This is a genomic window from Roseibium sp. MMSF_3412 (assembly GCF_030733265.1).
Classification (GTDB): domain Bacteria; phylum Pseudomonadota; class Alphaproteobacteria; order Rhizobiales; family Stappiaceae; genus Roseibium.
The window spans coordinates 57287-114068 of sequence record NZ_JASHJI010000016.1 but is presented as its reverse complement, the minus strand read 5'-3'; the positions used below and the strand labels follow the sequence as shown (position 1 = coordinate 114068).

The 56782-nt window shown below is 59.0% G+C and carries 50 protein-coding genes and 1 tRNA gene (2 of these 51 cut by a window edge); 25 read left to right on the top strand and 26 right to left on the bottom strand.

Going from position 1 to position 56782, the window contains the following annotated elements; genetic code table 11:
* The 9 genes from glyA to RBB49_RS22645 all read left to right on the top strand — a co-directional run.
* Positions 1 to 833 carry the 3' portion of a serine hydroxymethyltransferase gene (gene glyA, locus RBB49_RS22685; RefSeq protein WP_306145179.1) on the top strand. It extends 475 nt beyond the left edge of the window, so 833 of the gene's 1308 nt are visible here — the last part of the coding sequence; its start codon lies beyond the left edge, outside the window; its stop codon occupies positions 831 to 833.
* A 26-nt stretch (positions 834 to 859) separates the two neighbouring features.
* Positions 860 to 1336: a transcriptional regulator NrdR gene (gene nrdR, locus RBB49_RS22680; RefSeq protein WP_306145178.1), complete on the top strand. Its 477-nt coding sequence runs from the start codon at positions 860 to 862 to the stop codon at positions 1334 to 1336.
* A 19-nt stretch (positions 1337 to 1355) separates the two neighbouring features.
* Positions 1356 to 2480: a bifunctional diaminohydroxyphosphoribosylaminopyrimidine deaminase/5-amino-6-(5-phosphoribosylamino)uracil reductase RibD gene (gene ribD, locus RBB49_RS22675; RefSeq protein ID WP_306145177.1), complete on the top strand. Its 1125-nt coding sequence runs from the start codon at positions 1356 to 1358 to the stop codon at positions 2478 to 2480.
* Between the two features lies 1 nt (position 2481).
* Entirely contained in the window at positions 2482 to 3093 is a 612-nt protein-coding gene (locus tag RBB49_RS22670; RefSeq protein ID WP_306145176.1) for a riboflavin synthase, read from the top strand.
* Between the two features lie 147 nt (positions 3094 to 3240).
* A complete protein-coding gene (gene ribH, locus RBB49_RS22665; RefSeq protein ID WP_306145175.1) occupies positions 3241 to 3690 on the top strand; it encodes a 6,7-dimethyl-8-ribityllumazine synthase in 450 nt (149 codons plus the stop codon).
* 5 nt (positions 3691 to 3695) lie between these two features.
* A complete protein-coding gene (gene nusB / locus RBB49_RS22660) occupies positions 3696 to 4214 on the top strand; it encodes a transcription antitermination factor NusB (protein ID WP_306145174.1) in 519 nt (172 codons plus the stop codon).
* 1 nt (position 4215) lies between these two features.
* The gene (thiL, locus tag RBB49_RS22655) at positions 4216 to 5214 is read left to right on the top strand and encodes a thiamine-phosphate kinase (RefSeq protein ID WP_306145173.1); all 999 of its coding nucleotides are present in this window, start codon (positions 4216 to 4218) and stop codon (positions 5212 to 5214) included.
* A gap of 119 nt (positions 5215 to 5333) precedes the next feature.
* Entirely contained in the window at positions 5334 to 6557 is a 1224-nt protein-coding gene (locus tag RBB49_RS22650) for an MFS transporter (RefSeq protein ID WP_306145172.1), read from the top strand.
* Between the two features lie 218 nt (positions 6558 to 6775).
* A complete protein-coding gene (locus tag RBB49_RS22645) occupies positions 6776 to 8914 on the top strand; it encodes a sodium-translocating pyrophosphatase (protein ID WP_306145171.1) in 2139 nt (712 codons plus the stop codon).
* A gap of 74 nt (positions 8915 to 8988) precedes the next feature.
* Here RBB49_RS22645 and RBB49_RS22640 read toward each other — a convergent pair whose 3' ends face one another.
* From RBB49_RS22640 to RBB49_RS22630, 3 genes are all read right to left on the bottom strand, one after another.
* Positions 8989 to 9966: a glycosyltransferase gene (locus tag RBB49_RS22640; RefSeq protein WP_306145170.1), complete on the bottom strand. Its 978-nt coding sequence runs from the start codon at positions 9964 to 9966 to the stop codon at positions 8989 to 8991.
* A 6-nt stretch (positions 9967 to 9972) separates the two neighbouring features.
* A complete protein-coding gene (locus RBB49_RS22635; protein ID WP_306145169.1) occupies positions 9973 to 10917 on the bottom strand; it encodes a UDP-glucuronic acid decarboxylase family protein in 945 nt (314 codons plus the stop codon).
* Between the two features lie 223 nt (positions 10918 to 11140).
* Complete coding sequence (locus RBB49_RS22630) at positions 11141 to 11578, bottom strand: outer membrane protein assembly factor BamE (protein WP_029062388.1); 438 nt, start codon at positions 11576 to 11578, stop codon at positions 11141 to 11143.
* Positions 11579 to 11692: 114 nt separating this feature from the next.
* Between RBB49_RS22630 and RBB49_RS22625 the strand changes: the two genes are divergently transcribed.
* The 6 genes from RBB49_RS22625 (at position 11693) to RBB49_RS22600 (ending at position 16138) form a co-directional block, all read left to right on the top strand.
* Complete coding sequence (locus RBB49_RS22625; protein ID WP_306145168.1) at positions 11693 to 12241, top strand: ubiquinol-cytochrome C chaperone family protein; 549 nt, start codon at positions 11693 to 11695, stop codon at positions 12239 to 12241.
* A gap of 22 nt (positions 12242 to 12263) precedes the next feature.
* A complete protein-coding gene (locus tag RBB49_RS22620; RefSeq protein WP_306145167.1) occupies positions 12264 to 12833 on the top strand; it encodes a DUF177 domain-containing protein in 570 nt (189 codons plus the stop codon).
* Between the two features lie 213 nt (positions 12834 to 13046).
* Positions 13047 to 14111 (top strand): phosphate acyltransferase PlsX, encoded by a 1065-nt coding sequence (plsX, locus tag RBB49_RS22615; protein WP_306145166.1) that lies wholly within the window; start codon positions 13047 to 13049, stop codon positions 14109 to 14111.
* Positions 14108 to 15085, top strand: coding sequence for a beta-ketoacyl-ACP synthase III (locus RBB49_RS22610; protein ID WP_306145165.1), 978 nt, complete (start codon positions 14108 to 14110; stop codon positions 15083 to 15085). The genes plsX and RBB49_RS22610 overlap by 4 nt, the downstream gene beginning before the upstream one ends.
* A 143-nt stretch (positions 15086 to 15228) precedes the next feature.
* Positions 15229 to 15543, top strand: coding sequence for an integration host factor subunit alpha (locus RBB49_RS22605; protein WP_023003819.1), 315 nt, complete (start codon positions 15229 to 15231; stop codon positions 15541 to 15543).
* Positions 15544 to 15553: 10 nt separating this feature from the next.
* Positions 15554 to 16138 carry a MerR family transcriptional regulator gene (locus RBB49_RS22600; RefSeq protein WP_306145164.1) on the top strand — a complete coding sequence of 195 codons (585 nt, stop codon included), beginning with the start codon at positions 15554 to 15556 and terminating at the stop codon, positions 16136 to 16138.
* Positions 16139 to 16149: 11 nt separating this feature from the next.
* Here RBB49_RS22600 and RBB49_RS22595 read toward each other — a convergent pair whose 3' ends face one another.
* The 3 genes from RBB49_RS22595 to RBB49_RS22585 all read right to left on the bottom strand — a co-directional run bounded on the left by RBB49_RS22595 (position 16150) and on the right by RBB49_RS22585 (position 21003).
* The gene (locus tag RBB49_RS22595; RefSeq protein ID WP_306145163.1) at positions 16150 to 17565 is read right to left on the bottom strand and encodes a hypothetical protein; all 1416 of its coding nucleotides are present in this window, start codon (positions 17563 to 17565) and stop codon (positions 16150 to 16152) included.
* 100 nt (positions 17566 to 17665) lie between these two features.
* On the bottom strand, positions 17666 to 18919 hold the full coding sequence (locus tag RBB49_RS22590) for a glycerophosphodiester phosphodiesterase family protein (RefSeq protein ID WP_306145162.1): 1254 nt from the start codon (positions 18917 to 18919) through the stop codon (positions 17666 to 17668).
* Positions 18920 to 19773: 854 nt separating this feature from the next.
* Positions 19774 to 21003 (bottom strand): cytochrome P450, encoded by a 1230-nt coding sequence (locus RBB49_RS22585; protein WP_306145161.1) that lies wholly within the window; start codon positions 21001 to 21003, stop codon positions 19774 to 19776.
* Between the two features lie 909 nt (positions 21004 to 21912).
* Here RBB49_RS22585 and RBB49_RS22580 point away from each other — a divergent pair.
* Positions 21913 to 22617, top strand: a complete 705-nt coding sequence (locus RBB49_RS22580) for a hypothetical protein (protein ID WP_306145160.1) — start codon at positions 21913 to 21915, stop codon at positions 22615 to 22617.
* On the opposite strand, the gene RBB49_RS22575 is transcribed toward RBB49_RS22580, so the two are convergent.
* The 3 genes from RBB49_RS22575 to RBB49_RS22565 all read right to left on the bottom strand — a co-directional run bounded on the left by RBB49_RS22575 (position 22544) and on the right by RBB49_RS22565 (position 25493).
* Complete coding sequence (locus tag RBB49_RS22575) at positions 22544 to 23056, bottom strand: hypothetical protein (RefSeq protein ID WP_306145159.1); 513 nt, start codon at positions 23054 to 23056, stop codon at positions 22544 to 22546. The two genes, RBB49_RS22580 and RBB49_RS22575, sit on opposite strands and share 74 nt — an antisense overlap.
* Before the next feature lie 339 nt (positions 23057 to 23395).
* Positions 23396 to 25270 (bottom strand): adenylate/guanylate cyclase domain-containing protein, encoded by a 1875-nt coding sequence (locus tag RBB49_RS22570; protein WP_306145158.1) that lies wholly within the window; start codon positions 25268 to 25270, stop codon positions 23396 to 23398.
* A 146-nt stretch (positions 25271 to 25416) separates the two neighbouring features.
* Positions 25417 to 25493, bottom strand: a tRNA-Pro gene (locus tag RBB49_RS22565).
* 451 nt (positions 25494 to 25944) lie between these two features.
* On the opposite strand from RBB49_RS22565, the gene RBB49_RS22560 reads away from it, so the two are divergent.
* A complete protein-coding gene (locus RBB49_RS22560) occupies positions 25945 to 26544 on the top strand; it encodes a VPLPA-CTERM sorting domain-containing protein (protein ID WP_306145157.1) in 600 nt (199 codons plus the stop codon).
* 183 nt (positions 26545 to 26727) lie between these two features.
* Here RBB49_RS22560 and RBB49_RS22555 read toward each other — a convergent pair whose 3' ends face one another.
* The 4 genes from RBB49_RS22555 to RBB49_RS22540 form a co-directional block, all read right to left on the bottom strand.
* Positions 26728 to 27987 carry an O-antigen ligase gene (locus RBB49_RS22555; protein WP_306145156.1) on the bottom strand — a complete coding sequence of 420 codons (1260 nt, stop codon included), beginning with the start codon at positions 27985 to 27987 and terminating at the stop codon, positions 26728 to 26730.
* On the bottom strand, positions 27984 to 29591 hold the full coding sequence (locus RBB49_RS22550; protein WP_306145155.1) for an undecaprenyl-phosphate glucose phosphotransferase: 1608 nt from the start codon (positions 29589 to 29591) through the stop codon (positions 27984 to 27986). The genes RBB49_RS22555 and RBB49_RS22550 overlap by 4 nt, the downstream gene beginning before the upstream one ends.
* Complete coding sequence (locus RBB49_RS22545) at positions 29591 to 30820, bottom strand: glycosyltransferase (protein ID WP_306145154.1); 1230 nt, start codon at positions 30818 to 30820, stop codon at positions 29591 to 29593. The genes RBB49_RS22550 and RBB49_RS22545 overlap by 1 nt, the downstream gene beginning before the upstream one ends.
* A 106-nt stretch (positions 30821 to 30926) precedes the next feature.
* Positions 30927 to 31484 carry a polysaccharide biosynthesis/export family protein gene (locus tag RBB49_RS22540; RefSeq protein ID WP_306145153.1) on the bottom strand — a complete coding sequence of 186 codons (558 nt, stop codon included), beginning with the start codon at positions 31482 to 31484 and terminating at the stop codon, positions 30927 to 30929.
* A gap of 196 nt (positions 31485 to 31680) precedes the next feature.
* On the opposite strand from RBB49_RS22540, the gene RBB49_RS22535 reads away from it, so the two are divergent.
* Entirely contained in the window at positions 31681 to 34119 is a 2439-nt protein-coding gene (locus RBB49_RS22535) for an exopolysaccharide transport family protein (RefSeq protein WP_306145152.1), read from the top strand.
* A 132-nt stretch (positions 34120 to 34251) separates the two neighbouring features.
* On the opposite strand, the gene RBB49_RS22530 is transcribed toward RBB49_RS22535, so the two are convergent.
* The gene (locus RBB49_RS22530) at positions 34252 to 35460 is read right to left on the bottom strand and encodes a GNAT family N-acetyltransferase (protein WP_306145151.1); all 1209 of its coding nucleotides are present in this window, start codon (positions 35458 to 35460) and stop codon (positions 34252 to 34254) included.
* Between the two features lie 212 nt (positions 35461 to 35672).
* Between RBB49_RS22530 and RBB49_RS22525 the strand changes: the two genes are divergently transcribed.
* Positions 35673 to 36704 (top strand): polysaccharide deacetylase family protein, encoded by a 1032-nt coding sequence (locus RBB49_RS22525; RefSeq protein ID WP_306145150.1) that lies wholly within the window; start codon positions 35673 to 35675, stop codon positions 36702 to 36704.
* Here the strand turns inward: RBB49_RS22525 and RBB49_RS22520 are convergent.
* A complete protein-coding gene (locus tag RBB49_RS22520; RefSeq protein ID WP_306145149.1) occupies positions 36664 to 36849 on the bottom strand; it encodes a DUF2842 domain-containing protein in 186 nt (61 codons plus the stop codon). The two genes, RBB49_RS22525 and RBB49_RS22520, sit on opposite strands and share 41 nt — an antisense overlap.
* 206 nt (positions 36850 to 37055) lie before the next feature.
* Between RBB49_RS22520 and RBB49_RS22515 the strand changes: the two genes are divergently transcribed.
* Positions 37056 to 38129 carry a COX15/CtaA family protein gene (locus tag RBB49_RS22515; RefSeq protein ID WP_306145220.1) on the top strand — a complete coding sequence of 358 codons (1074 nt, stop codon included), beginning with the start codon at positions 37056 to 37058 and terminating at the stop codon, positions 38127 to 38129.
* Between the two features lie 452 nt (positions 38130 to 38581).
* Here RBB49_RS22515 and RBB49_RS22510 read toward each other — a convergent pair whose 3' ends face one another.
* The 3 genes from RBB49_RS22510 to RBB49_RS22500 all read right to left on the bottom strand — a co-directional run bounded on the left by RBB49_RS22510 (position 38582) and on the right by RBB49_RS22500 (position 41391).
* A complete protein-coding gene (locus tag RBB49_RS22510; protein ID WP_306145148.1) occupies positions 38582 to 39862 on the bottom strand; it encodes an O-acetylhomoserine aminocarboxypropyltransferase in 1281 nt (426 codons plus the stop codon).
* A gap of 147 nt (positions 39863 to 40009) precedes the next feature.
* Positions 40010 to 40540: a CoA-binding protein gene (locus tag RBB49_RS22505; protein ID WP_306145147.1), complete on the bottom strand. Its 531-nt coding sequence runs from the start codon at positions 40538 to 40540 to the stop codon at positions 40010 to 40012.
* Between the two features lie 29 nt (positions 40541 to 40569).
* On the bottom strand, positions 40570 to 41391 hold the full coding sequence (locus RBB49_RS22500; RefSeq protein WP_306145146.1) for an enoyl-CoA hydratase: 822 nt from the start codon (positions 41389 to 41391) through the stop codon (positions 40570 to 40572).
* Between the two features lie 160 nt (positions 41392 to 41551).
* Between RBB49_RS22500 and RBB49_RS22495 the strand changes: the two genes are divergently transcribed.
* On the top strand, positions 41552 to 42376 hold the full coding sequence (locus RBB49_RS22495; RefSeq protein WP_306145145.1) for a DUF1194 domain-containing protein: 825 nt from the start codon (positions 41552 to 41554) through the stop codon (positions 42374 to 42376).
* Between the two features lie 50 nt (positions 42377 to 42426).
* On the opposite strand, the gene RBB49_RS22490 is transcribed toward RBB49_RS22495, so the two are convergent.
* The 6 genes from RBB49_RS22490 to RBB49_RS22465 form a co-directional block, all read right to left on the bottom strand.
* Positions 42427 to 44460, bottom strand: a complete 2034-nt coding sequence (locus tag RBB49_RS22490) for an ASKHA domain-containing protein (RefSeq protein ID WP_306145144.1) — start codon at positions 44458 to 44460, stop codon at positions 42427 to 42429.
* A 263-nt stretch (positions 44461 to 44723) separates the two neighbouring features.
* Positions 44724 to 45680 carry a methyltetrahydrofolate cobalamin methyltransferase gene (locus RBB49_RS22485; RefSeq protein WP_306145143.1) on the bottom strand — a complete coding sequence of 319 codons (957 nt, stop codon included), beginning with the start codon at positions 45678 to 45680 and terminating at the stop codon, positions 44724 to 44726.
* On the bottom strand, positions 45681 to 46571 hold the full coding sequence (locus RBB49_RS22480; protein ID WP_306145142.1) for a methylenetetrahydrofolate reductase: 891 nt from the start codon (positions 46569 to 46571) through the stop codon (positions 45681 to 45683).
* Entirely contained in the window at positions 46564 to 46866 is a 303-nt protein-coding gene (locus RBB49_RS22475) for a virulence factor (RefSeq protein WP_306145141.1), read from the bottom strand. Before RBB49_RS22475 ends, RBB49_RS22480 begins: the two co-directional genes overlap by 8 nt.
* A 102-nt stretch (positions 46867 to 46968) precedes the next feature.
* Positions 46969 to 47616 carry a DUF1638 domain-containing protein gene (locus tag RBB49_RS22470; RefSeq protein WP_306145140.1) on the bottom strand — a complete coding sequence of 216 codons (648 nt, stop codon included), beginning with the start codon at positions 47614 to 47616 and terminating at the stop codon, positions 46969 to 46971.
* A gap of 25 nt (positions 47617 to 47641) precedes the next feature.
* Positions 47642 to 48346, bottom strand: coding sequence for a B12-binding domain-containing protein (locus tag RBB49_RS22465; protein WP_306145139.1), 705 nt, complete (start codon positions 48344 to 48346; stop codon positions 47642 to 47644).
* 380 nt (positions 48347 to 48726) lie between these two features.
* Here RBB49_RS22465 and RBB49_RS22460 point away from each other — a divergent pair, with 380 nt between their 5' ends.
* Positions 48727 to 51159, top strand: coding sequence for a hypothetical protein (locus RBB49_RS22460; RefSeq protein ID WP_306145138.1), 2433 nt, complete (start codon positions 48727 to 48729; stop codon positions 51157 to 51159).
* A 74-nt stretch (positions 51160 to 51233) separates the two neighbouring features.
* On the opposite strand, the gene RBB49_RS22455 is transcribed toward RBB49_RS22460, so the two are convergent.
* Positions 51234 to 52904 carry a formate--tetrahydrofolate ligase gene (locus RBB49_RS22455; protein WP_306145137.1) on the bottom strand — a complete coding sequence of 557 codons (1671 nt, stop codon included), beginning with the start codon at positions 52902 to 52904 and terminating at the stop codon, positions 51234 to 51236.
* 242 nt (positions 52905 to 53146) lie between these two features.
* On the opposite strand from RBB49_RS22455, the gene RBB49_RS22450 reads away from it, so the two are divergent.
* The 3 genes from RBB49_RS22450 (at position 53147) to tdh (ending at position 56038) form a co-directional block, all read left to right on the top strand.
* Positions 53147 to 53707 (top strand): helix-turn-helix domain-containing protein, encoded by a 561-nt coding sequence (locus RBB49_RS22450; protein ID WP_306145136.1) that lies wholly within the window; start codon positions 53147 to 53149, stop codon positions 53705 to 53707.
* 106 nt (positions 53708 to 53813) lie between these two features.
* On the top strand, positions 53814 to 55001 hold the full coding sequence (locus tag RBB49_RS22445) for a glycine C-acetyltransferase (protein ID WP_306145135.1): 1188 nt from the start codon (positions 53814 to 53816) through the stop codon (positions 54999 to 55001).
* On the top strand, positions 54998 to 56038 hold the full coding sequence (gene tdh / locus RBB49_RS22440; RefSeq protein WP_306145134.1) for an L-threonine 3-dehydrogenase: 1041 nt from the start codon (positions 54998 to 55000) through the stop codon (positions 56036 to 56038). Before RBB49_RS22445 ends, tdh begins: the two co-directional genes overlap by 4 nt.
* A gap of 637 nt (positions 56039 to 56675) precedes the next feature.
* Here tdh and RBB49_RS22435 read toward each other — a convergent pair.
* Positions 56676 to 56782 carry the 3' portion of a DUF2892 domain-containing protein gene (locus RBB49_RS22435; protein ID WP_306145133.1) on the bottom strand. The gene runs 97 nt beyond the window's last position, so only the last 107 of its 204 coding nucleotides appear in the window; its start codon lies beyond the right edge, outside the window; the stop codon is at positions 56676 to 56678.

The window sequence follows — 56782 nt, the reverse complement described above, 5'->3', positions numbered from 1 at the left end:
GTGAGGACGATCACCGTCTTGACATGGACGAGGTCGAGCGCCTTGCCCACGAACACAAGCCGAAGCTGATCCTTGCCGGCGGCACGGCTTATTCCCGCGTCTGGGACTGGCAGAAGTTCCGTGAGATTGCCGACAGCATCGGCGCGTATCTGATGGTGGACATGGCACATATCGCCGGCCTGGTCGCAGGCGGCGTGCACCCGTCGCCGGTGCCGCACGCCCATGTTGTCACCAGCACCACGCACAAATCCCTGCGTGGTCCGCGCGGCGGCCTGATCCTGTCGAACGACGAGGCGATCGCCAAGAAAGTCAATTCGGCGGTTTTCCCCGGCCTTCAGGGCGGCCCGCTGATGCATGTCATCGCGGCCAAGGCCGTGGCCTTCAAGGAAGCGCTGCAGCCTGAATTCAAGGCCTATGCCCGCGCCGTTGCGGAAAATGCCAAAGCCCTGTCCGAAGCTCTGAAGGAACAGGGACTGGACATCGTTTCCGGCGGGACCGACAATCACCTCATGCTTGTGGATCTGCGCCCGAAGAACGCGACCGGAAAGGTTGCGGAAAAGGCGCTTGAGCGCGCGAACATCACCTGCAACAAGAACGGCATTCCGTTCGACCCTGAAAAACCTTTCGTGACCTCCGGGATCCGGCTTGGTACGCCGGCCGCCACGACGCGCGGGTTCGGCGTTGCCGAATTCAGGGAAGTTGCCGCCCTGATCACGGAAGTGTTGGATGGTTTGAAGGCCGCAAACAGTGAAGAGGGCAACGCAGCGGTTGAAGCCGCGGTCAAAGCCAAGGTAGAAGCACTGACAGCCCGGTTCCCGATCTACGGGGGTTGATCCGGCTCGCTCAGGAGCTTTGACACATGAGATGTCCGTTTTGCGGCGGCGAGGAAACCCAGGTTAAGGATTCCCGTCCAACCGAGGACAACACAACCATTCGCCGCCGCAGGATTTGCAATACCTGCGGCGGCCGTTTCACAACGTTTGAGCGGGTTCAATTGCGCGAACTGATGGTGCTCAAGCGTTCCGGACGCCGTGTGACTTTCGACCGCGAGAAACTGATGCGGTCGGTCCAGATCGCGGTACGCAAGCGCCCGGTCGATCCCGACCGGATCGAGCGCATGGTCAGCGGCATCGTGCGGCAGCTCGAAAGCTCCGGAGAAAGTGAAATTACCGCCGAAACGATCGGCAATCACGTCATGGAGGGGCTGAAGGGCATCGACGATGTCGCCTATGTCCGGTTTGCCTCCGTCTACAGAAATTTCCGAGAAGCAAAAGATTTTGAAGCGCTCCTGGACGAACTCAGCGATTCAGAGAACGCGTCACTAAAAGACCAATGATCTTTGCGATTTGATTGTCATGTCATCTGAAACCACGACCGATATCCGGTTCATGGCCGCAGCCGAGCGTCTTGCCCGACGTGGACTTGGACGCGTCTGGCCGAATCCCGCAGTAGCAGCTCTCATCGTGCGAGAAGGCGAGGACGGGCCGGTGCTTGCAGGCCGGGGCGTTACGTCCAGGCCCGGCATGGCTCATGCCGAGGTGAATGCACTTCGAAACGCAGGCGAGCTGGCCAGGGGTGCGACCTGCTATGTCACGCTGGAGCCCTGTTCCCATTATGGCCGCACGCCTCCGTGTTCGCTGGCCCTGATCGAAGCCGGAGTTTCTCGCGTGGTGATCGGCATGCTGGACCCGAACCCGCGTGTGGCCGGCAGGGGTGTCAACATGTTGAAGGACGCGGGTGTCGAAGTCGTTGTCGGTGTCCGCGAACAGCACGTGAGGGACCTCTACAACGGCTTCACGCTTCGCCAGCTCAAACAGCGGCCGCATGTCTTCCTGAAACTGGCCGTGTCGAAGGACGGGTTCATTGGCCGGTCCGGTGAAGGCCAGATCAAGATCTCCGGTCCTTTGTCGATGCGAATGGTGCACGGTTTCCGCGCCGAACATGACGCAATTCTGGTCGGAACCGGAACCGCGCTCGCCGATGACCCGCAACTGACCTGCAGGTTGCCGGGATTGGCACAGCGTTCCCCGGTGCGTGTGATCGTGGACCGGTGTGCGCGCTTGCCGCTTGAATCGAAGCTCGTGCGCACCTGTGTTGATGTCCCGGTGTGGCTTATCTGCGGCAACGATGCCGATCCGGACAAGCTCGAACTTCTTGCCGCAGCGGGTGTCAATGTAATCCGGGTCCCTGCCGGGGAGTGTTCAATCGATCCCGGTGTCGTGTTGAGCGCGCTTGCGACAAGGGGCATCACCCGCGTGATGGTGGAAGGGGGCGCGCGCATGGCGTCCTCCTTCCTCAAGGCAAACCTTGTCGATGACCTTTGCGTTGTCACCGGAAACGTGGTGATCGGTGAGGGCGGCATACCGGCCCTGCGGGACATGTCGCTTGAAGATGTGCTTTCAGACCCCAAATTCGAGCGGGTCGACGCAGGTTCGTTCGATCAGGACCGTTTCATATACCTCAGACGCCGTGGAGGCTGACATGTTTACCGGCATAGTGACCGACATGGGTGAAATCGTTTCCCTGTCCGAAATCCCCGCCGGGATGCGGACGCGGATCAGAACGTCGTACGATACCCAGACCTTCGATATCGGTGCGTCGATATCGTGCTCCGGTGTTTGTCACACGGTCACAGCGAAGGCGAACGATGCTTCGGGCAACTGGTTCGAGGTGGAATCGGCCGCCGAAACCCTTGCCCTGACAACTGTCTCCGATTGGCGGGAAGGTCAAAGGCTCAATCTGGAACGGTCCCTGACACTCGGTGCGGAACTGGGTGGACATCTTGTTCTGGGCCATGTTGACGGCATAGCGCGCGTCGTGAAGCGTGAGGATCATCCGGACTCGGTCTATTTCCAGTTTGAGGCACCGGAAGAAACAGCGCCTTTCATTGCCAGGAAGGGGTCCGTTGCGCTCGATGGGACATCGCTCACCGTAAATGAAGTGGACGGCTGTCTGTTCTCCGTCTTCCTGATCCCCCACACACTCGAGGTCACGACCTGGTCCGATCGCCATGTCGGTGACGGGATAAACCTTGAAGTCGACATGATGGCACGTTACGCCGCGCGACTTGCGGAATTCGGCAAGAACGGGTAGGGGACGTCCCAACCTTTCGAAGCAACGTGCTTTTTCTCTTCCGGCTGCGAGAATGCTGTCCGGTTCTGGCTGCATTGCACGATTGAGGCTGGACAAACAGTGGCGGACATGGTTCCTGTCGCCGCCCCAAACAGGATAAACTGACCCATGAGCGCTGCACCGAAACTCTTGATCATCGAAGCCCGGTTTTACAACGATCTGGCTGATGCGCTTGCCGAGGGAGCGATCAAGGAGATCGAGGCGGCCGGTGCAAGTTACGACCGCATCGCGGTTCCCGGTGTCCTGGAGATCCCGGCTGCGCTTTCCATGTCGATGACGGCGATGGAAAACGAAGGCGTTCTCTACGATGGTTTCGTTCTGCTTGGTGTGGTCATCCGCGGCGAGACAACCCACTACGACATCGTGGCAAATGAATCCAACCGGGTCATCATGGACCTGATTGTGGATGCGGACCTTGCTGTCGGAAACGCTATACTCACCGTTGAGAATGACGAGCAGGCCTGGGCGCGCGCGAAGGCCGGTGAAAAGAACAAGGGTGGTGCTGCGGCACGCGCAGCCCTCGACATGATTGCGTTGCGCGAACGCCTTGGAGTTTAAGTAGAATGACCGGAAAGGCCGACCCGGAACAATCCGCCAAGACAGTGCGTCCGGCCAACAAACGGGGCGTTGCGCGTCTTGCTGCCGTCCAGGCCCTTTACCAGATGGACGTCGGCGGTGCGCCGCTTACGAGTGTTGTGAGTGAATTCACGGCGTTCCGTCTCGGCAAGGAAATCGACGGCGCGCAGTATCGCGACGCCGACGAGCAGTGGTTCAAACAGATTGTGGCCGGCGTTGTCGAGGATCAGAAGTTTCTCGACCCCTACATTCACACCGCGTTGACCGAGGGCTGGCCGCTGAAACGGATAGACAGCCTTTTGCGCGCGATCCTCCGCTCGGGCTCCTACGAATTGCTGCGCCGCAAGGATGTGCCGGCCAAGGTCATCATTTCCGAATACATTGATGTGGCGAAGGCGTTTTTCGAGGACGACGAACCGGGTCTCGTAAATGGCGTTCTGGACCGGTTGGCGCATGAACTGCGCAATGCGGAACTCGACAGCGGCAAGGCGGACGGCGCGTCCTGACATGTCGAAGGACCGCCCTGGCGAATTCGAACTGATCAGGCGGTTCTTCGCCCCGCTGGCGTCCGATCCGGGCAGTCTCGGACTGACGGATGATGCGGCTGTATTTGCGCCAGGTCCCGGTTGCGACCTGGTTCTGACGAAGGATGTGCTTGCCGCCGACGTGCATTTTTTCAAAGACGATGCGCCGGAAGCGATTGCGGCGAAAGCGCTCAGGGTGAACCTGTCGGATCTTGCCGCAAAGGGAGCCCGGCCACGGGGTTATCTGCTCGGCCTGTCGCTGCCGTCCGACTGGACAGAGACCTGGCTTGAGCGGTTTTGTGCGGGGCTGGCGGCCGATCAGTCCGCTTTTGATGTCCGCCTGCTTGGTGGCGACACCATTCGTTCCGGCAACGGTTTGCAGGTCTCCATCACGGCAATAGGCGAGGTCATGACCGGCAGGACGGTCCGGCGCTCAGGCGCGAAACCTGGCGATGCGCTCTTTGTCACCGGAACGATCGGGGATGCGGCCGCAGGCCTCAAGATACGTCTCGACACGGGGTTTTCCACCGAAAACAACCTCGCGGACCGTGACGTTGGACATGTTCTCGACCGGTATCTCCTGCCCAGGCCACGGCTTGCCCTGGCCGATCTCGTGACCGAATTTGCATCGGCTTCCATGGACATTTCAGATGGTTTGTTCGCGGACAGCGCTCACATGGCTGCCGCATCCGGCGTGGATCTTGAGATCGAGTTGACAAGTGTTCCCGTCTCGCCTGCCTTGAACCAGCTCCGCTCAAGGTCCCGCGATACGTTTCTGGCATGCCTGAACGGCGGCGATGATTATGAAATTCTGACGGCCGTTCCCGCATCCGGGGCGCAGGCATTTCAACGACAGGCAGCATCGGCCGGATGCCCGGTAACGCCAATCGGAACTGTTGCCGAAGGCACGGGCCGTGTAAACTGTCTTGAAAACGGAGTGCCTTTCACCGCGCAGGGCCTGGGCGGCTTCACGCACTTCTGAGGACCGGCGGCCATGTTGACGCATGTCGCCGGGTTGTGTTTTACGCGCAGACCGGGGCGTGTTACCCGTTCGATCTCTTCCGTTGCACGCCGAGACCGGCATATCCCGAGACCTGACGCATGACCACCGCACTGCCGGAACACTTCGTTGATGATCGCCTGGCGAAACGCAATGCCGTCTTGCTGGCGCTGGCACAGGCGCTTGGCGGGGCATCGGCTTCGATCGTGATCGCGACGGGACCGCTGGTCGGGTACATGATGCTCGACCAGGACAAGTCTCTTGCGACGCTTCCCGTGTCCGCAATGGTCCTGGGGACCGCCTTCGGCACGATCCCGGCCGGAATGATCATGCGCCGTTTCGGCCGCAGGGCCGGGTTCACCGGAGCTGCGATCCTCGGCATACTCTCCGGTCTGCTCGCTTCATTTGCCGTGTTCCGTGATCAGTTTCTGCTGTTTTCTCTGGCCTGTTCCATGGGAGGGTTCGCGGGTGCCTTCGTGCAGCAATACCGCTTTGCCGCCGCCGATACGGCAAGCGACACGTTCAAGCCGAAAGCGATTTCGTGGGTGCTGGCAGGCGGGGTGCTGGCGGGCGTTGTCGGTCCGCAGACCGTGATCGCGACAAAAGACATGTTCGCACCGATCATGTTTGCGGGAACCTATCTGGCGCAGGCCGGTCTGGCGCTGATGTCGCTTTTTCTCCTCGCCTTCATCAGGATACCGAAGCCCCCGGTTCAGAGCAGGAAACAATCGGGTGGTCGTCCTCTGCGAACCATCATGATGCAGCCCCGTTTCATTGTCGCGGCAGCCTGCGGCATCTGTTCCTACGCGCTCATGAGCCTGGTCATGACGGCAACGCCGCTTGCCATGATCGCCTGCGGTCTGTCGGAAACCGATGCCGCCCTTGGCATTCAGTGGCACGTCCTGGCCATGTTCGGGCCCAGTTTCTTCACTGGCAGTCTCATTGCGCGCTTCGGCAAGGAGCGGATCGTTTCAATCGGTCTGGCCCTTCTTGCCGGCTGTTCGGTCGTCGCGCTGATGGGAATTGAACTGGCGCATTTCTGGACCGCGCTCGTGCTGCTCGGCCTCGGCTGGAATTTCGGCTTCATCGGTGCGACAGCCATGCTGACCGACACTTACAGGCCCGAGGAACGCAATATGGTGCAGGCCGTCAACGATTTTCTTGTTTTCGGTTTTGTTGCTGCAGCATCGTTTTCATCCGGAGCGCTTCTCAACGCATTCGGCTGGGGAACCGTCAATGTGCTGGTGTTTCCGTTCGTTGTGCTGTGTATCGCATTGCTTGTTTGGCTGGTTCAGGCTGAAAGAAAAGCAGTTACAACCGCTTAAAGTATCTTCCAGATTCTCTTTCGTCAGTGCAGCAAAAATGCTGCATCGCATCAAATCTTGTCGCAACGGAAGAGTGAAATTAAACGATGTGAGAGCTTGACGAAACGCTCCGCTTTGTTGCTATCGTGTGCGCGCCTCACGCTGAGGAATCTGTGTGCGGTGCGATCTGGCGGCCAGAACAACAATAAAAAGGATCCGCCGCAGTTCTGGGAGGAAGTATGATCGAGCTTGTCATCATTGTTGTTTGTGGCCTCTTGTCCATTGCGTATGGCGCATGGGCAATTCAGTCCGTCATGGCGGCGGACGCGGGGAATGCCCGCATGCAGGAAATCGCCGGGGCGATTCAGGAAGGGGCCAGCGCCTATCTAAACAGGCAATACACAACCATCGCCATCGTTGGCGCCGTCGTTTTCGTGCTCGCGTGGATACTGCTATCCGGACCCGCGGCAATCGGTTTTGCCATCGGGGCGGTCCTTTCTGGAGCTGCCGGCTATATCGGCATGATGGTTTCGGTTCGTGCCAATGTGCGCACCGCGCAGGCCGCCAGCCAGAGCCTCGGCGCCGGGCTGGAAATCGCCTTCAAGGCCGGTGCCGTCACCGGCCTTCTGGTTGCGGGCCTGGCGCTGCTGGGCGTCGCCGTCTATTACGCCATCCTGACAGGCGTGATGGGATACGAGGCGACGGACCGCACCGTGATCGATGCGCTCGTCTCGCTAGGCTTCGGTGCCTCCCTGATTTCCATCTTCGCGCGTCTTGGCGGCGGCATCTTCACCAAGGGCGCTGACGTCGGTGGAGACCTTGTCGGCAAGGTCGAGGCCGGTATTCCCGAAGACGACCCGCGCAATCCGGCAACCATCGCCGACAACGTCGGCGACAATGTCGGTGACTGCGCAGGCATGGCGGCCGACCTGTTCGAGACCTATGCGGTGACCGTGGTTGCAACCATGGTCCTTGCGTCGATCTTCTTTACCGGCGAACACGCTCACGACCTGATGCTGCTGCCGCTTCTGATCGGTGCAAGCTGCGTCGTGACCTCGATCATCGGAACCTTCTTCGTCAAGCTCGGCGAAAACAACTCGATCATGGGCGCGCTTTACAAGGGCTTTATCGCGACGTCTGTCCTGTCGGCCGTCGCCCTTGCCGTGATTGTCTTCGGCTGGCTCGGGTCGGGTACCGAATACACCACCTCCGGCGGAACCACCTTCACCGGTTTCGACCTTTTCGTGTGCGGTATCGTGGGTCTGATCGTGACCGGGCTCATCATCTGGGTCACGGAATACTACACCGGCACGGAGTACCGCCCGGTGAAGTCGATCGCCCAGGCCTCCGTCACCGGTCACGGCACCAACGTGATCCAGGGTCTTGCCGTTTCTCTTGAAGCAACGGCACTTCCGGCGATCATCATCATTGCCGGCATCCTGGTGACCTACAGCTTTGCCGGACTGTTCGGCATCGCAATCGCGGTGACGACGATGCTTGCCCTGGCCGGTATGGTCGTGGCGCTCGATGCATTCGGGCCCGTGACCGACAATGCCGGCGGCATTGCGGAAATGGCGGACCTGCCTGCGGAGGTGCGCACGACAACCGACGCGCTCGACGCGGTCGGCAACACCACCAAGGCCGTGACCAAGGGCTACGCCATCGGGTCCGCGGGTCTTGGTGCACTGGTGCTGTTCGCGGCCTACACGGAAGATCTGAAATACTTCTCCAGCACGGCTGCGGAAGGATCGATCTTCGCGGGCATCGACGTCGATACGCTGTTCACGCTCTCCAACCCGTATGTGGTTGCCGGTCTCTTGTTCGGCGGACTGCTGCCTTATCTCTTCGGCGGCATCTCCATGACGGCCGTCGGCCGTGCCGCCGGCGCGGTGGTGGAGGAAGTCCGCCGTCAGTTCAAGGAGAAGCCGGGTATCATGGAGGGCACGGAACGTCCGGACTACGGACGCGCCGTCGACATGCTGACGAAGGCCGCGATCCGCGAAATGATCATACCTTCACTGCTGCCGGTCCTGTCGCCGATCGTGGTGTTCTACGTCGTTCGCGCGGTTGCCACCCCGGCGGATGCGTTCGCGGCGCTTGGGGCCATGCTGCTCGGCGTGATCGTGACCGGCCTCTTTGTGGCCATCTCGATGACGGCAGGCGGCGGTGCCTGGGACAACGCCAAGAAGTCCTTTGAGGACGGTTTCACCGACAAGGACGGTGTCACCCACGAAAAGGGCGGCGAAGCTCACAAGGCCTCCGTCACCGGCGACACGGTGGGCGATCCCTACAAGGACACTGCCGGTCCCGCTGTGAACCCGATGATCAAGATCACCAACATCATGGCGCTCTTGCTTCTGGCGATCCTGGCGCATTGACGGAAACGTCTTTTCGTTAGACTGAAAAGAGACATGGCGGTCCCTTCAGCGGACCGCCATTTCGTTTTTTCGCCTCAGGAAACGATTTTGGTCGGGTGCGCGTTCTGCTGGCTGACCAGGACCTCATCGATGAAATCCTGATAGTCGAGTTCCGACGTCACCGTTCCGCTTCTGACCACACCGGTCAGCATGAGTGTCATGAGGGCGAGCACGCCGGTCTGCAGGAACATGAGGATCATGATGCCCAAAACGACCGATGCCCAGCCGGGCGTCGAATAGCCGATTGTCTTGAGGATAACGGCAGTCGATCCGAAGACGACGCACAGTGCCGCGACGATCGCAGAGGCAATGCCGACACGCACGAGAACGTCTTCGGCAAAAACCATCATGCCCTTGAATCCGTGAAGTGCCAGACCCACGAAATTCATTTTGGACTGCCCGGCGTAGCGCGGCCCACGATCCTGTGGACAGGTTACAATTCGCAGCTTCGAAGCGAGAACGGCCGATGCAACGTGAATCGAAAGCTCGGGCATGGCCGACAGGCGTTTGACACCGACCGGCTTCATGGCCATGAAATTTCCGAAGCTGATCGTTCTGCCGGTGATGATGCGGAAGAGGCGCTTGTAGACCTTGTAGAACGTCTTGAATCTCATTGTCTCGAAACGGCTCTTGCGCCGTGCGACAACGACATCCACATCATTCTTCTCAAGATCGCTCAACAGTTTCGGGATCGAGGAGGGCAGATCCTCTCCGTCGGAGTCCATGACGACCACCAACTGGTTGTCGCCGATATGTGTCGAGACATATCCGAGGCCGATCGCGATCGCTTTCTGGTGGCCGACATTGCGCCGCAACTTCAGGACTGTGCCTCTGGCCCCCGCCAGATCCATGCCGGAAGTGTCCAGCGGCTGTTTCACCGAGCCGTCATCGACGGCGACGATATAGACGCTGTTGCCGAGTTCGGCCTGCAACTCCTGAAACAGCCGGCTGCTGGCCTCAAAGTCTTCGTAGACCGGGGTAACGACGATGATGCGGGCGTCGGTCGGGATCATCACGGCTCAGAGTTCCCTGAAATAGGCAATGGTCTTTTTCAATCCCTCTTTGAGCGGAATCCTGGGGCTCCAGTCAAGTTCCGACTTCGCCAGCGAGATATCGGGCTGTCTTTGTTTCGGGTCGTCATGGGGAAGCGGACGGTAGATGAGTTTGGAGGCACCGCCGACAAGGTCCAGCACGGTCTCGGCGAGTTCGCGTATCGTGAATTCGGACGGGTTGCCGATATTGATTGGCCCGGTCAGCTCGGCGGGCGAGGCCATAAGGCGGACAAATCCTTCGATGAGGTCATCGGCATAGCAGAAGCTGCGTGTCTGAAGGCCGTCCCCGTAAATCGTGATGTCCTTGCCCTGAAGCGCCTGCACGATGAAGTTGCTGACAACCCGGCCGTCATTGGGATGCATTCTCGGCCCATAGGTATTGAAGATCCTGGCGACCTTGATCTCAAGACCGTGCTGACGGTTGTAATCGAAGAAGAGTGTTTCCGCGCAGCGCTTGCCTTCATCGTAGCAGGAGCGAATGCCGATCGGATTGACGCGGCCCCAGTAATCCTCGGTTTGCGGGTGAACCTCCGGGTCTCCGTAGACCTCGCTCGTTGATGCCTGGAAGATGCGCGCCCTTGTGCGTTTGGCGAGACCAAGCATGTTTATGGAGCCATGCACACTTGTTTTGGTCGTCTGCACGGGGTCGCGCTGATAGTGCACCGGCGAGGCCGGGCATGCGAGATTGTAGATTTCATCCACTTCCAGGTAGATCGGAAACGTCACGTCGTGCCGTTGAAACTCGAAATGGGGATTTGCGAGCAGGTGGGATATGTTGTCCTTGGTACCGCTGTAGAGATTGTCTATGCACAGGACATCGGCGCCTTCATCCAGCAGGCGTTCGCAAAGATGCGAGCCGAGGAAACCGGCACCACCCGTGACGAGTATTCTTTTCCTGTTCGCAACTTTCATGAAATGGTTTCCCGCGCCCCGGATTGCAGCCCCTTGAATACATGCGGTTTACTCCGAAACAGGGAGCCTTCACAAGCTCGCGATTGTGTCGGGGCCCATGCTGTTTTTTGGAAACGGTGCGGGGCGCAATTCGAGTCGGCTGACGCCAGGGAGACGCCGGGCGCACTGAGCCCGATCGCCGCCCCACGGCAACCAGCGAAGGAAATTCGGGTCTTCGCTTGGGTTACAGCCCAAGACCCGGGTTCGTTGCGCCGCGCAGGATCTGCGTCAGGAAGCCGTAATCCGCGCCGCCCGTCCGTGTCTTGCGGGTGACGATATCGACGATCTTGCCGTCTTCGAGCGTGTAGTTGCCGATATCCTGCACAAACCCGTCGTCGTCGAAATAGATTGCAACAACGCGCTGCTCGACGATGTCAGGCGCCAGAAACGCCGTTGTCGCCGTTTTCTGAGAGATATAGTAGTAGGCGTCGCCGCTCAGGCTTGAAGTCGTCGACGGCGATCCTAGAACCAATTCGACCTGCTCGCGGCTCGAACCGACCTGCACCTGGTTCAGCATGGACGTCGTCACGACATGGCCATGCGTATAGGTGGAGGTGAAGCAACCGCCGAGCGGCAATGTCGCCAGAAGCGGAAGGATCAGGGCGCTCGCCTTGAAGTTCATCTAAGAAGTCCCGTTTCGCCAGGCCGCAATGGCCACTATTGTATTTCGTTGCTTGGCAAATTCACTATCGTGGGATAGGGCACAAGGCAACACCTGAGTTGAATGGAGACGGTCATGGTATTCGGCCTGTTTCGCCGCCGGTCCACAGAAGCTGAACACAAGGTCTATTGTGAAATCGTGGCTCAAGCGCGGCAGCCCGCATTTTATACAGACTTTATGGTGCCCGATACGATTGACGGCAGATTTGATCTTATCGTGCTGCATGCAGTGCTTTACTTCCGGCGGATGCGCGGCGAGGGAGCGAAAGTCTCCGAGTTCGCTCAGAACGTATTTGATCTGTTTTTCCAGGACATGGATGCTTCCCTGCGCGAAATGGGGGTCAGCGACACGCGCGTTCCCAAGAAAGTCAAGGTGATGGGAGAAGCCTTCTACGGCAGGGCGGATGTGTACATCCCGGCAATTGACAATGCGGATGCAGAAGACCTCTCTGCAGCGCTGGGTCGCAACCTCTTTCCGGACAACCCCGAGCCCATGGCGCAGATGCGTCTTGCCCAATACATGCTTGAAGCCGCCGGCAAATTGTCGGGGCAGGCAACCGGAGACCTCATGGAAGGGCGGCTGAGCTGGCCGGACCCGGAGGCATTCAAGGACTTGCCGGTGTGAACCGGCATCGGATACCTGGAACATGACAGACGAAACTTTTCCATACTCATACAAGGTGAATACGAATCGCGTCGTCGATAAGGACGAAACGATCACCGTGGTGCCGGATACCGGCGGTCTTGAAGCTATTGCTCAAGCGTATGACCTTGTCAGCATGCGCGCCCTGGAGGCCCGTTTCACGCTGAAACCCTATCGGAAGGCGGGTGTGCGGGTTGTCGGGCCGTTGCACGCCTCCATCACGCAGACCTGTGTGGTCACGCTCGAACCTTTCGACAGCGATCTGACGCTGGATGTGGACCGGACGTTTGAACCGACGTCGAAGAAACCCAGGAAAATCCGGGACCTGAACGAAGACGGCGAAATTGAAATCGATCTTGAATCGCTGGATCCGCCTGATCTCGTGGTTGATGGTGTCCTGGACCTCGGAGCGGTCATCTGCGAAGAGCTTGCGCTTTCGCTGGATCCCTTCCCGCGCAAACCCGGCGTGGAGTTTCAGGCAGGTGGCGCAGACATCGAGCCGGTGGAAGACACGGACAGGGAACCTTCGCCTTTTGCTGCACTTGAGGCTTTAAAATCGAGACCGGAAGACTGAAATAAGAGGTTTGGTGACGTGCGGCAGGCCCGTTTGATTAGTTGTACTCGGTGGATTTGGGCGCAAGATCAGAAAGAGTTTAGGAAAACGGTTGTCACTCCGAGCAAAACCGTTATGTTCGCGCCCGACTCCAGCCCCTGCGGGAAGGGCGTGAACCCGTTGGTGCGCTGACCCGTGCCGTCCTTTTGTGTGAAACGTTAAAAGACCTTCTGAATGGCGAAAACAATTCCGATTTCCTTGGATGCCATGGGCGGCGACAGCGGGGCCGAAGTCGTTATTCCCGGTGCCGAGATCGCACTTGTTCGTCACCCGGAGATTCGCTTTCTGCTTTATGGAAACGAGACCGTCATTCGCCCGCTGCTCGAGCAATACCCGCGGGTCAGGGACGCGTCGGTCCTGCATCATTGCGACGTTTCCATCGCGATGGACACGAAGCCGAGCCAGGCCCTGCGGCAGGGACGCTGGCGCTCGAGCATGTGGCGGTCGATCGAGGCCGTGAAATCAGGTGACGCCTCCGTTGCCGTCTCCGCCGGAAACACCGGTGCCTTGATGGCGATGTCCAAATTCTGTCTTCGCACCATGGCGAATATCGAGCGCCCCGCTATTGCGGCCATCTGGCCGACAACCCGCGGCGAGTCGGTCGTGCTTGATGTCGGAGCAACGATCGGCGCTGACGCGCAGCAGCTCATCGACTTCGCAATTCTCGGCGGTGCCATGGCCCGCGCGCTGTTCGGTGTGCAGCGCCCGAGCGTCGGGCTGCTCAATATCGGCGTTGAGGAAGTCAAGGGGCTTGAGGAAGTCAGGACGGCCGGACGGCTGCTGCGGGAAACGCCGCTACGTTCGCTTGATTACGCCGGTTTTGTTGAAGGCGATGATCTCGGCAAGGGGACGGTCGATGTTGTCGTAACCGAGGGGTTTGCCGGCAATATCGCTCTGAAAACAGCAGAGGGCACTGCAAAGCAGATCGGCAGTTACTTGCGCTCGGCGATGAATCGAACCTTTATGTCAAAGATCGGCTACCTTTTTGCAAAGGGCGCCTTTGATCTGCTTCGCGAGAAAATGGACCCCCGCAAGGTGAACGGTGGCGTCTTTCTCGGACTGAACGGAATTGTGATCAAAAGCCATGGCGGCACCGACGCCGAAGGCTATGCCTCGGCGATCGATCTGGCCTATGACATGGTGAAAAACGAGTTGACGCACAAGATCGCGCAGGATCTTGTGCATTACCATCGCGGCCGCTTCGCAGAAGCCGCGCCGACATCGGAAGGTGATTTGTGAGCGTAGTCCGTTCGACCGTGACCGGGTGCGGCAGTTTTCTGCCCGACAATGTTCTTACCAATGACGATCTTGCCAGGCAGGTCGACACGTCGGACGAGTGGATCGTCCAGCGGACCGGCATCAAGCAGCGTCACGTTGCCGCTGAAGGACAGGTAACTTCCGATCTCGCCCTGGAGGCGGCGCAGCGCGCGCTTGAAAACGCCGGGCGCAAGGCGGAAGATATCGACACGATCATTCTTGCAACGGCGACCCCGGACAATACGTTCCCGGCAACGTCCGTAACCGTGCAAGCCAAACTGGGCATCACGCACGGGTTTGCTTTCGACGTGCAGGCAGTCTGTTCCGGTTTCGTCTATGCCATGACAACGGCGGATGCCTACATTCGTTCCGGCATCTCCGAGCGTTGCCTTGTCATAGGCGCGGAAACCTTCTCGCGAATCCTCGACTGGGAGGACAGGACCACCTGCGTTCTGTTCGGCGATGGCGCAGGTGCCGTTGTGCTCGAGAAAACCGAAGGCTCCGGCACGAATGCCGACCGAGGGGTCCTGACCAGCCATTTGCGCTCGGACGGCCGGCACAAGGATAAGCTCTTTGTCGACGGAGGACCGTCATCAACACAGACGGTCGGCCATCTTCGCATGGAGGGGCGCGAGGTCTTCAAGCATGCGGTGGGCATGATCACCGACGTGATCGAGGATGCCTATGAGGCAACGGGACTGTCCTCGGAAGATCTGGACTGGTTCGTACCTCACCAGGCGAACAAGCGCATTATCGATGCAAGCGCCAAGAAACTCGGTATCGCTCCAGAAAAAGTTGTCACGACCGTGCAGTTGCACGGCAACACATCCGCGGCTTCGATCCCGCTGGCGCTTGACACGGCCCTGAAGGACGGACGTGTCAAAAACAACGACCTCGTTATGCTCGAGGCGATGGGCGGCGGCTTTACCTGGGGATCAGTTCTCCTCCGCTGGTAACTGGCGACAATTGCATTGCCGACAAATATTATCTTGAGGCGGAGTTCCGGTTGACCGGCCCGCCGTGAGGCAATACCGTAGGGCCTTGCGTTGGAGTTCCATTGCAAAATCAGCCAGATCGCTGGCATCTTTGTGGAGGGGTCATGGGCAATCGGACTATTACCCGTGCGGATTTGTGTGAAGCCGTTTATCAAAAGGTCGGCCTCTCGCGAACCGAGTCGTCAGAACTGGTCGAACGTGTGCTTTCTGAAATTTCGGACTGTCTTGTTACCGGCGAATCGGTAAAATTATCAAGCTTCGGTTCATTTGTGGTCCGCTCCAAGGGTGAGCGTATCGGCCGCAATCCGAAGACCGGTGAGGAAGTACCGATTTCACCGCGCCGCGTGATGGTATTCAAGCCATCCAACGTATTGAAGCAGCGGATCAACGATGCGCTGACGGGACAGGCAAGCAAATAACAACGACCGGATGAGTTCACAGGAAAAAAGCCCGGACGCCTTTCGAACCATAAGCGAAGTCGCAGAAGATCTGGACTTGCCGCAACACGTGCTGCGTTTCTGGGAAACCCGGTTTTCGCAGATAAAGCCACTGAAGCGGGGCGGAGGACGCCGATACTATCGGCCCGACGACGTTGAACTCCTGAAGGGTATTCGACACCTCCTTTACGGTGAAGGCTACACCATAAAGGGCGTACAACGCATTCTGAAGGAACAGGGCCAGCGCTTCGTTACCCAGATCTGGCGCGAAGATGCCTCTCCGCTGGCAACGATGACGGTCCAGACCAACGAAGCCGAGCCTGCAGAGCGGCCGGATGCGGTTGCCTTTGAGGAAGAAGAGGCACTGCCGAAAGGCGTTCTGCCCGAGAGTGCCGAGGAAACGGCACAGACACCCGCTTCGGGCGGGATCAACTTTCTGAACAGGCTAAGGGGTGAAAAGCCCACGCCGGGCGCGCCAGCAGGGCAATCCGCAGTTTCCAAGGAAGACATCCGTCGGCTGCAGGCGACCTTGTTCGAATTGCTGGAATGCAAACGGACCCTGGATCAGGCGCGGTAAGGCGCTGCCGCTTAACCCGCTTTTCCGTTGAACATTTTCCCGATGAAACCACGCTTCCTTGAAGGAACGTCCCGGTCCTTTTGCGAGACCTGAGCTTCTTTCGCGAAGTTCCTGAGTTCGTCCATGGACATGCGTTTCGGCTGAGGTTTTTGTCGCCTTGGCCGTTGCTCCGGCTCAACCGTTTTTGGCTCCTCCTGCACCGTGATGGCTGCCAATTCGGGTTCCGCCGGGATTTCTTCTTCCTCGGCCGCTGCCGGTTCTTCTTCGACAGGGGCCGAAGCCGTTTCGCCAGGGGCCTTGTCTTCCGTACCCGCGTCGGTCTCGTTCAGCTCCGCCAGGCGTTGCAGGATGGCGGCGTCTACCGGATCGTTCGGATCCAGTTCCCTGTCTTCATCATCGAAATCCCGGAAATCGCCCCCTGAGGGTGGGCGAAACGCTTCCGGCGCAGGCGACAAAGGCGACAAGGAAGCTGGAAGCACTGTATGGGTTGCCTCGCTCGGGGGGGCATCGGGCTCAGCTTCCGGGTCTTTGCCGGCCTCATCGGCAATCGGTGCATCGTCCTCTGGTACGACCTGCAACAGGACCCGGCCCGGGGCATAGCCCTCCGGCGGTTCCAGCCTGACTTTGATTTCTTCATCTTCATCCCGGCCGAATGACTGGCCATCGGTTCCGATGCTGTCGGATTTCAACGCTGTCCGGACGAAATCATACACTTTTTCAACAAGGTATTCGGGCGGCAAGGGACACGGTTTGATTTCGACATACCGTCCCACAAGCCATTGGGCACCCGCCGCCACGACACCGGTCAGCGTTTCACCCGTTTTAGGGTCGTCCTCGGAAAACAGGTGGCAGTGCAAGTACAAAAGAAGTTCTTCTCTTGAGGCTGCCAGCCGTTTGAATGTGTCCGGTTCCAGCAGGAATGTACTGGGCCCCCAAAAGACCGATACGGCCTCCGTTTCCTCCAGGAGGCGCGACACAATCGTCTTTGCGAAGGACATTGCCCGCAGCGCGCTTCGAGTGTTTTCGAAAACGGCCAGGTCGCCGGCACCCAGTTTCTCAGTGCCATTGAACGCAGTCACGTTGCTGTCGGTAAGGGGCTGGACGGACACATGCGTGCAGGCTGTCACGGCATCGTCGATACGCTGATCGCCCTTGATGAAGTTTTCCAGCGAGAACGTGTCGAGGGCAACCTGCAAATAGTCATCTTCGGCAAAGGGGATCGACTGCACGACGGACACTTTCAGGTCCGAAACATGCACGCTGATGTCGTCCGGTGACCCTGTCTCCTGTTGAACGCAGTCCTCGGCGGTCAGTCCGACAAGCTCGGCCGCTTCAGCAAGAAGGCGCAATATCCTGTCACCGTCCAGAGGCTGGAACTCCTGATGCAGGATCTGGCTGTCGACGCTTGATAGAGGATGTATTTTCAACTCATTGACCGCAGACTGGTTTTAACGCCGCGTAAGGGTAAACAGAATCGGTGAACAAGGTCTTAGCAAAGTTCACAATCCTTGCCAGCGCTAGGGAAGGTTACTCCAGCCCCATACAGCTCGCATAAAAGCTTGTCGTCGCAGGCCAGTCGGAAAAGATTCCTTCCACGCCAACGTCCTGGGCGAGCACGTGCATCACGTCCATCATGTCTCCGTCGCTGTCGATCGCGTCTCCGACTGTCTGGTAGTACCAGCCGCCGCCGGAATTGAGCGGGCCTGACCGTTCGAGCGTCCACGTGATCAGCTTGAGACCGGCTGCCTTGGCGGCTTCCGCATAGGGCGAGGGAACGATCTTGCCGTCTTCCAGCGTCAGAAGCACGAACAGCGGCGGGGCCAGATAGTTGACGCCCATGTCCTTCAGTTCCTCCATGGAGGGGGAAAAGGTCGACGGGTCGAGAGGGTTGAGATTGCGCCGCCCGTCGAGATAGACCGCCTGTTTGCCAAAGTCCGGCTCGTTTTCAATCCAGTAGAGAACGTCATCGAGATTGAACGACTGGGCAAACACGTCTTCGGCGGGAATTCCGGCCGCCTTGTACTCATCTATCAGCTTCTGGGCATAGTCGGCCTGCGAAAATCCGTCGAACGGCATGGCCACTTTCGGAGCCTTCAGCTCCGGGGTGAACTTGACGCCGAGATCCTTGAACAGGGCGATCGACTCCGCGTGGGTCATCAAGGTTCCCGTGTGCCCGTAAAGCTCGGTCCGCCAATCGGCCGTCCCCTTCAGGTAGTCGTCGACGGTCTGGGCGGTCTTGTCGGCGCTGTCCATCTTGCCGCGCAAGGTCCTGAACTCGGCAAGGGTGATGTCCGATGTCCGACATTCGGCAGCCGCCGGCGTATCGCCTTTGGCTGGGACGAACGCACCAGTGCATTTGCCTGTAAGTTCCGTCGCCAGGATGTCCGTTGTCGTATGCAGATCGCTCTGCGAATGGCGGCAGACAAGTTCCTTGTCCTTGGTGAAAGTAACGTCGCATTCCAGGATGCCGGCACCCATCAGAGCCCCGGCACGATAGCCTTCCTCAGTGTGTTCGGGAAACTGCAGTGGTGCGCCCCGGTGCGAAATGGAAAACAGGGTTTTGCCGACCGGCTGGCCAATGCAGCCTTGGAGCCTGGTTTTCAGCTCACCATCCGCCATCTGGCTGACGAGATAGGCGGGACGGGGCCCGACAGAAACGGGTTCCGACGCGTTGGAAAGACTGGGCAGCAACAGGGCGGAGGCGATCAGCGATGCTGACGACGCACGCGCGACATTCCTCGGCAATCGGGACGGGCTAAGTCTATCTGAGGTCTTGGACATAACAGGGTCTTTCAATTGTCGGGTCAGCCAAACTCACACGATCAGGAATCATGCCGTACCTGCTTGACCTGCCTGTGACAAGGATACCGCAGGATTGGTGTCCTCGGCGCTCAAGTGTGTCTTCAACAATTCTGCTTGCCTTTTGATCAACGCACAGGCGAGACCCCCACAAAGGCTGGCTGGTTCTTGTGAGACCGTTCTGGCAGTGAAAACTGCGCCTTTCACGAAAGGGATGATGGACACGCTTTACTCTGAATATTGAAGCCGCTTCTTCATGAAAATGCAGTGTGTAGAAATAGGGGGCGACATGCAAGAAGATGGTGGCGGGTACCGCGCAGAAGAACAGGACGAAAGCCGTGAAAAGCACCTTCTGACCGAAGGTCCAAATCGGCATTTTTGAAGCGTCCTTTATCTGCGCGATGACCATGAATGCGAGCATGGGCAAGACGCAGGCTGCATAAATCTTCCAGGCATGATCCGTGAGATTTTCAGACGCCAGGAAAGGCGTGAAAATGATCAGCGGAATGAGGCAGAGGTCCAGGGTACGGCCCCATAAATGAGGTCGAAATGGTTTGAGGCGGCTTGCTTTTCGTCAAGGAGCGGAAGCGCAGAAAATGTCCCTCATTTTCAAGCCTTTCGCAACGCCGAAGAGGAGCAAGCCGGTCAAATCCGAAGGACATGAAAATGGCTTCACCCCGTGGCGTCAGGGTGCTTGACCGGGCAGGAAGTCCGCTCCGCGCACCCTTCCTAACGGGATTTCGCCATTTCGCATGCCATTTCTGTCTCATTTAGGGGGGCGTACCCTGAGGCGATGATGAACAGAAGTATCCGAAAAAAGGTTTGTGCCATCGTTTTCAGTCAGGTTTCCAGCTGATCGGCAGCGATTGCGGCCCTCTCACCGATAACCCCCGTTTGTAAGAGACGGTGTCTGCTGCCAGTTCGATCGTCTTGAAGCGCTGAAGCAGGGTTGAGAAAATGATGTCCATATCGAGCCGCGCCAGGTGATTGCCGAGACAGAAATGCGCGCCGCGTCCGAACGCAATGTGCCAGTTCGGTGTGCGTGCAACGTCGAAACGGTCGGCGTCCGGAAACTGCTTGGGGTCGCGGTTGGCAGCCCCGTACAGAACGCCGAATTTTGTTCCGCGCGGAAACGTCTGACCGCTGATCTCGACATCGTCCGTGCAATAGCGGTGGAAGAAGGGCAGGGGCGACTCGTAGCGGAACATCTCCTGGACCGCCGTTTTCATCAGGCCTGGCGCGTCGCGAAGCCGCTGCATCTCGCCGGGAAATGTCAACAGGGCGTGCATGCCGCTGCCCAGAACATCGATTGTCGATCCGTGCCCGGCCATGAGGATCAGCATCGCTGTTGAGAACAACTCGTCATGCGACATCGTCCCCTGTCTTTCGGCCTCGATCATCACGGAAAGAAGGTCGTCCCCGGGCGTCTTCTCCCGGGCAGCTTTCAGTTCCAGAAGGTAGTGATAAAACTCGGTCGTATTGCGTTCGGCGAGTGCTTTTCGCTCATCGGAGCGATCTATGTCGAAGAACTGGACGATGTTTTCCGACCACGTCCTCAGTTGCGGGCAGTCTGCGTCGGGTACGCCTATGATGCGGCCGATGATATGGCCTGGAACGTGCGCTGCCAGATCTTCCACGAAATCAATCTCGGTTCTGTCCGCCAGCCTGTCGAAAAGCGCGTCGACCGTCTTCTGGATGCTGTCGCGCAGGTTGTTGACCATGACCGGCGTAAACAGTTTGAAGACCTGCTTTCGCAGCCTGTCATGCACGTCCCCGTCGCTGTCGAGCAGGGAGAACTGAACGAACCGGCTGTGATGTGGCATGTCGTGCCAGTTGCCGGCACGTTTCTGATCAGCGATCTCTTCCGGGCTGGCGACGTGATCGAGCGAGCGAACCATCTTGTCGTGCATGACGATTTCCGAGACATCGTCGAACCGGGCAGCCAGCCAGACATCGAAGTCCTTGAAAAAAGTCAGACCCGGTTGTGCCCGCAGGGCGGCATAAAAGGGGTGCGGGTCGCTGGCGAAGGCTTCGGAAAGCGGGTCGAAAGCGGGCGATTGGCTCATTCTGGGCTCACAGATCAGGTATGCGGGGATCGATCATTGGCAGGGCTTGGCCAGGGTACGGACCCCAAGGTGAAAGACTTCGAGCAGGATATGCAAGTGATCACGTGCTCAGGTCTAGGTCATACCCTCATAAATCAGCCCACAATGGCGCAGCAAACGGCAATGAGATGCCAGAAAAAGCGCGAAAAGCGGGCTTCCTGCCCGTTTGAGCGCTTTGACGCAGCAGATCGAAGCCGTTTTTGCGTCCTGGAGGGACAAGGTGAATTTGCCCGGCAACGTCGTTGCAAATCTTTGGAAACCGGACGGTTTCCGGCAGCTTTGCGCCTCGTATCCGAACAAATTCATCCATACCATTGCGGCCTGATTTACGAGGGTATGACCTAGCCTTCTGGACATGTTTTCAGGCGCAAGTGCACTTTGGCATGGAAACAATCACAACCGCGGTGTGGAAAGGGACCGGTGCGATGGCAGCCTGGCGGTGAAAATTAATCAAGATTGGAAGCAGATAGGTGTATTTGGCCCACAAACCCCGGATTTGTCAGTTTAGCGCGTGCGAGGCACAAATTTATCGAGTATATTAATGGTTGTGAAGGCTGTGGCATTCGTATTTTTGTGGCTATTTTATAGAAAGTAGCTGCCAAAATCGAAAATAGATAAAATTTTACTGGAATTTAACAGTCTTCATTTTCCAAGTAAGTTCCAATTTATGGTAAATTTGTTGTTTTTTTCTAGTCAAAACAACGAATAGGGAATAATACTGTGTCAGCGAGGTCCAGAACGGTCCCGTTGCGGGATCGGAGCGGCTTCTGGTGTCCGCTCTCCACGGAATACCGTTAGGAAATTCATCCTGTTCAATACCTGCTGATCGCGATCATGCGGACCTGCGACTTGACGTAATTGGGGGGTTCCTTGGGACCTGAAGACGTTTCGATATTATTCAATGCGTATTCAGCGTGCCGGGCCAGGCTCTACGGGCTTGGTTGCACGGCTCGTGTTCTGCGGGACTTCAGTGAAGTCATTCCCGCGCTTGAAAAGTGCGGCAAGGACGTCACACCGTTTTTCCAGACACGTTTTTTCGACTTCAACGGCCACAACGGGTTCTGCCATGTGGCCTTCGCCGACGAGGAGCCGGTCTCGTTTTACTGCAGCCAGCTGTTCGATACCGGCGCGATGCAATACCTCGACTATCACAGGGTGCAACTGGCCCGGATCTATGGACCGGAATACCCCGTCGACGAATCGTGGGAGTGTCCGCCCATGAAGGAGATTCAGGGCAAGCTGATCTATTCCGGTGATGCGCTGAATGTCTCGGGTCACGGCTCGGCCAGGCTGTCACTTGAACGCCTGGCGCTTATTGCGAGGATGAACCTTTATCTCGGTCTGGCAACCTGGCAGGATGCCAATGCGTGTGTCGGCCTTGCGCGGGCGGACAGGGTGCGCAAGTCCCTCGGTGACATCTACGGCGCTTTTCACAGGTATCCCTACGCGACCAGATGGCTGAACCCGCCGGAGGACAGGAAACAGGACGACATGTTTCTGTTCAACTGGCCGTCAGACGTTCTCTATCTTGCAAAAATAGATGCTCATGAAACTGCGCCGACGTCGGCAGGGTGAGATTGACGAGAACCGGTTTCGGCGACCCGAGCCATAGCCGCTCGATCAGACGGTAGTAGCTGACCGGTATGTTGGTCAGCGCACCGGGAGGGGTGACTTCCATTTCGACGAGCTCAAAGACCCTGTCGCCCTGTGCGGCCCTGGCAAAGCCACCTGCGACGGCCTGGTCGAATTTGGGATCCTGTGTGCGGATTGCCGACGCGAAGTCGCTGCCGAACTGCCCTTCCATGACTTCCTTGATATAGCTGTTCTGACCGACATACCCGATCTGCGGGATATGCTCGCCACTGGCGGCGATCGAGGTGAAAACGACACGGTGAAACTGCGGCATGTCCGGCCGGAATGTTCCGTCCGTTGCCCGCAGGAACTCTTCAAGCTCCTGAATGTGCTGCCCCGCCAATCCTTTCATGTTCGCCGGATCAACGCGCTTGATATGCATTCAGTTTCCTCCGCCTGTCACGTCAGATCCAGGGGCCGTGACAATTCAGAACGATTCTGCCGGATGCCGTTTCGGCAACGTCTTTGTTATAAGTCTTCATCGCAGCATTGGAAGCGGCTCGATGACATCACCCTTAATATAGCCAGTTTCGATCGAGTTTGCATCAATATCGGATGCCGGACAAAGTGTCATTACAGAGCGCGTTCGCGCATGTGGCGACGAGAAAACCGGAGCGGCTCCGCGACGGCTAGTTTGCAGGGTCGACAGCAGAAGCTCAGGCCTGAGAACAACCGTATCCCGGAAACCCGGACTTTTTTTGACCATGGCGGCGCGAGGTGTTCAGCTCGAAACGGCTTTGTCGTCCGGCATCAGTTCGAAGACTTCGATCGCGTCCTCGTATCCCTTGACCTGCGCCTTGCCCGCTGAAACAACCTTGATGCGGCCTTCGACGCGGGCCGCCAACTCCGCGCTGACAAGAATGCTGGTTTTCTTTTCGCGGTTGAGGCCTTCCAGCCGCGAGGCGAAATTGACCGTATCGCCGAGCGCCGTGTAGTTCAGCCGGTCCGAACTGCCGACATTGCCGACAATGGCCTCTCCGGCGTGAAGGCCTATTCGGGTTCTCAGCGGCAGGATGTCCTTGTCCGACCAGGAATCCGTTTCGGCCTTGCAGGCCTCGATCACCGCGAGCGCGGCCCTGCAGGCCTTCACCGGATGGTCGTCGACATGGTTGGGCGCGTTCCAGAACGCCATGACAGCGTCGCCGATGAACTTGTCGATTGTCGCCTCGTGTTCCAGGAGCGTCTGCGTCACGACCTCGAAATAGCGCGACATGCGGTTCATGACTTCCTCGGGCGGGAGTTTCGACGACATGGCGGTGAAGTTCTCGATATCCATGAAGAGGACCGTCACATCGCGCTTCTCGCCTCCCGGTTCGGGTGTCTCCTGCCGCTTGATCATCTGTTGAACGAGGGCCTTGGGGACGTATCTGCCGAAGGTCAGAAGCGACGTGCGCATCTGGTCCAGCGCGGTTTCCAGCTGGAACACCTCGTTGACGACAGAAGATTGCGCAAACGGCCTGTCGAGATCGAAGTTCCGGATGCGCTGCGTGCCCTTGGCGAGTGTCTTCAGCGGTCGCGACAGGGAGCGCGAGACGAGCCAGATGACCGGAATGCTGCACAGCGCGATCAGCGCGGAGACCAGGATCGTTCTTTGAGACGCCCTGGTTATCTCGCCGATCACTTCGCGCGATGGCAGCGCAATCGCCAGATTTTCGCGTTCGCCGGCCCCAAGTCCGATTGCGGAAATGTGTGTCATCCAGGGATGCCCGCTGACCTCGACGGTCTTGATTTTGTCGCGCTCCGGGTTGCGCACCTGTTCCTGGAGCGCGGCGAGAGCGGCATATCTGTCATCGCCTTCCGGAGTGTCCTTGAGTGAGGAATGCGCGAGGAGAGTGCCTTCGTGGCTGATGATCGCCAGAACGCCGGTTCTCGCCTGTGGTTCTGAATCCAGGAACGAACTGAGGTCCGACAGGGTGATGTCGACGCCGACGACACCACGCGGATGCCTTTTGCTGACTGTCAGGCCGGGCCGTTTGGACCCGGTAAAGAGATAGACATCCGTCCGCTCCACGAATGGACTGTCGATGGCCTGTTCGTACCAGGGCCGTTCCCGCGGGTCGTAGGAGATCTCGTCTTCGTTTGAATTCGTGTGCAGCGTGACGCTGTTCTCATCGAGAAAGCGTTCAATCTCGACGGGACGTGACCGGTCGCCCCTCAAGATGATCTGCTCGCGGAAGACGGTGCCCTCCGGCGCGCCCATTTCTTCAAGGCGCGCTTCCGGCAGAGCGCGCGTGGCACCGACAAGATAGTGGCTGCCGTCTTCGTAGCCGATATAGATGTTGGCGATTTGCGGCATGGCGGAGAGAAACGAAATCAGCCGCTTGCGCGCCGGATGGCCGCTCGCCTTGGGTTCGACGTTGACGTCGAGCCAGTCTCCCGAATATTGCGCGATCGCGTTGATCGGTTCGATCAGCGACGCGGTCTGGAGCCGGACCACTTCGGCGGACCGTTCCATAAGCTCGCGCCCGGCCGTCAGGGCCGTCTCCCTGTTGGCATAGTGGGTGTAGGAAATGATTGTCGCCGCGAGCGCCAGGGCGACACTTAACGTCACCGTAAACAGGCTGACGGTTATGGAAAATCTTGAAAGTGGTTTCATCGCCCCCGATCACCGCCCCACGATGCGCACGCGCGTCCTACGCACTGTGTCGAAGCTATTGGCCTGTCTGCATCTTTGCAAGGGGAGGAGGGTTAGACCAACGGCACATGCAACAGGAGAAATCAACTGTGTGCCGTTGAGAAGAATGGTCGGGCAGGCCGGATTTGAACCGACGACCCCTTCACCCCCAGTGAAGTGCGCTACCAGGCTGCGCTACTGCCCGAACGGGTCCTACCTATCTTGTTCGCATTGCGAGTGCAAGCGGCTTGTTTCGTTCCATTCTGATGTTTGTCCGGACGTGTTCCGGACCGGCGCATGCATTCGAGATTTCCGGAGACTGGACACAATAATGTGCAACATGGCCCTGTTTTCGTCTCTGGTGCGATCATCACGGCAAGTTGTGGGCGATGAATATGATAAGCGTATGCGAGACCTGGCAAATTCGAAATTCAAGCGTTTCTCTGCGGTTGTATGCCATATTGCGGTTTTTTAAAATTTGGTTAACGATGAAATCCGGCGTAACCTCATCAATTCGCGTAGAAATCGCAGTTAAAATTTTATTAAGGGCATTGACTCATTTCTCAATATGGCGCTAATGTGCGACGGGTAGTAACGGGGGGCGAAAAGCGTCTCGGTGTTGCTTGTAGTTAAACTATTAAATTGAGTGCAGACAAATGATTAAATCTCTTCGCATATTGACAGTCGCTGCGGCTATGGCTGCATTTTCTGGCGCCGCTTACGCGGCACCGGTAACAGTCGGTCCTGGTGGATTTGACGGCGGTTACGCTACTTCGATCACTTACGATGATGCCGCTGCTCGTGGTACTGCAAACGACCGCGACAACGCTCTGAACGCTCTGGGTGCTGCAGACGGCAACTTCTTCGAAATCGGCTTCGGCAGCTTTGTCGATCTGACGTTCGGTGCAGTGTTCGACAACAGCGTCGTCAAAGTGTTCGAAATCACCTTCAACAATGTGGCTGCGTTCCCTGAGTCTGTTGACCTTTATGTCGGCAGCGGCGGATCCTTCACGTTCGTAGACAGCATCTCGAACCTGGCCGCTCAGACGGGTGCAACCGCTATCACTGGCGCTGGTGTATTCGACACCGTCCGCCTGATGGACACGTCCACTCCGCTGTTCGGCGCGACCACCGGTGGCTTCGATATCGACTCTGTCAAAGTAACGCCGATCCCGCTTCCGGCTGGTATTGCTCTTCTGGGCACCGGCCTCGCGTTCGCTGGCTTCATGAGCCGTCGTCGCCGGAATCAGGCATAACTTCTCTCTGACGAAGTTAGAAGCGAAAAAGCCCGCGCGTCTGGAAACAGGCGCGCGGGCTTTCTTTTTGTGCCGGGCAGGGGCGGCCTTTCTCGCAGCTTGCCCAGAAACCTCATCTCGCAATGGTTTTGACAGGTGCCGGATTGCCGGCTTCCGGTAAGACCTCGCCCGGTTGGTGCGCCATCAGGCTTTTGCAATGACCGGGGCGGCATGAGGGCGGCGGGCTTCGAGCCTGTCGGCGGCGATCAGGCCCCAGGCAAGCCCGTAAAGCATGTACATGTGCCGCCAGCGGTCGGTGTCGATGATCACCGACAGGATGAGATGCGCGACAAAGACGGCGAAGACGCATTGTGTGAACCCTGTCCACGGACGCGACTTGAACAGAAGCGGTACCATGGCTGAAAGCGTCCACAGCGCCAGCACGATATAGGTGACACCGCCGAGCCAGCCGTAGGTCGTGAAGCTCTTCAGGTAGACATTGTGAGTGTCTTCTGGGAAGTAGTTGCGGAAGCCGAGCGTTCCGAGGCCGAGCGGGTGTTCCATCACCAGCTGAAATCCGAGTGCGTAACGGGCAAAGCGGCCAAGCCTCGCGCTGTCGTAGTCCTGAACAAGGCGCGCCCGCTGTTCGAACATCTGCGCGACCGTGTCGATCGAAAGCGCCGCTGTCAGCAGCGCAAATACCGCCAGCACACCGGCAAAGCCCAGCATGATCAGCCGCACCCGGCGGCGGTTGCTGCGTTCTGTCACAAGGGCAAGGAAATAGATGACCAGCACACCGGCGAACAGAACCCCCCAGGCTCCCCGGGAAAAGCTCAGGAAAATGCCGAGCAGCAGGACGGTGAGCGGCACGAGCAGAAACGCGTTTTTCAGAACCGAATCGCGCAGCAGCTTTTGAATGATCAGGAGCGTCGGCAGGACGAGGAACGGCCCGAAAACATTCGGATCCTTGAAGGTCCCGCGCGCCCGGTCGTAGAGCGTGAAGTATTCAGCGCCTGGAAACAGTTGAAAGTAGCCGGCGATACCGACCAACGAGACCAGCACCGCACTGACCGTATATCCGTTCTGGATGATGCGGAAACGTTCCGGTTTCTCGGCAAGGATCGCGGCATAGAAGATCGCCGTGATCGCCAGAAACCCGGATACGGCCATATACATGGACGCATCGCCGAAATCCTTTGCGATCGGAATGGAGGCAATGCCGCCGGTTATGTAGAGCATCAGGCAGATGATCAGGGGGCCGAACTCGCGCCTCAGCTTCAGTCCGCATGCGAGCCAGACCACCGTCAGCAGCGCCATGTAGAGTTCGTAGGGCGCAGGTTCTTCAATCACGAAACCGGACAGGAACGCGGCCAGCCAAAGCGCGCCGTTGCCTAGGCTTCTGACAGGCAGGCCAATTGGCGCATGGGGTGCATATGCGCCAGGATATCCGGCGGCAGCACTCAATAGGCGTTCTCCGTGTTGAGCAGCCGGAACGGCGTCAGCAACAGGATTTTCAGATCAAACAGGATCGACCAGTTCTCGATGTAATAGACATCGCATTCGACCCTCTTTTCGATTTTTTCCGGCGTGTCGACCTCGCCGCGCCATCCGTTGATCTGTGCCCAGCCGGTAACGCCCGGCTTGACCTTGTGGCGGGCGAAATAGCCGTCAACCACGTCGTCCCAGGTGGTGTTGTTGGTGTGCGCGTTGACTGCGTGCGGCCTCGGGCCGACAAGCGACAGCTTGCCGGACAGAACGTTGAAGAGCTGCGGCAGTTCGTCGATTGACGTCTTGCGGATGAAGCGGCCGACGCGGGTCACGCGTGGATCTCCCTTGGTCACGACCTTCTTGGCATCGGGGTCCGACATCTCGGTATACATGGACCGGAATTTCAGAACCTCGATGATCTCGTTGTTGAAACCATAGCGTTTCTGACGGAACAGGACCGGGCCCTTGCTGTCGAGGCGAATGGCGACTGCTGCCGCGATCATCAGCGGAAACAGCGCCAGGATCGCCGCGGAGGCGAACACGAGATCGAAGACGCGCTTGCCGACCATGTCCCAGTTGGCAATCGGCTTTTCGACGACGTCGACAAAGGGAACCGTGCCGATGAACGAGGTGCCCCTGTTCCGGAAGCGAACCTTGTCCGTGTGCGCCGACAGGCGGATATCGACGGGCAGGATCCAGAGCTTCTTCAGAAGCTGCAGGACACGTTTCTCGGCGCGCAGGGGTATGCATACAATCAGCATGTCGATCCGTGCAAGGCGGGCAAACTCGACGAGGTCGCTGATGTTTCCGAGCTTCGGATATCCGGCAACGACCGGCGGCGAACGGTCATTGGCCCGGTCGTCGAAAATGCCGCAGATACGGATGTCGTTGTCCGGCTGGGCTTCGATCTCGTGGATCAGTTCCGCCGCCGCCGTGCCGCCGCCCACGATAATGGCGCGTCGTTCAAGCCGGCCGCGGGTCATCCAGTGACGCACCAGCGAATAGACGGCAAGGCGCGACAGGCACAGCCCGGTCAACCCGAGGGCAAACCAGGCGCCGATCCACGGATCGGGCAGCCCGGAACCTATTCCGGTGGTGGAGCGAAGCAGGGCGAACATGGCAAACACAAGCGTCCAGCCGGCAGCGACGCGTCCGAGCTGCGACAGTCCCTGCCGCATCACCGAGACCTGATAGACATCGGCGGCCTGGAAAAAGGCGAGCGTGAACAGGACAGCGGCAACTGTTGCGAAAAGGGCGGACCAGCCGGCGTCGAGCGCACCGCCGCCGAAAACAGCCGCTGCGCCTGCGCCTGTAACGATCAGCAGAACGTCGCTCAGGCGGACGAGACCTGTCAGAACAGGAACGGAAACGCCTTTGCCGCCAAGGCTTTGTGCGAGTTGCAACGCAGCAACAGAAAGACCGTTTTCAGCCGAGGGCAAGGCATGAAAGTTCTGAGGCCCAATCGCGTCATTGACGCTGTGCCTGAACTGCTTTTCCAGATTCTGCCGCAGATCGACACCGGAATTGATGTCTGGTTCCTGAGGGACAATCTCGGAGGGCTTAAGGGCTGGATTGTTCATTATCGGTTGCTCGATCTGGCGTAAACGGACTGAGGCCTTGCACGTGCCGCGACGGCGTCTTTCGCGCCGGCAACGGAAACCTCTTGCGGTTTGAGCCCTTTGAGTTCTTGATAAAGCGTGGTGATCCGGTCGCTCATGAGTTCGACAGAGAATGTCTCGGCGAGACAGTTACGCAACTCCCTGGCGTCGGCGGACATGCGCTCCGGTTCCGACAATGCGTTCTCCATTGCAACTGTGAGCTTGCCTATATGACCGGGTTCAATGAGCCGGTCGGCGAATTTGCCGAAAACCTCCGGGATGCCGCCGACGCGCGTTGCGATCAGAGGCCGTTGTGCGGCAACGGTCTCCAGAATGATGTATGGCATCGCCTCCGCGCGTGACGGAACCACGACGGTATGTGCCAGTCTGAAAGCCTCGGGCGCGGGAAGGGCGCCGTGGAAGGTGATCGACTTTTCCAGCCCGAGTGACGACACCAGCGTTCGGTAGCGCTCCTCGTCAGGTCCCTCGCCGACGATATGGGCGCTGGGCGCCGTACCAGTTTTCAGGCGGATGTTGTAGAGGGCCTCAATGAACAGATCCGGCCCCTTCAGGTCGCGCAGCATGCCGATATACAGGAAGTCTCCCGCATCCGCGCCGGTCTGGACAGGCGTGAACTCGGCAGGCGTCAGGCCGTTATAGACCATACGCGTCCTGGCCTTCGGAAGACCGACCTTGCTTTCGTAGGCGGCCGCCTCGTAATCCGACACAAAGACGATCCCGTCCGTCAGACGGCCGAGGAGGTATTCCAGAGTGTGATAGACGCGGCCCTCGAACCGGTTCGGGTCGTAGTGCAGGCTGCCGCCGTGCGGGCAGTAGACGCGGGCGACCTTGTTGCCGCGCAACCGCAGCACCGTTCCGATCAGCCGGGCATAGGCCCCGCCTTTCGCGCCGTGCCCGTGCAAGACGTCCGGTCGAAGGTCACGCACATGGCGGTAAAGCGCCATCGCCGCCGACATGTCCTGAAAAGTGAGTTGCCGCTGCATTGGAAAGCGTGCCAGGCCGAGCGAAAGCCTTGGCCTGATCTCGTCCATCAGCTTGTTGTCGAATACGCTGCCCGTACTGCTGTCACAAATTACGCCGACATCATGCCCGGCTTCCGACTGCGCGGTCGCCAAATCGCGTATGTGACGGAAGATCCCGCCAATAGGCGAACGGACACAATGCACGATCCGCATTGGGGTCGTTGTCATGGTGCAGTTTCCCTGTTCTTACCCCCGGGTTTCTTTTTGAACCCGTAAGGCATTGAGGCTGCACCGTATCAAACGGAGGTGAGTCCACAGTTAATGGAGGGGCGCTTTAGAAATAGCGTTCCCGGACGTATATCGTGTCGCCGGGGCGGATCGGGTCCGAAATGGGAACACGGCCGTTTAGAATTTCACCATTAATCTGCCTGGTGATGTCGACATTGGTTTGCTGTGCCCTTGAACTGAAACCGCCTGCCGTTGCGATCGCGTTCTGCACTGTCATGCCGGCGACATAGTTGTACTGGCCTGCATCTTGCACTTCGCCCATGACGAAGATCGGGCGATACGTGTCCACTTCAACGGAAACATCCGGATTGCGGATGTATCCCTGCCGCAATTTGGCGGCAATCTCGGATGCCAGGCCTTGCTGGGTTTTTCCTCTGGCTGCAACGCTGCCGACAAGCGGAAAGGAAATATAACCTGCTTGATCAACGACATAAGTGTTTGAGAGGTCGTCTTGTCCAAACACGATGATGCGCAGCCTGTCGCTGGAGTCCAGGCGATATGGCTGTGTCAGCGTTTCATGAAACGCCGTTGGCGGCTGTCTGTATCCACTGCACGCGGCAAGGCCCAGGCACAAGGCCAGAACAACAAGCGCTCTCGTTCGCATCAGCGACTCTCCTACAATTCCAGGACAGCATCGCGTGTTATGGTTAATTGAGCGTGAAGAGCGTTTTTGACATGACCTGTCAAAACAACTGAGGGCGGTGCAATGATTAACGCCGGCGAACATGCAATTGCAGAAAGCTTAACCGATCGCTTACCCTAATTCGCGATAGTTCGCCGGAAGGTGGAGACAGAACGCAATGAATGCTGATCGGCAGACACATCCCGACGACGACTTGGCGCTTGATCTTGGCGGATTGCTGCGCGCGATCGGCCGCGCTTTGGGCTGGCTGTTGCCGCTGACGCTTCTTGTGGCGGCTGCCGTCTTTGTCGGGTTGCAATTTGTTGCCCCCAAATACAAGAGCGAAGCCCGGGTTCTGATCGAGAGCACGGACAACAAGTTCCCCGGCGCTTCACGCGGTATTGAAGAGGAGAGGGCGCTTCTGGACGCGGAAGGTGTCGCCAGTCAGGTGCAGTTGCTCATGTCCGCGGATCTGGCTCGCAGGGTGGCGACCAAACTGAACCTTGCTGCGATACCCGAATTCGATGCCAGGGGCGACGGGTCCCTGATTGGTGATCTGCTGACCGCGATCGGTCTGAAAAGCGACACGACGGGCAACAGCGCCGAGGAGAGGGTCCTCAAGCATTTCTATGAGAACCTCGACATCTACCAGCTCGAGGGATCGAGGGTCATCGCGGTTGACTATTCCGCCGAGAATCCCGTTCTTGCGGCGAAGGTCGCCAACACCATTGTGGATGAATATCTTTCCTTGCAGTCGAGCGCCAAGCGCGAGACGACGGAACTGGCGTCGGCTGCACTTGAGCCGCAGATCATCGAGTTGCGCAAGGAAGTGCAGGCGGCGCGCCAGGCTGTCGCGGATTTCAGGGCACGGGCGGATCTTCTGATCGGGGCCGACAACATTCCATTGAGCCAGCAGCAGCTTGCCGAAACCAGCAGCGACTACTCCGCGGCCCAGGCCTCCAAGGCAGAGGCGCAGGCGAAAGCTGACCTGCTCAGGGAATTGCTCAATTCCGGCGGGTCGCTTGAAACGGCAAGCGATGTACTCAATTCGACGCTGATCCAGAGACTGAGAGAGCGCCAGGTCGAAATCCAGTCAAACATTGCAGAATTGTCGATCACGCTCCTGCCAAACCATCCGCAGCTTCGTTCGCTTGAATCGCAGCTTGCAGATTACGACCGGCAGATCCGTTCGGAAGCCGGCAAGATCCTGCAGGGTCTGGAAAACGACGCGAAGGTTGCCAATCAGCAGGCGCTTGCGCTGGAAGCGCGTCTTGAGGATTTGAAGACGGCAGCGGCCCGGACCAACGCGGACCAGGCGCGCCTCAGCGAGCTGGAACGGGAAGCAAATGCCAAAGCGGCCCAGCTTGATCAGCTCATGCTCAGCTTCCAGGAAGCTGATTCCCGGCTTCGCGCGCAGGTGCTTCCCGCGGACGCGCGCATCATCTCGCGTGCCAGTGTCCCCGTGGAACCGTACGCTCCCAAGATCATTCCAAGCACGATCATCGCCGCGCTGGTTACGTTCATACTGGGCTGTGCGCTTGTGCTGATGCGTGCCTTTCTTTCAGGCAACGCCCTTTACCGGGTCAACCCCGCAGGTGCCTCGACAGCGCCGCGAATGCACGCTCAGCCGGACCGGCGCGCATCTTCCACGGAACCTGGGTCAAGCGGGCAGTTCATGAGTGCGAACCTTTCCGCGCGCGATCCATTGGGGTGGTCGCCCGGATATGGCGTATCCTCGGCAAATTTTGATCTTTCGCCGGACCTGCGGCGCGGGGAGCCGCACGAACGGTCAGCTGGATCGGACAGCGTCGTTGAGCTTGCTGACATTCCTGCAGCGCCCCGGCGGACGCGTACGCGCCACAAGGGTGAACCGGTCGATGCCAGGAGCGACTACGATCAGGATGTCTCGCCGGACTGGCTGGACAATCTGCGCGCCGATGAGGATGCAACGCCGGCGAGGGACGAGCCGAAACCGGCGACCGACAAGGAGACCGCGCTGGAGCCGCTGGCAGACAAGACACCCGACATACCCTGGAAGAAACAGCCCAAGGCATCCTTCTCCAAGGACATTGATGTGACCGGCCGTATTGTCGTTCTGAGCGTCGATGACGAAAGTCTGTCGCATGACCTTGCTTTCGATCTTGTGCGCAAGGCGGCCGGAAACGGTGTGTCTTCCCTTGTTGTCGAGGTCTTCCCCGATCAGGCGGACAACAGGGCTGCGGAAGGATTCTCCGACGTGGTGTCCGGCCGGATGCCTTTTGCCAAGGTGGTTTACCGGGACGCGGTTTCGAAGGCGCATATCATCGAATCCGGCCGCTTCGCCATTACGGACGACATGGTCAGGTCCGATCGCTTCAGGCTCGCCCTCGACGCGATCAAGTCCACCTATGAAGTGGTCGTCGTCGATCTTGGTGCGATCGACGGATCGCTTGCGAGCGCGCGGATGCTGAGCTTTGCCGATCGCGTCTTCATAGCTGCAAGCGCTCCTGATCATGGCCACGAGCTGCAAAGTGCCGCAAATCTTCTGGCGCACAACACCGGAGCCAGGGTTGAAGTCCTGATTGCCGGCGACATGACACCGGATCCCCGCCGGAACGGTGACGGTCACGCAGCATAAGGTCCTGATCCGCAAGGCCCGTGCCGGGATGCCCCTTCAAACGCTAAAGCCGATTGTCGGGGCGCTTGCACCTATTCCCCTGACCGCTTGAATTGGGTGTGCCACGAAACAAAGCGGCCGGATACGAGGGAGTTACGAGCCGCCCGAGGTCGACTTCCATCGGCGCATCTGCCGCACCAGCGGCCATAGGACGTCCGAGTTTCGTACGGCAGATTTTGCCTGTAATCGAAGCACTTCCAGGGATTTCCTGATGTTGCCTTTGAGAGAAACGGCGAGGCGGCTGTCCGCGAGCGGTACCGGTTCGGCCCAGGAGGTCTTGTACCGCTCTTCACCAAGGCCGAGATCGAGCTCCATCGTCTTCGGGTCCAAACAGGCGTGTTCGATGATTTCCTTGATCAGGACAAGACCGGGGCTGTTGGGCAGCAACTCGTCATGCGCAACGCTGTTGCTGTAGGCGTGGATCGTACCGCCGCCATTCGCACACAGATAGGTTGCCCGGATCCTGCCGTCTGCCTCCAGGAACCAGAGGTCCAGTTCACGCGATGCGTTCCGGGTGCCGTTCAGCCCCAGAAGCTCTTCCAGGAACCGCCTTGCAGCGTCATCAGAAAAGACATTCGGAATGCCCGCCTCCTGTGCGCGTTTTTCCCGCTGCGCGAGGAAGGCTTCAAATCCGCTCCGAAGGTCCGCTTCCGTCTCCGCCCGGACCACCCGGTAGCCGTCGACGGATTGCAGGTGTCTTTGCTTGCGTAACAGGTTCTTGCGGGAGGATTTGCTGTGCGTCTCTCGAAAGAGCGCGTCGAAATCATCGCAAAGTCGGCGCGTGAAGATTGGACTGGGGCTGGGTGTGGCACCGTCCAGAACCAGCGGATGCGCGCGGCCGTGCCAGGTCCCGGGAACATTTTGCAACAGCAGCAGATCGGCCTGCATTTCTTCGCAGACATGTGCCAGAAGCTCGGAAATCCGGGCGCTGCCCACCTGCCGGTAGAAATCGGCATCCCAGATCGCCGTATTCTGGTTTCCGTGCTGATGCCCAAGGAATGACAGCGTCCTCGTGCCGGCCGAATTCTGGATACCCAGCGGAAGGACGAGGGCAGGTTTGCCATCGAGCCGGACCGTCACGATCACAGGGTCAATACCGAGATCGCGCCCGATCGTCTCGCTCCAGGCGGCGAGCCAGCCCGGGGATTGATAGGGGTTGCCGAAACCCGTGGCCGCGAGCTGTTTCCAGTCTGCAGCGGCCGCGCGAATGTCGTCGGAAAGTGCGATCTGCAGACCAGACGGTCTCCGCTTGAATTCGTCTTCAGACTCAGGGCTTGGATTGGTTGCATTTGCCGCTGGCATGGGAGTAATCCATTGTAAACGATCATTGACGATAGCTTTGGGTTGTGCTGGTCGTCCGATCTCAAGCTCGGTAGACTTAGCAGTAATTGTTAAAGAATACGTGCCTTAATGGCGCTTAATTCATCAACGGGCACCGCCGCCATATGGGCATTCGTCAAAAAGCTGTTTCGCGTGCATTCCGGGTCCTGAAGGGATCCGGTTTAGGGCGCGCGATGGCACCGTTGACGCAAGGGTGCGGCGCCGTCTTCATGATGCATCATGTCCGCCCGGCCCGTGACGACGAATTTCAGCCTAACTCGCATCTGGAAATCACCCCGGAGTTTCTGCGCCTTGCGGTTGAGCGTATCCGGGCGAACGGCTACGAGATCATATCGCTGGACGAAGCGGTCGATCTTCTGAAGTCGGGCTACGGTCATCACCGTTATGCCGTTCTGACCTTCGACGACGGCTACCGGGACAATCTCCAGATAGCCTATCCGGTACTGAAGGACCTGCAGGCACCATTCACGGTGTTTGTGGCAACGGGCCTTGTCGAGCGCAGCAGTGAACTCTGGTGGCTGGCGCTGGAACGGATCATCGCGGCAAACGAAACGGTTGAGTTCACCCAGGCGGGGGAGGAAAGTGGTCTGCCATGCGGAACAACGGCTGAAAAAACCGCCTGCTTCGAGCGCATCGTCGACTACCTGACCCTCGAAATCGGCGAATTCGATCAGCGTAAGATCATACGGGCGCTTGCCGAGAAATATGACTTCGACCTCGTGGATCTCGCGGACCAGCAGATGATGACCTGGGACGAGGTGCGCGAACTGGCGAGCGATCCGCTGGTCACGATCGGGGCCCATACGCATGACCACTTTGCGCTTGCGCGGCTGGACAGTTCCTCTGCCCGTGCTGATGTCACCAAGGGCGTCGGAATTCTGGAAAGGGAACTTGGCCGGCGGCCCAAGCACTTTGCCTACCCTTATGGAAAGTCGCACGCTGTCAGCTTGCGCGACGCGGAAATCCTGCGCGACATCGGGTTTTCATCCTCGGTCACAACGCTTCCGGGCGTATTGCAGTCCGTGAATGCACGCGATCCCATGATGTTGCCCCGGGTGTCGCTGAACGGACGCTTTCAGGATCCGGCCGTCGTTGATCAGTACCTGACCGGTGCTCCGTTCGCGCTATATCGGGCAGCCCGCTGGGCCGCCTCGGGATTTGGGGTCAGGTCTGGTTTTTCCCGCTTCTTTCCATCCACCAGATGATGGCGCCTGCCGGAATGACCCAAAGCAGGCCGGCAACCGCGAAATAGACAAAACGCACAAGGTTCGAGGCCTGCTGCAGCGTCATGTCACCGATCACCATCGCCGTGAAGGCGTAAATGATGACGAAGGTGACCAGAAGGACCATGCCTACAAATTTGCGAAACGAGGGAACCATCGTCGGGTGTGTCCGTTTTAGCGATCTATCGGCGCATAATGCGAGACCGATTGACGCAAAATGTCTCAGTCCGCTTGCCGTGGTGTTATTGCACCTATATCTCCGCACACGAAAGGTCAAATCGGCGATGGAATAACCGGGGCGCTTTTATGAACGTTATTGCCAAGGGAGAGGGGATGGCCGACGTCCAGATCCCGCCTGCAAAACTGGAACAGCTCAGGCGCAGCCGGACGATGATCCGCTGGTGGCTCTATTGCGTGTGTCTGCTCATTCTCGCGATGGTCGTGGTTGGCGGAGCGACCCGGTTGACCGAGTCCGGGCTCTCCATCACCGAATGGAAACCGATACACGGTGTCATCCCGCCACTCAGTGAAGCGGAGTGGGAAGAGGAGCTCGAAAAATACCGCCAGATTCCGGAGTATCAGCTCATCAACAAGGGCATGAGCCTGGAGGAATTCAAGTTCATCTTCTGGTGGGAGTGGGGCCACAGGATGCTTGGACGCGTCATCGGGGTTGCCTTCTTTGTCCCCATGGTGGCGTTCTGGGTCGCCGGTCGTGTCGAACCGTGGCTGAAACCGCGCCTTCTGCTCGGCCTCGCCCTTGGAGGGCTCCAGGGCTTCGTCGGCTGGTGGATGGTCGCTTCAGGGCTGGTTGATCGTGTCGACGTCAGCCAATACCGTCTCGCCACGCATCTGACACTCGCGCTGATCATCTTCGCCTATCTGTTCTGGATCGCGAGGCGGTTGACACCGCTTGAAGACCCGTTGCCCGACGAACAGGACCGCTTGACCGGCTTGAGCACCGTCGTTCTTGCCGTGGTGTTTGTACAGATGTTCCTGGGTGGCCTCGTCGCCGGATTGAATGCCGGAATGACCTTCAACACGTGGCCCCTGATGGACGGACAGTTTATCCCTGACGGCTTGTTGCTGCTTCAGCCGGTATGGCTGAATTTCTTTGAAAATGTACTGACCGTTCAGTTCCAGCACCGGATGACGGCTTACATTCTGATCGGGCTGGCAGTGATCCTGATGTGGTCGACCTTCCGGGTCAGCAGGCGCAGTTCGCTGCGCCGTGCAGGTGCGCATCTGGGAGTTTTTGTCGTGCTGCAGGCGGTCTTCGGCATCCTGACGCTGATCTGGCAGGTGCCGCTCTCGATGGCGCTTGTTCACCAGGGTTTCGCGGTCTTTGTCCTTGCCGCTTCGGTCGATCACCTTGCAGCACTCAAGGGGGCTTATCCGGTCAGGGCGTAGTGCCGAAAAACCACAGCCGCCGCACCAACCTGCGTCATTGCAGGGCTTGACCCACTGCTGTCCGGTTCATAACGAAATGGGTCCCTTTGGGCGCGCTTGCGTATGCTGACTTGTCATCCCTGCTGAAGCGCAGCGGAAGGCAGGGAACCTGTAACCTCTTGTTTCTCACGCTTCTTCCAACCTGAGGCCACACGGCGTACTAGATCCCGGTCTTGCCGCTTCCACGCCAAACCGGGACGACAAATCCGGGAAACCAGTCCTTGTCCCAACTTCGCGCTGAACGGAATACTGCCTCTTTCTCAATGACCTGAGTTCGACAGCAAGTTCCGGACCGGACAGCCGTGGGGCACACCATGGCATGACGAGGGTTGATTTCAGCCAAGGGAATGCGATCAAAAAAATGCCCGCCGGAGAGGCGGGCATTTTGCGGTTCAGTGATGCTGCAACAAACGTCAGTCGGACAGTGCCTGATCGAGATCGGCGATGATGTCGTCGACTTCTTCAAGTCCAACAGAAATGCGCACGACATCCGGACCGGCACCGGCTGCCGTTTTCTGATCATCGGTCAGCTGGCGGTGTGTCGTGGATGCCGGATGGATAATCAGGCTGCGCGTGTCACCGATATTGGCAAGATGCGAGAACAGCTCGCACTTGGAAACGAGCGCCACGCCCGCGTCATATCCGCCCTCAACGCCGAAGGTGAAGACCGCTCCAGCGCCTTTCGGCATGTATTTCTGCTGAAGCGCGTGATGCTTGTCCTCCGGAAGGGCCGCATAGGACACCCAGTTGACCTTGCTGTGTCCGGACAGATGCAGGGCAACTTTCTTGGCGTTGTCCGAATGGCGCTGCATACGCAGCGGCAATGTCTCGATGCCGGTGAGAATCATGAAGGAGTTGAACGGCGAGATCGCCGGTCCAAGGTCGCGCAAGCCGAGCACACGGCAGGCGATAGCGAACGCGAAGTTGCCGAACGTCTCGTGCAGGACGATGCCCTGATATTCCGGTCTCGGCTCGGACAGGAGCGGGTAACGCCCGCCGGCCGACCAGTCGAAGCTGCCGCCGTCAACGATGATGCCGCCCATTGAGTTGCCGTGCCCGCCCATGAACTTGGTCAGCGAGTGCAGTACGATATCGGCGCCGTGCTCGATCGGGCGGCACAGATATGGCGTCGCCATGGTGTTGTCCACGACCAGGGGGATACCCTTGGCCTTTGCAAGCGCGGAAATCGCTTCGATATCCATGACGATACCGCCCGGATTCGCCAGGCTCTCGATGAAGATCGCCTTGGTGTTCTCGTCAATCGCCGCTTCGAAGGTGTTGAGATCGTCCGGATCGGCCCATTTCACGCTCCAGCCGAAGCTCTTGAAGGAGTGGTTCAACTGGTTGATGGAGCCGCCATAGAGCTTGTTGGCCGCAACGATGTTGTCGCCGGGCTGCATCAGGGTGTGGAAGCAGAGCAGTTGCGCGGAATGGCCGGATGCGGTCGCAAGGGCGGCGGTGCCGCCTTCCAGGGCTGCGACGCGCTCTTCCAGCACGGCGGTCGTCGGATTGGTGATACGGGTATAGATGTTGCCGAAGGCCTGCAGGCCGAACAGGGAGGCGGCATGGTCGACATCGTCGAAGACGAAAGACGTTGTCTGGTAGATAGGCGTGGCGCGTGCGCCCGTGGACGGATCGGGTGCAGCACCGGCATGAATGGCCAGCGTGGAAAACCCTGGAATATTTTCGCTCATAAACAACCTCCCTTTGGAATTTTGCGCAGTTTGACCGAACCTTGAGGGGAGGTCAAAGCAGGATTTTTCGAATTGAAGCGCCTCGTTGGAATACCGATGTCAAAGGCTTGAGTGTGCCGCAGCGTCTTTTCCGCTCAACCGGCAGCGTCAGCTTTCGCTCTTGCCGGTCAGTCCGCGGTGCTGGAACCCCGATTTGAGTGTCGGGCGCCTGGCGGAAATCGTTTTGGAATTGACCCCGGCCCAGCCGATCTCGCCGGAAAGCCGTCCGTATTCGATCTTTGGGCACCGGTCCATGACAACCTTGATCCCGGCAGCCTCTGCGCGCTTCGCCGCCTCGTCGTGGCGGACCGTCAACTGCATCCAGATGACCTTGGGCAACTTGCCGCTTTGAAGCACCTGCTCGACGATCTGCCCGGCGGCTTCCGAATTGCGGAAGATATCGATCATGTCCGGGACATCCGGAACATCGTCAAGCGAGGCATAGACAGTCTGCCCCAGGATGTCCTTGCCCGCCTGACCCGGATTGATCGGCCAGACGTCATAGCCTTTTGAAAGCAGGTATTTCAGGACGAAATAGGACGGGCGCACAGTGTTCGCCGACGCGCCGATCATCGCAACGGTTTTGACCTCATCAAGGATGCCCTTGATGTAGGTATCGGAATAACTGTCGTGGTTCATTTAAGGAAAACCTTTGCCTGTCGCAGTACTCAGCTGTCCGTCCAGTCGGGTTTGCGTTTTTGCAGGAACGCGGAAATGCCTTCTTCGGCGTCGTTCGCCAGCATGTTTTCCACCATGGTCTGCGCCGCGAAATCATAGGCTTCAGACAGCGGCATTTCGAGCTGGCGATAGAAGGCTTCCTTGCCGATCTTGAGCGTTTTCAGTGACTTGGAGGCAATGGTCTCGGCGTATTTCTGAACAACCTGATCCAGATAGTCACGCGGGACGATCCTGTTGATCAGTCCGAATTCCTTGGCCGTCGAAGCGTCAATGCTCTCCCCGGTAAGCAGCATTTCCATGGCATGTTTCGGGGCGACATTGCGCGAAAGCGCCACCATGGGGGTGGAACAGAAGAGACCGATGTTGACGCCCGGCGTGCAGAAGGTCGCGGTATCCGTTGCAATGGCGAGATCGCAGGAGGCAACCAGCTGGCAACCGGCAGCCGTGGCAACGCCGGTCACGACCGCAATGACCGGTTTCGGCAGGCGGACGATCTGCTGCATCAGGTCGGAACACTGCGCCATGATCCGCTCATAGGTTGCCTTGCCTCCATCGGCTTCCGCGCGGGCGGCGGTCATTTCCTTCAGATCGTGTCCGGCGCAGAAAACCTTGCCTTCTGCGCCCAGCAGGATCACCCGCACAGCTGGGTCTTGGGCGGCCGCGTCCAGTTCCGCAGATAGAGCTGCCATCATCTCCGTTGAGAGTGAATTCATGCGGTCCGGCCGCTGCATGACGATCCGGTAGACGCCTTCGTGGAGCAGTGTGCCGAGCATCGGCTTTTCGGCGTGGTCGTTTGCGGCGGTTTCAGACATGGACCGTTTCCTGCATCGTTTGTTTGGCGCTTGTTATAGCGGAACGCGGCAGGCGCGCGATAGCTGAAAAGTGCCTCCGGGCCGATTGTTTCACGCAGCCTTTATCCAAGGTCGAAAGTACACCGCTGCCAAGCACCCGGTTTTCAGGTAGGATGAAGCCATGTGGAGAGCGGCACTCACACCCTTCATGTTGTTCGCCGCCCTTTTGGGGGCGGGTCTCCAGTCGCAGGTCAAAGCCCAGGAAAGCGTGGATGTTGCCCTTGTCCTCGCCATCGATGTCTCACGCTCAATGTCCCAGGAAGAACTGGAGCTGCAGCGACGCGGCTATGCGGCGGCCATCGCCAGCCCAGAAGTGATCAGGGCCATCGAGCTCGGTGCGCGCGGCAGGATCGCGCTGATGATGTTCGAATGGGCCAACGACAATCATCTGCGCGTGATCGTGGACTGGACCTTGATCGACGAGGCGGCCGACGCACAGGCCTTCTCCGACCAGGTTCTGGAGGATAGGTCCTTCAGCCAGCGACGCACCTCCATATCCGGCGCGATCATCCATGCCGCCGAATTGCTGGAGGAAGTCCCGTTTCAGGCGGACCGGCATGTCATAGACATTTCCGGCGACGGCCCGAACAACCACGGCAGGGCAGTAACGATCGCGCGCGATGCCGCGTTGGAAAAGGGGATCACGATCAACGGCCTGCCGCTGATGACGACAGGCGGGCCGGGCTCGCAGTTCAACATTCCGGATCTGGATGTCTATTACCGCAAATGCGTGACGGGCGGGCCGGCGAGTTTCGTCATACCGGTCACCGACTGGGCCCAGTTTCCCGATGCGGTGCGCCGCAAGCTGACCCTGGAAATCGGCGGATTTCAGCCAGAAAGACCCGTGATCCAGCCTGTGCAATTCTCATTCGAAGAACCCTATGACTGCATGATCGGCGAGAAGATCTGGGACCAGCTGCGCGAGCAGTTCTTTCTGGATCCCTGACGCGGACGTCTAATCTATCCGCGGATCTTACTGCGCCAACAGGCTCGGGTTTAACCGCGTCGGCGCCTGCGGCGGCGTTCACCGCCTCCCGTCTCGTCCGCGGCGGGTGCCTTGCGCTCGGGCAGGTCGACTGCGGCGCGCAGGTGCGGGAAGGGATCGACCTTGTTGGGCAGGGCCATGGCATTGACGAAATGCTCTTGGAACTTCGGTTCCAGCGCCGTCTCGATCTTTTCAATGTCGCGCACGGTCTGTTCGATCTCGCGCCGGTAGCCCCGGTTCAGCAGCGCCATGCGCGCACCGGTTCCGGCAGCATTGCCGACACCCGTGACACCGTCGAGCGGACAGTCGGGAATGAGGCCGAGCACCATGGCATATTGCGGGTCGATGTAGCTGCCGAACGCGCCCGCAAGGCGGATCCGGTCGAGCGCATAGGTGCCGAGCTTGTCCTGGAGAAGCTTGACCCCGGCATAAAGCGCGCCCTTGGCGAGCTGGATCGCACGGATATCGGTCTGCAGGATCGAGATCTCCACGTCCTCGTCCGCGATGAGATAGGAAAAGGTCCGACCCTGGGCCTGAACACGCTGGGTGCGCACGGCAAGCGCACCGTCGATAACCCCGTCTTCGGTGATGAGCCCTGCCAGATACATTTCCGCGACGGCTTCGATGATCCCCGATCCGCAGATACCGGTCACGCCGACGCTGTCGATCTTTTCCGCAAACCCCTCTTCGTCGGACCACTCGTCAACGCCGATCACCTTGAAGCGGGGCTCCAGGGTTTCCTTGTCGATCCGGATGCGCTCGATCGCGCCCGGCGCAGCACGCTGGCCCGAAGAGATTTCGGCGCCTTCAAAGGCCGGCCCGGTCGGCGAGGAGGCAGCCAGCAGCCGGTCCTTGTTGCCCAGAACGATTTCCGCATTCGTTCCGACATCCACGAGCAGGGTGATCTCGTCGTGGCTGTAGGGGCTTTCCGAAAGCGTGGCCGCCGCCGCATCAGCACCGACATGACCGGCAATACACGGCAGCATGTAGACGCGGGCACCGGGATTGAGCTCCAGCGACAGGTCGCGCGCCGTTAGCACCATGGCGTCGGAGGCGGCCAGCGCGAACGGCGCACCGCCGAGTTCGACCGGGTCGATCCCGAGGAAAAGGTGATGCATCACCGGGTTGCCAACAAAGGTCGCATCCAGAACGTCGGACCTTTGCGCACCGACATCTCCGACAAGCTTGCCGACCAGCGCATTGATCGCTTCGCGCACGGCCTTTGTCAGGTCCGGCAGCTTCGACGGGTTCATCTGAACGTAGGACACCCGCGACATCAGGTCTTCGCCGAAACGGATCTGCGGGTTGGACGTGCCCGCCGAGGAGACGGTCCGGCCGTTCTTCAGATTGCACAGATGTGCCGCGATCGTGGTTGACCCGATATCCACGGCAAGGCCGTAGACGGCTTTCTTTTCGCCGGGCCAAAGGGCTGTCACCGTCGGCTGCAGAGCCTCATCGGCATAAATGGCGGCGGTCACGGTCCATTTGCCTTGGCGCAGGATCGTCTGAACCGAGGGCAGGAGGATCGGATCGACCGCAAGGTCGGTCAGGCCGGCGTCGGCGGCGAGCGCTTCGCGCAGCCTGTCGATATCTCCGCGCGGCGTTTCCATGTCCGGCTCGGCGATGGAAACGGTAATCAGCGAGACTGCGCTGTCGGCATCGATATGCTTGGCTTCCGCGCGCTTTCTCACCACTTGGCGGTTGGTCTGGGCATCGGTCGGCACATCCACCACCAGATCGCCGAGAATTTTCGCCTGGCAGGAAAGCCGCCGGTCGGAGGCAAGGCTGCGCAGGGTCGCGTACCGGGTCTCTGCTTCCGTGGCACCTTCAAGATTGTCAGCCGAACTGGTCAGGTTTTCCTTGGCGAAGGTTCCTTCCGAAACCGAGATCTGACAGCGCCCGCAGATCCCGCGCCCGCCACAGACGGACTCGACATAGACACCGAGTGACCGCGCCGCATCGAGCAGCGGTGTGCCGACGGGAAATGTCCCCCGCCGTCCGCTCGGCTGGAAAACGACTTTGGCAAGTTTGGCGTGTTCGTTCATGCTTTCGCTTCGCTTCCATCAGCCCCGTTTGCATAGCAGGGTGTTACACCCAACCAGAACCCTTCCCAATTCGGGAAGAGTGCCCTTCCTTTTTCTCCGATCACAGCCGGCGTCCAATAGCGAGGTCTGCCTTGGCGACATTCAATCCGACCTCTCGACGCACAAAACCCTCCCGCTTGTGGGGAGGGGATTGAGTGGAGAGTATTCTATCGGGATTTTCGTCTGCAACCACTCGGTTCGAAACGGCGGCAGCAAGCAAAACCTTATCCCGCAGACCTCCGTGCAGCGCGGCCACCCCTTCGCCGTCCGCCTGATCCGCCGGCAGCTTCCGCGGGCGCGGACGCTGCACCGGCCGCCGCCGGCTGGTGGTCGCGATAGGTCATGATCCATTCCTGGCAGTTCGGGTCGGTTCCGTTCAGCACGTTCGCCGCGCGCACCGCTTCCATTTCCTGCGGACGGCACGGGTTCATGATGGCCGAGGTCATGCCGGCGCCGATGACCATGGGAATGAAGCCGGCATTGATGCCGTGGCGATGCGGCAGACCGAACGAGACGTTGGACAGACCGCAGGTCGTGTTGACCTTCAGCTCGTCGCGCAGGCGGCGAACGAGCTTGAACACCTGCAGCCCGGCCGTGCCCATGGCCCCGATCGGCATGACCAGCGGATCGACAACGATATCGTGCGACGGGATGCCGAAGTCGGCCGCGCGCTCGACGATCTTCTTGGCAACGGCAAAACGGACGTCCGGATCTTCCGAAATGCCGGTCTCGTCATTGGAGATGGCAACGACCGGCACGTCGTACTTCTTGATCAGCGGCAGGATCGCTTCGAGCTTTTCTTCCTCGCCGGTGACGGAGTTCACCAGTGGCCGGCCCTTGGTCACTTCGAGCCCGGCTTTGATGGCTTCGGTTACCGATGAATCGATTGATAAGGGAATGTCCGTAAGTTCTTGAACAATTTCAAGAGTTTTGACCAGAAGCGGTGGCTCGGTCTCGTTCGGGTTGACCGCCGTCACACCGGCGTTGACGTCGAGCATCGTTGCGCCAGCGGCCACCTGTGCCAGGGCATCCGACTTCACGGTTTCAAAATTGCCTGCGACCATTTCTGCCGCAAGTTTCTTGCGTCCGGTCGGATTGATCCGTTCGCCGATGACACAGAACGGTTGATCGAAACCGATCACGATTTCCTTGGTGGCGGATGCGACGACTGTGCGTGTCATTTAGGCGCTCTCGTTGGCAGTCATGGATGATGAGGATTGAAAGGACCAGCTCCCGCGGCCATGCAGCCAGTCGGCGGTCTTCTGGATGCCGCCAAAGGGATAAACATGGATTTGGGCAAGCTGCGTGTCGGGCTGGCTCGTGACGCGCGCTTCCAAAGGTTCGACCATGGTGTCCGGGTCGTATCCGGCAAGCATCGAGACCACGGCGCCACCGCGCTTCTTGAGGAACTTCAGCGAATTTTCCACGCCGGCAAAGGCGGCGTATTTCAGGAGCGTCGTCATCTTGGCCGGACCTGCAACACCGATGTGAACCGGAAAGACGTTGCCCCACTCACGCAACTCGTCCAGCCACAGGCTGACGCGGTGCGGATCGAAGCCGAACTGGGTCACGATACGGAATTCGGCATCGCTCTCTGCGGCCAGTTCGTGCTTGCGCATGAGGAAGGAATGGATCACGTCCGGCGCAATGTCGGGAGCACCTTCAGGGTGGCCGGCAACGGCGATCTTGCGGATACCAAGCTTGTCGAACAGGCCGGTTTCGAGAAGCGCGACCGAAGAGGTGAGGGGGCCGGCGGTTTCGGCTTCACCCGCAATCGCCAGCACTTCGGTTGCGCCACCTTCGTTGACAAGGCGTGTGATCCGGCGCTCGAAGGCGTCGCGCGAAGGGTAGCGGCGTGCCGCCATGTGCGGAACCGCGATCAGCTTGTTGTCCGTGAGCGTGCGCACGGCGTCAACGATCGTGTCCTCCGACGCATTGCCGAGATCGGTGACATAAACCTGTGTGCCGGCCGGAATATTCGCCAGCAGTTCGGTCTTCTCAACCACCTGCTTCGGCGACATTTCGGTGGAGGCGGCAAAGCGCCCGGTGGCCAATAAGCGCTGTTCAGTCATGTTCCGTGCCTCCACTTGCGAGCAGGGTTTTCAGTCTGTCTTTGGGATAAGCGGCGAGCAGCTCGCTCAGGGCCGTTTCCGCTTCTGTTTCAAGATCGTCAGAGACTTCGACAGGGTCGGTGCGGCGCCACTCGGCCATGTAGGCCTCGCTGTCCTTTGCTCCGATCCGCATGGCGCAGGCGTCGATCGCTTCCATGAAAACGGCTGGCAGTTCGCGGCGTGCGGACTTGCGGCCTTTCTTCACCAGGATCTGTGCCGGGATATCCCGCCAAAAAACGATAATTTTCTGCGCCATCTGCTCATCTTCCTCCGAGAGCATGTTTGCCGGATGCTATGCGATTCAGGTCGCCTGATAGCGGCATATGAGCGTGGAAATCCGACCTGTGCGGATCGCGGGTCAACGCTCGGCCTCCGCGCCCAGAAAGCCGGCGAGAAGACCGTAGCCGGTCCGCCGGATCTCGAAGTTCAGCTCCAGCCGTTCAGCAGCATCTCGGGCAGCCTCCTCGAGGTCCGGATTGTCGGTCTGCGCGAGATAGACCAGGCGCTTGTAATGGGCGAAATACATGTCTCGCAGGTGCGGGTGCCAGTCCAGGCCGAGCGGCTCGATGACCATTGTCTGGAAATGGCGCGCGAGAAAGTCCGTGAGATAGAAAGTCCCCAGTTCCTCTTCCGCCAGCTTGTCGAATTCGTCCAGGCCGGAAAAGAAGGCGTAACAATGGGCGCCTTCGATCCGCTTTGCGCCCGTTTCCTCCAGCACCTTGTCGAGCAGGCCGCCGGTCCCGCAATCGCCATAACCGATCAGGATTTCCGAATAGGCGTCCCGATGCAGCAGGATCGTGCGCCGGACTTCGTCCGGGATCTTGTCGGGCGTGTTGTGAAGCTGTGCCGGCAGGCAAGTGAGATCGATGTGATCGAGGCCGTTCAGGTCGCGGACGGCGATGATCTCACGCGCGAGGGCGCCGCAGGCAATAATAAGGACGCGACCGATCTTGTCGTTCGCGTCCTCGTCATCCTTGATCGGGAAAAGCGGCTCGCCTACCTGCATGCCGGCAGCCCCTTCAAACACCGTCTCAGCCTTTGGCGGCGAGCTGGTTGTGGCGGCGGGCGATCAGGTCTTTCGCCATTTCCACGGCAACGGCCGCGTCGCGGCAGTAGCCATCCGCTCCGACCGCTTCACCGAACTCTTCGTTGAGCGGTGCGCCGCCAACGAGAACGATGTAGTCGTCGCGAATGCCCTTGGCCTTCATCTCGTCGATCACGACCTTCATGTAGGGCATGGTCGTCGTCAGGAGAGCGGACATGCCGAGGATCTCGGGCTGGTGCTCTTCAAGTGCTGCAAGGTAGTTCTCGACCGGGTTGTTGATGCCGATGTCGATCACCTCGAAGCCCGCGCCTTCCATCATCATGGACACGAGGTTCTTGCCGATGTCGTGAATGTCGCCCTTGACGGTGCCGATGACCATCTTGCCGACCTTGGGGGCTCCGGTTTCCGCGAGCAGCGGACGCAGGATGCCCATCCCGGCCTTCATCGCATTGGCCGACAGGAGAACTTCGGGCACGAACAGAATGCCGTCACGGAAATCAATCCCGACGATGCGCATGCCTTCGACCAGCGCTTTTGTCAGGATATCGTAGGGGACCCATCCGCGTTCCAGCAGGATGTTCACGGCTTCCACGATCTCTTCCTGCAGACCGTCGTAAAGGTCGTCATGCATCTGTTCGACAAGTTCGTCGTCGGAAAGAGACGCGAGATCGATATCTTCTTCATCGGACATGGGCAGCTCCAACAGGGCGCAAGTGACTATAACTTAGTGAAAAACCTTATGCCTGAAGGCTGATTTGCCGATATCTTCAATGCGACACGGCAAGTCGCTTACGCGACAGTGCCGGTAAACCGGCGGTCACAAAGAAAAGGGCGGGCCGCTTGAGCGGCTGCTGTTCGCATTCCAGTCCGTGAAGCTGAGATAGCCATCCGTTTGGGCCTTTGATGTCTCGCCTGTTGGATCTGCATGGGGCTCTCCGGGATCCTTAAGGCAAAGAGGCAACCGGCGCGTCTGCTTTCTGTCCAGGCAACGCCTGCACGTGTTTTGTTGATTCAGTTTTCGGCGTAAATTAGAAGTTGTATGAGTTCACTGTCGTGAAAATGGAATATTGAATGCCGATGAAATCTTTGCCGTTGTTCTTCGTTTCGTTTCTCGGCCTTGCTGCCATCGCGACCCAGGCCGCATCGCAGGAACAAGCGGGCACGCAAAGTCCGGAACCTGGGCAAGCCGAGGCCATCAATGCGCAAAGGGAAGAGGTGGCCCGCGCGCGGCGGACCTTTTCCGGTTTCAGGTTGGATCTGGAGGAAAAACAGGAAGTTTACCGGGCGCTTAAGGCACTTGGATATGCGAGCGAAGATCTGGATATTCCGGATTTCCTCCTGCGGAAAAGCACGATCCTGGCAGTGACTGAGTTTCAACGGACCATCGGAGCCGTGGCGACAGGGTTTTTGACCAAGGACCAGATCGAAGCGCTGCGCGGAGCTGCGACGCGGTCTAATCCTGAAGCTCAGGATCCTGTGCAGAAGGCCAGGCTCGCTTTTGAGACGCAGAACTTGAGCTGTCAGGATCAGCGCGTGGTTTATCGAGCGCTTTTTGCGCGCGGTCACACGACCAGACGCACGGCATTCCCCGACTTTCTCTCGGACGAATATGTCATCGCAGGCGTGACCGAATTTCAAAAGGGGATTGGGGAAGAGGCCACGGGTTACCTCACCCGGAAGCAGGTCAGGAGTTTGCAGGCAGACGCGGGAAAGTCCTATCTTTGGGAACATCGGACCTGCGATCCGGACATGATGCTGTTTCCGCTGAACAAATGGATTGCGGCCGGTTTCGCCGAGTCAGACAAGAAGGACGTCTTTGACATTCTCCAAGACCAGGGGATGCTGACCGGCGACAGATTGTCCGACAGTCTTGCAGGACGCGACAACAAGGCCGCCGTACGGCGGTTCCAAGGCAGCATTGGCACCGAACAGTCGGGCTACCTGACGAGCAGGGAGGTGGACGGCATCCTCTACGGCTGGTTGCTGCCGTCACCGAAGCAGCAATGGGTGGCACTTTCGGTACCGGATGAGCAACAGAAACACCTGTACCGCGCCTTGCTTGATCTGGGACATGTCGAGGGGTCGATCCCGATTGCCGACTTCAATCTGAGCGAAAACCTGATCCGTGCGGTGCGCAGCTACCAGCATGCGTCCGGATTGCCGACAACGGGGTATCTCACAAAGGCTCAGGTGGATCTGCTTCTGGCACACAAGATCGGCGCCCCGACCACTAAAAGCACGAAGGCAACCAAAAAGTGGTCAAATCCGGTGATGTCATGGCGGTATGCCGCTTATTCCGAGCATGATCTTCGGTTGATTTACCGCGCCCTCTACAACAGGGGCTTTTTCGTGCACGAGGCGGTCAATACCGATTTAACGCATCCGCGTCTGGTAAAGCACATCCAGAAATATCAAGCCTACATTGCGGCCAACCCGACAGGCTACCTGACGCCTGCACAAATCGCCGAGCTTTTGCGCGATCCAGGGACACCGACACCCCAAGAACAAAGAAACATTAAGCGAAAGGAACAACAGGCCAAAGTCGCTGCGAAAAAAACGTCGCCTGAACGAAGCGAATGGGATGAGCTGGGATACTCACTGGACGACAAGAAAAAAATTTACCGCTCTCTGTTTCACCTCGGGCTGGCGCAGTCGCCCGTCATGAGTACGGATTTTTCGTATCGGACCAATCTGATAAAAGTGGTTCGAGCCTACCAGGAGCAGAACGGCTTTCCGCCGACGGGTTTCCTGACTTCTGAACAGGCCGAAAGACTTCTTTTTCTCGAAGCGCCACTGCTGCCGAGCGAGCAGCAGGCCGAATTTTTAAAGACGGCGAAACCGTCCGCCGTGCTTGGGTTCTTCCGGGCCTTGGGCCAGCAGGAATATGACACGGATGAAAAAGCATCAACCTCGACCATCGTAAAGCGCCTTCAGGACAGGTTGGGTCTTGCCGAGCACGGTTACATAACGCCCGAGCTTTTCGAAAAGGCAAAAACAATCCCGCTGCGTGTCGCGCGCGACCTGCAGCGCCCGCAGACGCTGTTCTTTGATTCTGAAGAACATCCGCGCTCGCAGGACTGGGGTCTGTGGAAGAGCCGGACCGAAGCGGTTTGTGAGATATCCACCTTTTCCATTCACGAGGACGGTTTTACAGGAAGTGCGACACCGGCAGGTGTCGCGTTGCGGCGCATGCCGGGCTGGAAACGCAATGCCGTGAACCTCGCCATCCGTCTCAGGAACTGGAAACCTGACTCAATCGCGGAGTTGCGTGTCGGCAGACGCACCTATCTGTTCACGCAAGCCTTCGGGCGGACCATCCTGGTCGGAAAAAACGGTTTGAGAGCAAGAAACTATGACGAGACTTACTCGAGCCTTATCGGTGAAATGAAGCGGGCGAACGGCTTTGAGGTCATATATGACACCGAATTCGGATCCAAGGTCGTTGTCAGTTTTTCCGCGCTCGGTTTCACGCGGCAGATCCGGGCAATCATGAACGTCTGTTGAAGACCGGCTTCCCATTGCAAAGAAAAGGGCGGGTCGCTTGACCCGCCCGAGTTAGCTGTTCCGGTCCGGACGGATCAGAACAGACCTTCGATCTGGCCGTTATCGTCCAGACGGATGTGATTTGCCGACGGCACGCGCGGCAGGCCGGGCATGGTCATGATCTCGCCGCAGATCGCGACGATGAAACCGGCGCCCGCCGACAGGCGCACTTCGCGGACCGGGAGGCTGTGGCCGGTCGGTGCACCGCGCAACTGCGGGTCGGTGGAGAAGGAATACTGCGTCTTGGCCATGCAGACGGGCAGGTCGCCGAAGCCGTCGGCTTCCCAGCGCTTGAGCTGGTCGCGCACGGACTTGTCGGCGAGCACTTCATCAGCCCGGTAGATCCGCTTGGCAATGGTCTCGATCTTCTCGAACAGAGACAGGCTGTCCTCGTAGAGCGGCGCGAACTGCGCAGCGCCGCTTTCGGCGAGCTCGGACACGCGCTTGGCCAGTTCTTCCGTGCCGGCGGACCCGTTCGCCCAGTGGGTTGCCAGGATCGCGTCGACGCCGAGCTCCGCGCAGTAGTCCTTGACCGCCTGGACTTCGGCTTCGGTATCTGCCGTGAAGTGGTTGATCGCGACAACGGCGGGCACGCCGAATTGCTTGACGTTCTCTATGTGCCGGCCAAGGTTGGCGCAGCCCTTGACGACCGCATCGACATTTTCCGTGCCAAGGTCGTCCTTGGCGATGCCGCCATTCATTTTCAGCGCCTTGATGGTCGCGACGATGACAACCGCATCCGGGGACAGACCGGCCTTGCGGCACTTGATGTCGAAGAACTTCTCGGCGCCGAGATCCGCGCCGAAACCGGCTTCGGTGACGACGTAGTCGGCAAGCTTGAGCGCGGTCTGGGTGGCAACGACGGAGTTGCAGCCGTGGGCAATGTTGGCGAACGGACCGCCGTGAATGAAGGCCGGGTTGTTTTCCAGCGTCTGTACGAGGTTCGGCTGAAGCGCTTCCTTCAGAAGAACCGTCATGGCGCCATCGGCTTCGATGTCGCGGGCATAAATCGGCGTCCGGTCACGGCGATAGGCGACGATGATGTCGCCGAGGCGCTTCTGCAGGTCTTCCAGGTCGGTGGCAAGGCACAGGATCGCCATGATCTCCGAGGCAACCGTGATGTCGAAACCGCCTTCGCGCGGGAAACCGTTGGCGACGCCGCCGAGCGAACAGACGATCGAGCGCAGGGCGCGGTCGTTCATGTCGAGGACACGGCGCCAGGTCACGCGGCGCTGGTCGATGCCAAGCTCGTTGCCCCAGTAGATGTGGTTCTCGATGAGGGCGGAGAGGAGATTGTGCGCGGATGTGATGGCGTGAAAATCGCCGGTGAAGTGCAGGTTGATGTCTTCCATCGGAACGACCTGGGCATAGCCGCCGCCTGCCGCGCCGCCTTTCATGCCGAAGCAGGGGCCAAGCGACGGCTCGCGCAGGCAGATCATGGCGTTCTTGCCGATCTTGTTGAGGCCATCGCCGAGACCGACCGTCGTCGTGGTCTTGCCTTCGCCGGCTGGTGTCGGGTTGATCGCGGTGACGAGGATCAGTTTGCCGTTCTCGCGCTCTCCCAGTCCGTTGATATAGTCGGCCGAGACCTTGGCTTTCGTCCGGCCGTAGGGCAGGAGGGCCTCGTCCGGAATGTTGAGGCGCTCACCGATCTCCTGGATCGGTTTCATGCTGGCTGCACGGGCAATTTCGATATCGCTAGCCATTGGTTTTTCTCCGCGGCGTGTCCTTGAAAACTGAATCTGGTCAGGCGGGACGGGCCGCTGACAGTGCCCGGAACGCTATGTGAGAGCGCAGTGCAGCATCTGTTCCGTTTGCGACAGGATGCACTTTGGAAACGACGATGGGTCATGGGCATGGGGCAAGTGGCCGGAAAACGCTTCGTTTCGCAGGCACATGGCGCAAAAGAGCAATTGCAAAGGCACACGAAACTGACTTTATTTCCGTCATGACAGATTCTGATATTCTCTCCCGGCTTCCAGAACGCCTGAAACAGGCGCGCCGCGCACAGGGCCTTTCGCTGGAAGCGGTCGAAAAGATCTCCGGCGTGTCAAGATCGATGGTCAGCCAGATCGAGCGCGGCGAGTCGAACCCGACGGTCGCAACGCTGCTCAATCTGACCCGGGCGCTGAATGTCGATTTTGCCGGCCTCCTGGGAGAGGAAGTCGCCGAAGACAGGGTGGAGATCCTGCATGAACATCAGACACCGGCACTGGACCGGGCCGGCGACGGCTGCAAGATCCGCATCCTCTCCGCCCCGCAGGATGCGGGCAGGCTGGAGGTCTACGAACTCATCTTCAAGGATGGTGGCAAGCTCGACAGCAAACCGCATGCGCGCGGGACCCGCGAACAGCTGATCGTTCAGGAAGGCAGGCTTGCGGTGACATCCGGCGTTGCCAAGGGGGCAATCGAAACCGGCGACACCGCCCGCTACGCAGCCGACGTCCCGCACGCGATCGAGGCCGTCGATGGCCCGGCACGCGCGATCCTCATGGTGGTGAAGTTCTAGAATTCTTCGGGGTTGGACAAAAATCCGCTATATTAGATGAAGACCTTTCTGTCGCCGAGAAATTCCGATATAGTGGATGAAATGTTCACCTACTCGGAGCTTCGCCGTGAGCAACGCCTTCCTGTCCCACATTGCTGATATCCTGGAAGAGATCGAGGCCGAGGGCCTTTACAAGAAAGAACGCGAGATTTCGTCGCCCCAGGGTGGTGTGATCGAGGTGAACGGGCGCGAGGTCATCAATCTTTGCGCCAACAATTATCTCGGGCTTGCCAATCATCCCGCGCTTGAGGAGGCGGCGCGAAGGGCGCTGGAGCCGAGAGGCTACGGCATGGCTTCCGTCCGTTTCATCTGCGGGACACAGGACATTCACCGCGAGCTGGAGCAGCGCCTGGCGCAGTTTCTGGGCAAGGACGACTCCATCCTGTTCGCCGCCTGTTTCGACGCCAATGGCGGCTTGTTCGAACCGCTGCTCAGTCCGGAGGACGCGATCATATCGGACGCGCTCAATCATGCCTCGATCATTGACGGCATCCGGCTCTGCAAGGCCAAGCGGTATCGCTACGCGAATTCCGATATGACGGATCTTGAAGACAAGCTGAAGGAAGCGCGCGCCAACGGGGCCCGTCATGTCATGATCGCCACCGACGGCGTCTTTTCCATGGACGGATATCTTGCGAAGCTGCCCGGGATCACGGAGCTGGCAAGGCAGTACGATGCCATTGTCATGGTCGATGACTGCCACGCCACCGGCTTCATGGGACCGAAGGGTGAGGGGACGCCGGCGCATTTTGGTGTCGATGTCGACATCCTGACGGGAACGCTCGGCAAGGCATTGGGCGGCGGCATCGGCGGCTACATCGCCGGACCGCAGCCCGTGATTGACCTGCTTCGCCAGCGCGCGCGCCCCTATCTTTTCTCCAATTCTCTGCCGCCCGCCGTTGTCATGAGCGGGCTTGAGGCGATCCGCCTTGTTGAGGAGGGGGACGATCTGAGGCGTCACCTGTTCGACAACGCAGATTACTGGCGCTCCGGCCTTGAAGCGCTCGGCTTCGAGCTTCTCGCCGGTGAGCACCCGATCATACCGGTCATGCTGGGCGACGCGAAACTGGCGCAGGAAATGGCGTCGAAACTGTTCGAGGAAGGCGTCTACGTCGCCGGGTTTTTCTTCCCCGTCGTGCCGCGCGGTCAGGCGCGCATCCGCACCCAGATGAATGCCGCACTGACGCATGAGCAGCTCGACCGGGCTCTGTCAGCCTTTGAAAGGGCGGGCAAGGCGACCGGGGTTCTGTCATGAGCAGCAACCAGATGAAGGCGCTCGCCAAGCTTGAGCCGCGCGAAGGCTTGTGGATGACCCGGGCGCCGGTGCCGGAGATCGGACCCGACGATGTGTTGATCAGGGTCCGCAAGACCGGCATTTGCGGAACGGATATTCATATCTGGAACTGGGATGACTGGGCGGCGAGAACAGTTCCGGTCCCGATGATAACGGGTCATGAATTTGCCGGAGAGATTGTTGAACTCGGGAAAAACGTCACGGAGTTTGAAATTGGTCAACGCTGTTCCGGCGAAGGCCATCTGATCGGCAAGCAATCCCGTCAGTCGCGGGCCGGCAAGTTTCATCTTGATCCCGAGACACGTGGGATTGGCGTCAATGAACAAGGTGCATTTGCCGAGTATCTGCGTCTGCCCGCTTTTAACGTGGTGCCGCTGCCGGACGAGGTCGACGACGAAATTGGTGCGATCCTCGACCCGCTCGGCAACGCCGTTCACACGGCTCTGAGTTTTGATCTTGTGGGCGAGGATGTTCTGGTCACGGGTGCCGGCCCCATCGGGATCATGGCCGCCGCCGTTGCGCGTCACGTCGGCGCGCGCAATGTCGTCATCACCGACATCAACCAGCAACGGCTCGATCTGGCCGCAAAGGTTACAGATGTGGTGCCGGTGAATGTCGCAAAGCAGGATCTCAAGGGCATCGAGCAGAAGCTGGGCATGCGCGAGGGCTTCGACGTCGGACTGGAAATGTCCGGCAGCCAGTTGGCGCTGGACCAGATGGTTGAAAACCTTGTCATGGGCGGCCGCATCGCGCTGCTCGGCATTCCGCCCGGCAAGTCGCCCGTCGACTGGTCGCGGATCGTCTTCAAGGCAATCACGATCAAGGGCGTTTACGGCCGCGAGATCTTCGAGACCTGGTACAAGATGATCGCCATGCTTCAGAACGGTCTCGATGTCCGAAACGTGATCACGCACCGCTTTGGCGTCGACGACTTCGAAGCAGGCTTTGCCGCCATGAAATCCGGCGAAGCCGGAAAGGTGGTTCTCAGCTGGACGTGACAGCGGTCCCTGTCTTTGCGCGGATGATGCAATGCCGTGAAGCTGTGGCCTTCTCGTTTTACGTGTGGGCTCACGGACGGGTTCAGGAGACCGTCATTCCAGACCAGTGAAGCGAAGACGAACGCCGATCTGGAATCCAGACATATTTGTGAGCGAAGCGAACACGAGAAACGCCACGGCGGTCAAAAGACGCGCCTGTGGCGCGAAATACATCTGGTTTCCGGATCGGCGCGCAGCTGGCACTGCGCTTGTCCGGAATGACGACGCTTCCAGTTGTTCGTCACCCAATACAAGCGACGCGCATATCCACGGCCGGAGAGCCAGGGTGCGTTGATGTCACGCAAATCTTTCGCCTTCCGTTCCCCCGACCGCCGTCATTCCAGACCAGTGAGGCGAAGACGAACGCCGATCTGGAATCCAGACATATTTGTGAGCGAAGCGAACACGAGAAACGCCACGGCGGTCAAAAGACGCGCCTGTGGCGCGAAATACATCTGGTTTCCGGATCGGCGCGCAGCTGGCACTGCGCTTGTCCGGAATGACGACGCTTCCAGTTGTTCGTCAATCCGCTCAAGCGACAGCACAAACCCCGGAACACAGGTCATTGCGCAGGTGACGGTGAAACCGGGCAGGCCGCTTACGCGAAACCCGACTTCTGCGGCAGGCCGAGTTTTTTCAGGATCATCACGACCGGGCACAGGCCTGTGAATGAAGCCTGCACGAGATGGGCCCCGAGGACGCCGG

What these genes read in the sequence shown, in the direction of transcription:
- RBB49_RS22620 (WP_306145167.1), top strand. Translation starts at nt 12,264, where the DNA reads ATGACAGACGAAACTTTTCCATACTCATACAAGGTGAATACGAATCGC.
- RBB49_RS22645 (WP_306145171.1), top strand. Translation starts at nt 6,776, where the DNA reads ATGATCGAGCTTGTCATCATTGTTGTTTGTGGCCTCTTGTCCATTGCG.
- RBB49_RS22550 (WP_306145155.1), bottom strand. Translation starts at nt 29,591, where the DNA reads ATGAACAATCCAGCCCTTAAGCCCTCCGAGATTGTCCCTCAGGAACCA.
- RBB49_RS22540 (WP_306145153.1), bottom strand. Translation starts at nt 31,484, where the DNA reads ATGCGAACGAGAGCGCTTGTTGTTCTGGCCTTGTGCCTGGGCCTTGCC.
- RBB49_RS22590 (WP_306145162.1), bottom strand. Translation starts at nt 18,919, where the DNA reads ATGTCCAAGACCTCAGATAGACTTAGCCCGTCCCGATTGCCGAGGAAT.
- ribH (WP_306145175.1), top strand. Translation starts at nt 3,241, where the DNA reads ATGAGCGCTGCACCGAAACTCTTGATCATCGAAGCCCGGTTTTACAAC.
- RBB49_RS22545 (WP_306145154.1), bottom strand. Translation starts at nt 30,820, where the DNA reads ATGACAACGACCCCAATGCGGATCGTGCATTGTGTCCGTTCGCCTATT.
- ribD (WP_306145177.1), top strand. Translation starts at nt 1,356, where the DNA reads ATGTCATCTGAAACCACGACCGATATCCGGTTCATGGCCGCAGCCGAG.
- RBB49_RS22600 (WP_306145164.1), top strand. Translation starts at nt 15,554, where the DNA reads ATGAGTTCACAGGAAAAAAGCCCGGACGCCTTTCGAACCATAAGCGAA.
- RBB49_RS22570 (WP_306145158.1), bottom strand. Translation starts at nt 25,270, where the DNA reads ATGAAACCACTTTCAAGATTTTCCATAACCGTCAGCCTGTTTACGGTG.
- RBB49_RS22525 (WP_306145150.1), top strand. Translation starts at nt 35,673, where the DNA reads ATGGCACCGTTGACGCAAGGGTGCGGCGCCGTCTTCATGATGCATCAT.
- RBB49_RS22485 (WP_306145143.1), bottom strand. Translation starts at nt 45,680, where the DNA reads ATGACACGCACAGTCGTCGCATCCGCCACCAAGGAAATCGTGATCGGT.
- RBB49_RS22650 (WP_306145172.1), top strand. Translation starts at nt 5,334, where the DNA reads ATGACCACCGCACTGCCGGAACACTTCGTTGATGATCGCCTGGCGAAA.
- RBB49_RS22535 (WP_306145152.1), top strand. Translation starts at nt 31,681, where the DNA reads ATGAATGCTGATCGGCAGACACATCCCGACGACGACTTGGCGCTTGAT.
- RBB49_RS22520 (WP_306145149.1), bottom strand. Translation starts at nt 36,849, where the DNA reads ATGGTCCTTCTGGTCACCTTCGTCATCATTTACGCCTTCACGGCGATG.
- RBB49_RS22505 (WP_306145147.1), bottom strand. Translation starts at nt 40,540, where the DNA reads ATGAACCACGACAGTTATTCCGATACCTACATCAAGGGCATCCTTGAT.
- RBB49_RS22635 (WP_306145169.1), bottom strand. Translation starts at nt 10,917, where the DNA reads ATGAAAGTTGCGAACAGGAAAAGAATACTCGTCACGGGTGGTGCCGGT.
- RBB49_RS22450 (WP_306145136.1), top strand. Translation starts at nt 53,147, where the DNA reads ATGACAGATTCTGATATTCTCTCCCGGCTTCCAGAACGCCTGAAACAG.
- RBB49_RS22480 (WP_306145142.1), bottom strand. Translation starts at nt 46,571, where the DNA reads ATGACTGAACAGCGCTTATTGGCCACCGGGCGCTTTGCCGCCTCCACC.
- RBB49_RS22475 (WP_306145141.1), bottom strand. Translation starts at nt 46,866, where the DNA reads ATGGCGCAGAAAATTATCGTTTTTTGGCGGGATATCCCGGCACAGATC.
- RBB49_RS22490 (WP_306145144.1), bottom strand. Translation starts at nt 44,460, where the DNA reads ATGAACGAACACGCCAAACTTGCCAAAGTCGTTTTCCAGCCGAGCGGA.
- RBB49_RS22670 (WP_306145176.1), top strand. Translation starts at nt 2,482, where the DNA reads ATGTTTACCGGCATAGTGACCGACATGGGTGAAATCGTTTCCCTGTCC.
- RBB49_RS22495 (WP_306145145.1), top strand. Translation starts at nt 41,552, where the DNA reads ATGTGGAGAGCGGCACTCACACCCTTCATGTTGTTCGCCGCCCTTTTG.
- thiL (WP_306145173.1), top strand. Translation starts at nt 4,216, where the DNA reads ATGTCGAAGGACCGCCCTGGCGAATTCGAACTGATCAGGCGGTTCTTC.
- RBB49_RS22640 (WP_306145170.1), bottom strand. Translation starts at nt 9,966, where the DNA reads ATGATCCCGACCGACGCCCGCATCATCGTCGTTACCCCGGTCTACGAA.
- RBB49_RS22575 (WP_306145159.1), bottom strand. Translation starts at nt 23,056, where the DNA reads ATGCATATCAAGCGCGTTGATCCGGCGAACATGAAAGGATTGGCGGGG.
- RBB49_RS22605 (WP_023003819.1), top strand. Translation starts at nt 15,229, where the DNA reads ATGGGCAATCGGACTATTACCCGTGCGGATTTGTGTGAAGCCGTTTAT.
- nusB (WP_306145174.1), top strand. Translation starts at nt 3,696, where the DNA reads ATGACCGGAAAGGCCGACCCGGAACAATCCGCCAAGACAGTGCGTCCG.
- nrdR (WP_306145178.1), top strand. Translation starts at nt 860, where the DNA reads ATGAGATGTCCGTTTTGCGGCGGCGAGGAAACCCAGGTTAAGGATTCC.
- RBB49_RS22560 (WP_306145157.1), top strand. Translation starts at nt 25,945, where the DNA reads ATGATTAAATCTCTTCGCATATTGACAGTCGCTGCGGCTATGGCTGCA.
- plsX (WP_306145166.1), top strand. Translation starts at nt 13,047, where the DNA reads ATGGCGAAAACAATTCCGATTTCCTTGGATGCCATGGGCGGCGACAGC.
- RBB49_RS22630 (WP_029062388.1), bottom strand. Translation starts at nt 11,578, where the DNA reads ATGAACTTCAAGGCGAGCGCCCTGATCCTTCCGCTTCTGGCGACATTG.
- RBB49_RS22500 (WP_306145146.1), bottom strand. Translation starts at nt 41,391, where the DNA reads ATGTCTGAAACCGCCGCAAACGACCACGCCGAAAAGCCGATGCTCGGC.
- RBB49_RS22530 (WP_306145151.1), bottom strand. Translation starts at nt 35,460, where the DNA reads ATGCCAGCGGCAAATGCAACCAATCCAAGCCCTGAGTCTGAAGACGAA.
- RBB49_RS22465 (WP_306145139.1), bottom strand. Translation starts at nt 48,346, where the DNA reads ATGTCCGATGAAGAAGATATCGATCTCGCGTCTCTTTCCGACGACGAA.
- RBB49_RS22625 (WP_306145168.1), top strand. Translation starts at nt 11,693, where the DNA reads ATGGTATTCGGCCTGTTTCGCCGCCGGTCCACAGAAGCTGAACACAAG.
- RBB49_RS22510 (WP_306145148.1), bottom strand. Translation starts at nt 39,862, where the DNA reads ATGAGCGAAAATATTCCAGGGTTTTCCACGCTGGCCATTCATGCCGGT.
- RBB49_RS22470 (WP_306145140.1), bottom strand. Translation starts at nt 47,616, where the DNA reads ATGCAGGTAGGCGAGCCGCTTTTCCCGATCAAGGATGACGAGGACGCG.
- tdh (WP_306145134.1), top strand. Translation starts at nt 54,998, where the DNA reads ATGAGCAGCAACCAGATGAAGGCGCTCGCCAAGCTTGAGCCGCGCGAA.
- RBB49_RS22585 (WP_306145161.1), bottom strand. Translation starts at nt 21,003, where the DNA reads ATGAGCCAATCGCCCGCTTTCGACCCGCTTTCCGAAGCCTTCGCCAGC.
- RBB49_RS22515 (WP_306145220.1), top strand. Translation starts at nt 37,056, where the DNA reads ATGGCCGACGTCCAGATCCCGCCTGCAAAACTGGAACAGCTCAGGCGC.
- RBB49_RS22460 (WP_306145138.1), top strand. Translation starts at nt 48,727, where the DNA reads ATGCCGATGAAATCTTTGCCGTTGTTCTTCGTTTCGTTTCTCGGCCTT.
- RBB49_RS22455 (WP_306145137.1), bottom strand. Translation starts at nt 52,904, where the DNA reads ATGGCTAGCGATATCGAAATTGCCCGTGCAGCCAGCATGAAACCGATC.